At 42.6% G+C, this 57,671-nt stretch carries 37 protein-coding genes (2 of these 37 cut by a window edge); 24 read left to right on the plus strand and 13 right to left on the minus strand.

Annotated elements, in window-relative coordinates; genetic code table 11:
- Positions 1-2,261 carry the beginning of a bacterial Ig-like domain-containing protein gene (locus tag NSS67_RS16140; RefSeq protein WP_339314227.1) on the minus strand. It extends 2,941 nt beyond the left edge of the window, so 2,261 of the gene's 5,202 nt are visible here — the first part of the coding sequence; it begins with the start codon at positions 2,259-2,261; the stop codon falls past the left edge of the window.
- Between the two features lie 244 nt (positions 2,262-2,505).
- Positions 2,506-7,308, minus strand: coding sequence for a discoidin domain-containing protein (locus NSS67_RS16145; protein ID WP_339314229.1), 4,803 nt, complete (start codon positions 7,306-7,308; stop codon positions 2,506-2,508).
- 473 nt (positions 7,309-7,781) lie between these two features.
- On the opposite strand from NSS67_RS16145, the gene NSS67_RS16150 reads away from it, so the two are divergent.
- Positions 7,782-10,259, plus strand: a complete 2,478-nt coding sequence (locus tag NSS67_RS16150) for a discoidin domain-containing protein (RefSeq protein WP_339314231.1) — start codon at positions 7,782-7,784, stop codon at positions 10,257-10,259.
- A gap of 75 nt (positions 10,260-10,334) precedes the next feature.
- Here the strand turns inward: NSS67_RS16150 and NSS67_RS16155 are convergent, their stop codons facing one another.
- Genes NSS67_RS16155 through NSS67_RS16165 form a run of 3 tightly spaced genes read right to left on the minus strand, consistent with a single transcriptional unit; the run spans position 10,335 to position 12,782 of the window.
- A complete protein-coding gene (locus NSS67_RS16155; protein ID WP_339314233.1) occupies positions 10,335-11,345 on the minus strand; it encodes a CocE/NonD family hydrolase in 1,011 nt (336 codons plus the stop codon).
- Positions 11,329-12,009, minus strand: coding sequence for a GNAT family N-acetyltransferase (locus tag NSS67_RS16160; protein ID WP_339314235.1), 681 nt, complete (start codon positions 12,007-12,009; stop codon positions 11,329-11,331). The genes NSS67_RS16155 and NSS67_RS16160 overlap by 17 nt, the downstream gene beginning before the upstream one ends.
- A complete protein-coding gene (locus NSS67_RS16165; protein WP_339314237.1) occupies positions 12,006-12,782 on the minus strand; it encodes a MerR family transcriptional regulator in 777 nt (258 codons plus the stop codon). The genes NSS67_RS16160 and NSS67_RS16165 overlap by 4 nt, the downstream gene beginning before the upstream one ends.
- A 395-nt stretch (positions 12,783-13,177) precedes the next feature.
- Between NSS67_RS16165 and NSS67_RS16170 the strand changes: the two genes are divergently transcribed.
- The 6 genes from NSS67_RS16170 (at position 13,178) to NSS67_RS16195 (ending at position 22,688) form a co-directional block, all read left to right on the plus strand.
- Positions 13,178-16,168: an ATP-binding protein gene (locus tag NSS67_RS16170; RefSeq protein ID WP_339314239.1), complete on the plus strand. Its 2,991-nt coding sequence runs from the start codon at positions 13,178-13,180 to the stop codon at positions 16,166-16,168.
- A gap of 3 nt (positions 16,169-16,171) precedes the next feature.
- A complete protein-coding gene (locus tag NSS67_RS16175; protein WP_339314241.1) occupies positions 16,172-17,263 on the plus strand; it encodes a response regulator in 1,092 nt (363 codons plus the stop codon).
- 139 nt (positions 17,264-17,402) lie between these two features.
- Positions 17,403-21,251 carry an S-layer homology domain-containing protein gene (locus NSS67_RS16180; protein ID WP_339314243.1) on the plus strand — a complete coding sequence of 1,283 codons (3,849 nt, stop codon included), beginning with the start codon at positions 17,403-17,405 and terminating at the stop codon, positions 21,249-21,251.
- Positions 21,252-21,396: 145 nt separating this feature from the next.
- Positions 21,397-21,915 carry an ankyrin repeat domain-containing protein gene (locus NSS67_RS16185; RefSeq protein WP_339314244.1) on the plus strand — a complete coding sequence of 173 codons (519 nt, stop codon included), beginning with the start codon at positions 21,397-21,399 and terminating at the stop codon, positions 21,913-21,915.
- A gap of 1 nt (position 21,916) precedes the next feature.
- Positions 21,917-22,279 carry a DUF4180 domain-containing protein gene (locus NSS67_RS16190; protein ID WP_339314246.1) on the plus strand — a complete coding sequence of 121 codons (363 nt, stop codon included), beginning with the start codon at positions 21,917-21,919 and terminating at the stop codon, positions 22,277-22,279.
- Between the two features lie 31 nt (positions 22,280-22,310).
- Positions 22,311-22,688 carry a DUF1801 domain-containing protein gene (locus NSS67_RS16195; RefSeq protein ID WP_339314248.1) on the plus strand — a complete coding sequence of 126 codons (378 nt, stop codon included), beginning with the start codon at positions 22,311-22,313 and terminating at the stop codon, positions 22,686-22,688.
- A 68-nt stretch (positions 22,689-22,756) separates the two neighbouring features.
- Here NSS67_RS16195 and NSS67_RS16200 read toward each other — a convergent pair whose 3' ends face one another.
- From NSS67_RS16200 to NSS67_RS16210, 3 genes are all read right to left on the minus strand, one after another.
- Complete coding sequence (locus NSS67_RS16200) at positions 22,757-24,451, minus strand: M3 family oligoendopeptidase (RefSeq protein WP_339314250.1); 1,695 nt, start codon at positions 24,449-24,451, stop codon at positions 22,757-22,759.
- 19 nt (positions 24,452-24,470) lie between these two features.
- Entirely contained in the window at positions 24,471-25,478 is a 1,008-nt protein-coding gene (locus NSS67_RS16205; protein ID WP_339314252.1) for a GNAT family N-acetyltransferase, read from the minus strand.
- 149 nt (positions 25,479-25,627) lie between these two features.
- On the minus strand, positions 25,628-26,737 hold the full coding sequence (locus tag NSS67_RS16210; RefSeq protein ID WP_339314254.1) for a glycoside hydrolase family 88 protein: 1,110 nt from the start codon (positions 26,735-26,737) through the stop codon (positions 25,628-25,630).
- A 244-nt stretch (positions 26,738-26,981) separates the two neighbouring features.
- Here NSS67_RS16210 and NSS67_RS16215 point away from each other — a divergent pair, with 244 nt between their 5' ends.
- Positions 26,982-28,439, plus strand: coding sequence for a glycosyl hydrolase family 28 protein (locus tag NSS67_RS16215; RefSeq protein ID WP_339314256.1), 1,458 nt, complete (start codon positions 26,982-26,984; stop codon positions 28,437-28,439).
- An 8-nt stretch (positions 28,440-28,447) separates the two neighbouring features.
- Here the strand turns inward: NSS67_RS16215 and NSS67_RS16220 are convergent, their stop codons facing one another.
- Positions 28,448-29,305 (minus strand): AraC family transcriptional regulator, encoded by an 858-nt coding sequence (locus NSS67_RS16220; protein ID WP_339314258.1) that lies wholly within the window; start codon positions 29,303-29,305, stop codon positions 28,448-28,450.
- 120 nt (positions 29,306-29,425) lie between these two features.
- Between NSS67_RS16220 and NSS67_RS16225 the strand changes: the two genes are divergently transcribed.
- A complete protein-coding gene (locus NSS67_RS16225) occupies positions 29,426-31,009 on the plus strand; it encodes a glycoside hydrolase family 43 protein (RefSeq protein ID WP_339314260.1) in 1,584 nt (527 codons plus the stop codon).
- 334 nt (positions 31,010-31,343) lie between these two features.
- Here the strand turns inward: NSS67_RS16225 and NSS67_RS16230 are convergent, their stop codons facing one another.
- Positions 31,344-32,012 carry a DUF559 domain-containing protein gene (locus NSS67_RS16230; protein WP_339320615.1) on the minus strand — a complete coding sequence of 223 codons (669 nt, stop codon included), beginning with the start codon at positions 32,010-32,012 and terminating at the stop codon, positions 31,344-31,346.
- A gap of 485 nt (positions 32,013-32,497) precedes the next feature.
- On the opposite strand from NSS67_RS16230, the gene NSS67_RS16235 reads away from it, so the two are divergent.
- From NSS67_RS16235 to gnd, 3 genes are all read left to right on the plus strand, one after another.
- On the plus strand, positions 32,498-33,280 hold the full coding sequence (locus NSS67_RS16235) for a hypothetical protein (RefSeq protein ID WP_339314262.1): 783 nt from the start codon (positions 32,498-32,500) through the stop codon (positions 33,278-33,280).
- Positions 33,281-33,933: 653 nt separating this feature from the next.
- Entirely contained in the window at positions 33,934-35,469 is a 1,536-nt protein-coding gene (zwf, locus tag NSS67_RS16240; RefSeq protein ID WP_339314264.1) for a glucose-6-phosphate dehydrogenase, read from the plus strand.
- 72 nt (positions 35,470-35,541) lie between these two features.
- On the plus strand, positions 35,542-36,435 hold the full coding sequence (gene gnd / locus NSS67_RS16245) for a phosphogluconate dehydrogenase (NAD(+)-dependent, decarboxylating) (protein ID WP_339314266.1): 894 nt from the start codon (positions 35,542-35,544) through the stop codon (positions 36,433-36,435).
- Positions 36,436-36,609: 174 nt separating this feature from the next.
- Here gnd and NSS67_RS16250 read toward each other — a convergent pair whose 3' ends face one another.
- Together NSS67_RS16250 and NSS67_RS16255 are read right to left on the minus strand one after the other, a co-directional pair.
- Complete coding sequence (locus NSS67_RS16250) at positions 36,610-37,389, minus strand: response regulator (protein ID WP_339314268.1); 780 nt, start codon at positions 37,387-37,389, stop codon at positions 36,610-36,612.
- 5 nt (positions 37,390-37,394) lie between these two features.
- Positions 37,395-39,182, minus strand: coding sequence for a histidine kinase (locus NSS67_RS16255; protein WP_339314270.1), 1,788 nt, complete (start codon positions 39,180-39,182; stop codon positions 37,395-37,397).
- A gap of 273 nt (positions 39,183-39,455) precedes the next feature.
- Between NSS67_RS16255 and NSS67_RS16260 the strand changes: the two genes are divergently transcribed.
- The 4 genes from NSS67_RS16260 to NSS67_RS16275 all read left to right on the plus strand — a co-directional run bounded on the left by NSS67_RS16260 (position 39,456) and on the right by NSS67_RS16275 (position 46,460).
- On the plus strand, positions 39,456-40,787 hold the full coding sequence (locus NSS67_RS16260; protein WP_339314272.1) for an ABC transporter substrate-binding protein: 1,332 nt from the start codon (positions 39,456-39,458) through the stop codon (positions 40,785-40,787).
- A gap of 68 nt (positions 40,788-40,855) precedes the next feature.
- Positions 40,856-41,737 (plus strand): sugar ABC transporter permease, encoded by an 882-nt coding sequence (locus NSS67_RS16265; protein ID WP_339314274.1) that lies wholly within the window; start codon positions 40,856-40,858, stop codon positions 41,735-41,737.
- A gap of 6 nt (positions 41,738-41,743) precedes the next feature.
- Complete coding sequence (locus tag NSS67_RS16270; RefSeq protein WP_339314276.1) at positions 41,744-42,562, plus strand: carbohydrate ABC transporter permease; 819 nt, start codon at positions 41,744-41,746, stop codon at positions 42,560-42,562.
- 232 nt (positions 42,563-42,794) lie between these two features.
- Positions 42,795-46,460 carry a glycoside hydrolase family 2 TIM barrel-domain containing protein gene (locus NSS67_RS16275; RefSeq protein WP_339314278.1) on the plus strand — a complete coding sequence of 1,222 codons (3,666 nt, stop codon included), beginning with the start codon at positions 42,795-42,797 and terminating at the stop codon, positions 46,458-46,460.
- 176 nt (positions 46,461-46,636) lie between these two features.
- Here the strand turns inward: NSS67_RS16275 and NSS67_RS16280 are convergent, their stop codons facing one another.
- Positions 46,637-47,392, minus strand: a complete 756-nt coding sequence (locus tag NSS67_RS16280) for a DeoR/GlpR family DNA-binding transcription regulator (protein WP_339320616.1) — start codon at positions 47,390-47,392, stop codon at positions 46,637-46,639.
- Positions 47,393-47,571: 179 nt separating this feature from the next.
- On the opposite strand from NSS67_RS16280, the gene NSS67_RS16285 reads away from it, so the two are divergent.
- From NSS67_RS16285 to NSS67_RS16320, 8 genes are all read left to right on the plus strand, one after another.
- A complete protein-coding gene (locus NSS67_RS16285; protein WP_339314280.1) occupies positions 47,572-47,703 on the plus strand; it encodes a hypothetical protein in 132 nt (43 codons plus the stop codon).
- A 47-nt stretch (positions 47,704-47,750) separates the two neighbouring features.
- Positions 47,751-48,902, plus strand: coding sequence for an iron-containing alcohol dehydrogenase (locus NSS67_RS16290; RefSeq protein WP_339314282.1), 1,152 nt, complete (start codon positions 47,751-47,753; stop codon positions 48,900-48,902).
- 27 nt (positions 48,903-48,929) lie between these two features.
- Positions 48,930-50,369 (plus strand): rhamnulokinase, encoded by a 1,440-nt coding sequence (rhaB, locus tag NSS67_RS16295; RefSeq protein ID WP_339314284.1) that lies wholly within the window; start codon positions 48,930-48,932, stop codon positions 50,367-50,369.
- 65 nt (positions 50,370-50,434) lie between these two features.
- Positions 50,435-51,691, plus strand: a complete 1,257-nt coding sequence (rhaA, locus tag NSS67_RS16300; protein WP_339314286.1) for an L-rhamnose isomerase — start codon at positions 50,435-50,437, stop codon at positions 51,689-51,691.
- Between the two features lie 43 nt (positions 51,692-51,734).
- Entirely contained in the window at positions 51,735-52,580 is an 846-nt protein-coding gene (gene rhaD / locus NSS67_RS16305) for a rhamnulose-1-phosphate aldolase (RefSeq protein ID WP_339314288.1), read from the plus strand.
- 878 nt (positions 52,581-53,458) lie between these two features.
- On the plus strand, positions 53,459-54,553 hold the full coding sequence (locus NSS67_RS16310) for an NADH:flavin oxidoreductase (protein WP_339314290.1): 1,095 nt from the start codon (positions 53,459-53,461) through the stop codon (positions 54,551-54,553).
- A 110-nt stretch (positions 54,554-54,663) separates the two neighbouring features.
- Positions 54,664-56,103, plus strand: a complete 1,440-nt coding sequence (locus NSS67_RS16315; protein ID WP_339314292.1) for an SWIM zinc finger family protein — start codon at positions 54,664-54,666, stop codon at positions 56,101-56,103.
- 45 nt (positions 56,104-56,148) lie between these two features.
- Positions 56,149-57,671, plus strand: partial view of a HEAT repeat domain-containing protein gene (locus tag NSS67_RS16320; RefSeq protein WP_339314293.1) — the 5' portion only. The gene runs 355 nt beyond the window's last position; only the first 1,523 of its 1,878 coding nucleotides appear in the window; the start codon lies at positions 56,149-56,151; the stop codon falls past the right edge of the window.

The following is a 57,671-nucleotide window of genomic DNA, read 5'->3' on the forward strand; positions in this document are numbered from 1 at the left end:
ATAGATTCCTGACCATTATTCAGCAGACCCTTAAAGCCGCTATTCGTCTTAGAAAGCGTTAGACGGTAAGGGACTACAGGGGCTGTGTTGTTAGGTGCAGGACGTTCTTTTTTGAGCATGATCGTTTGAATCCCTTTACTCCCGGTGCCATCAGATTTTTCAACGCCGGATCGAACAAACAGCTGAGTACCAAGATCATTTCTTGTACCTCCGCTGTAGGCACCAATAGCAGCAATATTTGAGGCGAATACACTAGAATTTCCGGGTGTACCAATCGCGTCACGTGCCATCATGCCGAATGATTCTTGACCGTCATAGGGGTTTTTTGCAAAAGCTAACACTTGGATATCTGCTGACAGAATGAAATTATCCTCTGATGCATCGAGCTCGGTGTAATAGAAGGTGATGCCATCATGGTCTTCGGTAACCTTGCCGCCGCCTTCCAGAGCGATGAGCTCTATCGACCCATCTTCTTTTAGAATGGTCTGGTTATTAGCGGTTGAAGTGGATTGACCGAATTGGATACTATGCCATACGGGCACAATCTTTTCCCTGACTGTGACAGAATACGTAATCGGCTTAAGGGATGAATCCGCAGGGATTATGCCGATTTCATAAACTCCTACCTTTTTGTTATCGAACTGAGAGGAGTCGAGGGTGTAGCTACTAAGAACTTCTCTATTCGAGTTGTCATAGACCTTAGATACGATTAAATTGTTGCTGTCAAATTCATCGTTTAAAAAGAAAGTCGTTGCTGGATAGCTGGTTACTTCGATACCAACGAGCTTCTTAATTTTAACCTCAACTTGGAAAGAAGCGGTTAATCCTTTATGAGTTACAGTGATTTTTTTATCTCCCGGAGTCAAGGTATCGAGCGAAGAGACGATATATTCATTTTTCATGAGTCGTATTTGAGTGCCATCAGAATAATGAGCATAAAGGACAAGTCCTTCTAGTTTGATAGAATCACCGATGTAATAGACCGTTTGCTTAGGCTCATTTTGAATTTCTATACTGGATAGGGTAGCAGCTTTCACTTCCACATTAAAACTAGTGGTGACTGCAGGCGCCTCTGTTGAAATAATGGTTACCTCATATGAGCCCGACTGTGTAAACAGATAAGGTGCTTTATCCGATACCGGTTGTTCGTTAATAGAGAGTGAGTAGAGATCACTAATCAGTTCTTTAGTTAAGAAACCATCATTATAATTGGCAGCAAGAACAAGACCGTCTGGATCAAACGTATCCCCTGGATAATAGATGGTTTTTGCTGGATCATACTTGACGGTTAATGAGGTCATAGTTAACGGAACGATTTGAAGAATTATTTTTGCGGAAGCACCGTTATAATTAATTGTTACTGTATTTTCCCCAACCTTACTGCTATCAAAGCCAGTCACAATATAATCAGAAGAGGATAAAACAGCTTCACTATGATCAGAAAAAATAGCTTTAACGACTAGTCCAGTCAAATCAAGAGGTTCACCGACCAGATAGGAGGTTTTGGTCATCGCACTTGCATCAGCAACTAAGCTGGAGACTGTTTTGGACTCGACCTTGATGTCTACTTCGCTAAAAGTTACGGTTGCATCTCTAGCTACGTAAAGCCCTGCAAAGATTGAATCAGTGAACGTATCGTTCAGGGTCACAATTTCGGTTTGGTCATCGATACTAAGTAGATAAGTATTGCCCGATTTTTTTATGCTGAGATCATAGGCTTCACCCGCAGCAGGGGCGTTGATAACGCTAAATGGAGTGAGCTTTGCTTGTGTTGTTTTTTTATAAAAACCTTTCATCACCTGATCTAACGCACCAACCGCTACGTAGTTAGACGTTATCGTGCTAGAATCGCCGTTTATTCCAATGGTATCTCTTAACATAAGTCCGAAGGATTTCTGATTAGGCGTACTAACGCTGCTATTGCTATTAAATGAAGTGACTGTAGCTTTTGCTTTTAGTTCGAAGTTAGCGTCAACAGGGATCTCTTTGTAGTAAAAAGATAATCCTTCATCGCTGCTGGAGATTTTACCGCCGTAAGTAGTCATTGTTACCGAGGTCTGATCCTGAGCAACAGGCTCGGGGTTCTTAGCTGGCGTTGTATTTCCACCGAAGGCGCTAAATGCCCAAGGCCATTCACTTTGAATGTTAATTATCCCATCATAAGGATCATTGACCTCCTCTGCAAACATGGATGGTGGAAAAGATGAAACCAAGAGTAGGAAGGTTACCAGCATGGCTAACAAGCGTTGATGTGTTCTCAATGATTAAAACCTCTCCTTATTTGACCGATTTTTGACGAAAGTTTAAGTCTGATCATCCGAGATTATACGTTATCGCAGAAAAGTACAGCTATAATCAATACCCCATGTACCGCTGTATACAAGGGATGAGAGGGAGGATATGAGTTAATGACACTCCGTTTACGCTTAATTGAATTCGATACATAGCAATAAAAAAGGAGAACGGCGATTGGGCTTAAACCCAAAAGTCGGTCTCCTTTTTGTATTATCTGAAGTTCATGTAGTTGAAATTCCATCCATTCGTTAAAGCATAAACACGAAGGGTTTGAGTTCCAGCACTTAATGTGACGGTAGCAGATACCGTTTGCCAGGTCTGGAAGCTTCCCGTATTAGATGCGGTTATAAGAGCCAATACATCCGAACCCTTCATTAACTGAAGCTGCGTATTGTTGTAAGGACTAGCTAATCGAAAATCAACGGTATAAGTTCCAGCAGTCGCAACAGTTACCGTATAATCCATCCAGTCCCCGTTATCGGTGTAGCTTACATTCAAAGTCCCTTCGGAACTTTCCTCCGTTTGTATGCCATTCATAGCAACGTAGCTTTCAGCTTCGATCTTACCTGGTATAGCATTTCCAGCAGGTAAATTGATCGTAAAGATGCTGCTTGCAACATTGGAGTCTGACATTCCAGATTTGATCGCTATGGCTTTGACAACAGTAGTACTGGATACTGAAAAAGGATTACTGTATGTCGCAGAGTTAGAATCTGGCGTGCTGTCATCGGTGGTGTACTTAATCGTAGCACCCGGAGTTGCGGATGTTAGAGTAACGTTCTGCGCTGAAGTATAGACACCGCTTGCTGGACTGAATTCAGGCTGGGCTACTTGATTAACAGCTTCAGAACCATAGATTTCGAATTCCCAGAGGGAGTACCCGTAACCTGTTGTTCTTGCCGTGCCGGACATTCGAACGTACTGTCCGTTTACCGGTGTTGTAAAGGTAATGTTCTCGATTCCACCCGTTCCTCCGGTCTTCGTATAGGCATCTATCCAGTTCGTCCCATCAGAGGATACTTGAATGTTGTAGTCCTTCCCAGCTGCGGTCTCCCAGTTAAGCTTAACACCTGTAATGCTGTAGCTCGACCCGAGATCCACACGAATCGATTGCGGATCACTGAAATCTGATTCCCATCGAGTGGATATGTCACCGTCAAACGCTGCCGATGCCGTATTTCCGCCTTGAGCGCTGGTGGCGTCAGCCGATTTGTTCAAAGCTAGATTTGATGAACTCGGAATGATTGTGACTACGGACGATGAAATAATAGAATCCGTCATACCTGTTTTAGATGCAATAGCTTTTATGGTAGTTGTCACTGGCACATTAAATGGACCAGAATAGAGAGTACCACTACTAGCTGAAGGCGTCGTGCCATCAGTGGTGTAACGGATGCTTGCACCTCTTGTACTGCTAGTGATTGACACGTTTTGTGCTTCAGTAAAAGTTCCGGTCGCAGGTGTTATAACAGGTTGAGCGACTTGTGCAGCCACATTAATTACGTAAGTCGCGCTCGCAGTTGCAGATTCTTTCATTAGCTCCTTGAATGCTTTAGCCTTGAGCGTCATATTATGAGTCACCGAAATAGGAGAAACATATTTCGGTGATGCTGCGGTAGGTTCACTTCCGTCCGTTGTATAACGGATGTTTGCCCCAACTGTAGGACTGGAGATAACCACCGATTGAACCGACGAATAAGTTCCACCTTCTGGACTGAAGCTTGGTGTTGCTGCTTGGTCATTAGAAGTTGGCGGTTGAATGCCGTTGGCAGGGTTAGCTACCACGGTTTTCTTGGCAGGAACGGTCACAGTACCTACAACATCACCGCTTGTATCCCGGAAGACTGCATAAATAGTCTCGTCTGTAGGATTCCAGATGTTGGCCGTATAGGTTCCATTCTTCTTGAATACTTGGTAAGTCGACCAGTTAGAGGACCAAAGATCTGCTGAACGTGTACCAAAAGCATTCATAGCATGGAGGAACCAGTATGTGTTTGCCCATTCTTTTTTACCATTATTATCATCGTTCGCAATTTTGATGGGATCCCATTTCGAGAGTGCATCTTGAGCATTGCTGAGTGCCTCGAATGGCCAAATGATATGATACCAGCCGGTTTCTGGGCCGCCTTTATCTGCCTTAAACGCATTATAGACTCTGCCTGCCGCATCAGGCCGAAGACCCAGATAAGACATGTAAGGTGCGGTTGGTAAAAACTGAATGCCATAAATGTTATCAGCAGCGGCAGCAAAATAAGTGCCATAGTAGTTCTTGCTGCCATATACTTGCCCAACGACGCCATGGTTATAGTCAGGAAGCCAGTTATCCTGGTCATAATTGAACCAGTATTGCATGACGGAATTCGTTTCGAGTGCGTACACCCACATTCCGGCATCGCGGAAGGCTTTGTTGTTTGTCATTACCCCCCATAGATATTCACCTGCATACGCGAACAGGGCTTCAGACGTAGCTTCCTGATTGTTGCCGTCGTAGCTGTCACCATAACCTCCAGCCCACGATACACCTTCATAAGGATCAAATGCTCGCATGAATGGATACATGGAATCTGTGCGTGAAGGATTTCCTACATCTCGAATCAGATGCTCAACGATCCCGCCGTAGTTGTTCACAAAATCTTTGTCATAGGTGCCTAGAATCGCAGAAGCGTAAATGTAATAACCCCAGACATAATGATGGTCGGACATCCATTTGGCCATCCCGTGGTCTCCGCCATCTCCCTGCATAGCACCCCATTCTGATGTGTAATAAAGGTAATAAGGGTAGTCATCCGGCCATCCGCCGCTGTAGGTATACCAGTTAGTTAAGATTTTTTTCAAAATAGATAAAGACTTATCGCGGATCGCAGTTTCACCAAGCTGATCTGCAATGAGTATCCCTTGGGCGAGAGGTTGCAGGTTCTTACCTTCCCAATAAGGGTCATCCCACATGTAGTTATTCTCAAGCATCTCATTCATGGTATTAAGATAACTGATGGCTACCGCTCTGTTGTAAGAACTGGAACCTGTTGGTTCACCAAATTGAGGGATAATGCCTGTGAATTTATTATCGGTGAAGAAGGTATTCCCTTCATGAACTTTCATTGTTCCTCGGATGGATGGATAAGTAAGTGCGGTCAATGAGGTGGCTGAAGTAATAGATTTCCATTGGTTCGGCAAAAGCGCCATTAAAGTGTCGGACGAGAAGCCACTGCGTTTAAGCAGCACCGCTGAATTATAGGTTGTCACGACTGAACCGGTTTCGTCTTGAACATTGTAACTGGCCTTAGTATCCGTAACGAAAGCGTAAGCATGCTGATGATAGTAGTTTAGCTTGTCATTTGCAGGTAGGGTGCCGATGGAGAGGTATTTTTCCTTGTTGCCTAGATGAATCGTAAGTTTACCAGCTTCTCGCTTGAAAAGTGTGCCTGCTGGAGCAAACAATCCATAGGATCTTGTTTTGTTGTTGCCTCCACTGTCGACGTTGGTGATTTCGACCCCAATATGATCGGCAGTAATAGAAGATCCATCGGCGGCTATAACCGTTGCATTATTATCGTCAAAGAAGCGAGTGGAAGTGCCATTTAATACTAGGAAGGGAGCGTTTGGATCTGTAAATTCATTATAAAAATAAGGAGACCCTTTCACTAGTGTAGTCTTCATCTTAAATGTATTGTCGTCACTCAAAACGGCTCTTACAGAATAATCCCCATAACCGTCTACTTTTGAAGACATGTTCAGCGGATTAATATTATTCGCCATAAGATAGAAGTCAGGTGCGCCGGCAGTACTGACGGTTTTTCCATCCGCAGACACAAATCCAGCTCCGGGATTCATGACACTCAGACCTTGATCCGTATATTGCGTTCGGAGAGGTAGAGCTACTAGTCCATCACTTAAGCGTTTGATTAGAATAGACTGCCACCATCCGCCCGAAGGTATTGGTCCTGTTACATTGGCTGTTTTGTATTCCGGAAAGGTAGGGGTATAGGTGGTGATGTCATTTGTTTTGTAGCTTCCGGCAGCTACATTTACGATTTCTGGAACAGGTTTATCAGGGATATGAGGCGCCGGGACAGGATCGCCATTCACATAATCATAGACTTCAAATTCATACAGAGAGTAGCCGAAGGCTGATCCTCTTGCAAAACCGTCCATTCTGATATATCGCCCATCAGATTTAAATTTTATCGTTTCAACTCCGCCGCGTCCATATAACTGTCGATATACTGTCGTCCAGTTGTTTCCGTCATTGGATACCTGAATGTCATAGGACTTACCGTAGGCTGATTCCCAATTCAGGATAACGGTGCCGATGGTGTGCACGCTGCCTAAATCGATGCTTATGGATTGAGGATCCCAGGCCTCTGACGCCCAGCGGGTTGTGTAATCACCATCGTTCGCTTTTACTGCAGATACAATACCAGGGTCTGTTGACCAGTTTGGAACTTCCCACGTAGAAGCAGTTACAGGTTTGTTCACAGCAATATTTACCGGTGTTGGAGGTTGTGGTGTCGTAAATTGCCCGTAAACCTGGAATTCGTATAATGAATATCCATAATCCGCTAAAGCTCGTTGTGTGCAATACACACGTACATATCTTCCTGTACCTGAAAGATTGGTCAGATCATTAATTCCGCCATTACCTGAAGCAGTAGAATAAATATCGGTCCAAGTGTTTGCATCACTCGATACTTGAATTTTGTAAGCTTTGGCAAAAGCCCCTTCCCAGCTTAAATAAACACGATTAATATTCGCAATCGAACCCAGGTCAACATAGATCCATTGTGGGTCCATTTGCCAAACACTTGCCCAACGTGAACTAATATTACCGTCTACGGCCCGTTCCGTTGAGTTATCACCTTCAGTTGATGAGGCAAGGACTTGTTTTCTTAGAGATAGAAGCTCGGAAACAGCAGCTTGTGCAGGAGTAGCAGCAAAATAGGCGGTAAAGCCGAAAAGCATCACCGAGCAAAGCATCATAGCTATAATCCGTTGGAATTTACTTCGTTTATACACTCGTATTCCTCCTTGAGATTCTCTTGTCCTTATAATCCTCATGATTTGAGAATGCAGTCTTTATCCAATCATCTGGTCACACCACCGTACCTCTCCTATAAATGTAAACGGATACATAATTACGAAAATGATTGTACTTGAGCTTGAATAAGGATGCAATATCTCCGGACGTTTAGAAACATATTCACAAGGATATTAGTATGCACCACTAAATATTGGTATCTATGGACCTCTGTTACAGTATGGATGATCCAGAAGTAGATCGTAAAAAGTTAAAATTTTGGTATTTTAAACCATTTTAGGGTATTTCCTAGATTGAAAACCGGATTTAGAGTAAAGAAGTTAGCTTAAAGTAAACGCTATCAATTGAATTTAGGAGGATTGAAGAATATGTAATGACTTGCTAGCGGAATAGGCTGCCACAGGGTTTGAGACGAAGTCCATTATGCTTAAAAAGAGGAGGAATTAACTGCATGTTAAAAAAAGTTGTCTCTACCGTCTCCGCACTTGCTATTGCAGTAAGTATATCTACGATTAACCCTGCCGTTACCGATGCAGCGCCAATTAGTGAAGCAAATACGTCTATTTTTGGTCCTAATGTATACGTATTTGATCCAACGATGTCCACTACAGACATTCAGAATATTACGTCATCCGTATTTAACACCTTGGAATCCAATGAATTCAGTAGTGATAGAAAAGCATTTCTTTTTAAGCCGGGTGTATACAACGTCAACTTTAACGTAGGCTTCTATACACAAGTGTCCGGTCTCGGCCAAAATCCTAATGATGTTAACATCACTGGGGGATTGAATATTAATGCTGATTGGGATAATGGGAATGCCACCCGAAATTTCTGGCGAACTGTTGAGAACCTCTCGATTACTCCTTCAAGTGGAACCACACAAATCGCTGTTTCTCAGGCGGCCCCTCTTCGTAGATTACACATCAAAGGTCAGCTAGATCTTTTTGATTTCGATTCAAATTGGAATGCCGGATGGGCCAGCGGAGGATTTCTTGCCGATTCTATCGTAGACAATGCAGTTGTTCCTGCTTCACAGCAGCAGTGGTTCTCACGCAACAGCCAGTGGGGAAGCTGGTCGAACGGCGTTTGGAATATGGTATTTGTAGGCGTAACGAATCCGCCGACAGGTCAATTTCCAGATCCACCGTATACAGTTGTAGATAGAACGCCAGTCATACGAGAGAAGCCGTATCTTTATATTAACGGTGCAGGTCAGTACCAAGTGTTTGTACCTTCATTACAAAACAATACGCAGGGTGTCAGTTGGGCAAACGGCCAGACACCGGGACAATCGATTTCTATAGATCAGTTTTATATCGCTCAACCCAATACATCGAGCGCAGCGGATATTAATTCCGCACTTAACCAGGGAAAACATCTTCTGTTCACACCAGGAATCTATCATTTAAGTGATACGATCCGGATAACGAAGGCGAATACCGTCGTGCTCGGTATTGGTATTCCTACGTTGATTCCAGACAATGGTAAAGCGGTCATGTCAGTCGGTGATGAAGACGGAGTGAAGATCGCAGGTCTTACTTTTGATGCAGGTCCAGTAAATTCACCTACTCTGCTGGAAGTTGGATCCAGCGGTAGCGTGTTGAATCATGCTGCAAATCCAACATCACTTCACGATCTGACCTTTAGAACAGGAGGGTCATCCTCAGGAAAAAATGATATCAGTCTAAAGATCAACAGTAATGATGTTATTGCTGATCAGCTCTGGATATGGCGTGCGGATCATGGTGCGGGTGCCGGCTGGACGTCAAATGTCTCGAAGAATGGGCTTGTTGTAAATGGAAACAATGTGACGATTTATGGTTTGTTTAATGAACATCATAATGAATACCAGACCTTATGGAACGGTAACGGAGGCCGAGTGTATTTCTATCAATCCGAAATTCCATATGATGTTCCGAATCAATCGAGCTGGATGAGTAAGAACGGTACGGTAAATGGATATGCTTCCTATAAAGTGGCGGACAATGTAACTAGCCATGAGGCATGGGGGCTTGGGGTGTATTCATTCTTCAGAGATGCACCAGTGAAGCTCGAAAGTGCGATTGAGGTTCCTAATGTTCCCGGTGTGAAGATCCATCATGCTACATCGATCTGGTTATCCGGTACGGTAGGTAGCGAAATTACGCATATCATCAATAATGTTGGGGGCAAAGTATATGCTAATTCCCCTGCGGAAGCGATGAGACAGACCTTTTCTGAATATTCGGGTAACGGCTCTGTCGATACCCAAGCACCGAGCACCCCAGTGAATTTGACAGCGACAGCAGTTTCAAGCAGCGGAGTCAACCTGAGCTGGACTGCTTCGACCGACAATGTGGGTGTTACTGGTTATGAGATTTATCGCGGAGGCAGTTTAGTGGGGAACACAGTAACAACATCTTACAGCGACACTGGATTGACGGCTGCGACTGCTTACAGCTACACGGTTAAAGCGAAGGATGCAGCCGGAAATGTATCAGCAGCGAGCAACACGGCTACCGCTACAACTCAGGCAGGAGGTGGAGGCACAGCGGTTGCACTTGATCGATCAGGCTGGACGGCGAGTTCTTCGCCGACAAGTGGAGATGTGCCAGCTAATCTGCTAGATGGCAACATGGGTACCCGCTGGAGTACCGGAACAGCGATGGTGCCAGGGCAATCATTTACCGTAGACATGAAGGCGGTGAAGACCATTAGTCAGATCGTGATGGATTCTACAGGTAGCGATCTGGACTATGCCCGTGCTTATGAAGTGTACGTTTCGAATGACGGAACGAATTGGGGCAATGCTGTGGCAAGTGGTAACGGTAGTGGTCCGGTTGTAACGGCAACGTTTGCGGCTCAGAACGCGAGATACATCAAAGTGGTGCAGACGGGAACAGCTTCAAGCTGGTGGTCTGTGCGTGAAGTGAACTTGTATAACTAAATAACGGCTGATTTCGAAAAAGACCATCCCCAAAGTCATCTAGAACGTGATGATGACCGAGGGGAGGGGCTTTTTTTATAAAGAGTGAGTCTTAATAAATTGGGTTAGGTTATTTAAATATTGATCGTCCAGCAATTGTCGAGGAAAGAAAACAGCGGTTAAATAAGCCCTTAAGGGAGAAGCGGCATTCTTCTTTGACAGCATAGAGTGATCAGCGTTGGGAAAATAAGAGACTGAGAGTAAGCTGGCAGGTATTTTTTCACGGTAAATACGTTCGGTTTCCTCAATATCTACATTGATATCCTGACCGCCAAGTACTAAATGGACAGGAGCATTGAAGTAACTAAGTTCTTCAGTAGCATCAGACTGATAATTTTTGGTGATAAATGTCCATCTTTCTCTTGAAATCAAATCCTCGGAATCTGCAATTCGCAAGTAATCTTCATAAGATGCTCGTTCATTAAGTAATTGTAAGACTTGAGCGTTATCATGTTCTTTCGCTTGGATCTCATATTCTGAGAAGCCTTGTTGTTTCATTTCTAATCTTGTATTGTATTTACCTTGAGAAATCCAGTTCACGGCAGGCGATACAAGAATACTGAACGCGATATCAGGAACTTCTCTTACAATCTTGGGAATCACCCATCCGGCTTGACTTGCTCCCCACAAACCAATAGATTGCGTATCAATCATCGGCAAGGACTTCGCCCAGTTAATCGCTGATATCGTTTCCTGAGCACGATCTTCCATACTTTGTTCTAACCAGTTACCAGATGAGCCATCAATACCAGGCTTGTTAAGAGACAACGAAGCATATCCGGCAGATGCGAATTTCTCCCACAAAGGTTTATATCCATCATCGTATGTGTCATTTATGGGACCATCACCATGAACAAATACTACTAGCCCAACGGTTCCAGAGTATTTTTCTGGCAGTATTAAAGTTCCTGTTAGCTTACCATGAGCAGTTTCAATTTCTATCCTTTGCTCAGCCATTGCATAGGAGTGCTGCTTTAATACGAATAAGACGGAAGCTAACATTAAACCAGTGATTATCCATGCGGTGAATTTAATGTTTGTTTTCATTTATTGAACTCCTAGGGTGTAGCGGTAAACTCCACGTCATATAATGCCAATTAGCCTCTTTAAATAGTAGGTGTCTAATCCCGCTATAGTTAGATTGATTGATACCAAAGTCCATCTGTCGGTACATGTCAATGGCTCGTTTATTATTTTCAGCAACATGTAGCGTTAATTTGTTCACTTCGGAATGACTGTTTACAAAATCTATTGCCCAACTAAGCAACTGCTTGCCGATTCCTTTATTGCGGTGGCTAGAACGAACGGCCAAGTGCTCGATATAACATTCTTTTGCCCGCGGTTGATAATTCAAAAAATATAATCCGGCCATTAACTTGCATACATTTAGATATCCAAACTGCTTGAATAATTGTGAAATGGGACTAGGGTGAGATGTTTTTATTTTACTTCTGTCTGACGATCGGGCGCTCTTCCACTTTAAACTGAGCGTACCGACAACTTCTCCATTTTCTTTGGCGACGAATTGTTGTGATGATTCCGGGTGTTGATCATGCTCCCAGAGTCCAAGGAGTAGTTCAGTAATATCATCGTCCGCCAGTGGGATGAGGGAGTGGAATTTACCATGGAACGCATCCACTAAAAGACTGCACACTGCTCTATGATCTTGTTCTTGGTAACGAGTTATTGTAATCTTGTTCAGACTTATCATGCTACACCGTCAGAGTCATGCTTGATTTTAATTTGAATTTCATAATGAAGCTTGTCATTGTTGAACATGGATAGATATGATTTTTCCAATAGGATCAATTGTCCCTGAATTATATAGTGATGCTCTGTTAAATAGTGTTCCAGTTGAGCAATCTCCCGTTCAATATCCTGATCATCCGTCACGAAAAATGATTTATATAGGTAACTACCTTTTTCTAGAATGATGTCTGGTGAGTGATTGCTTTCATAACATAAGGTGATATGTTCAGAATCGTATAAATAATGCAGATCTGTTTCAAATAAATGAGACAGTTGCGGTTTTTTTTCATACAGACTTCGAGCGGTGAGTGACTCATCTTGCTGTAGTTCCATCCACTTTTTTAAATGACGAGTATCCAATTGTTTAATGTGATATTTGTCTTCTAGAATGTCGGAGTGCTCGTGTTCCTTAAGTATCTTTTGAAAAAACTGCTGCAACAACATTAACTGGTTTATTTCAGAGCTAATTTTACTTAGAGATTGCTTCATAAGCTGATGATAGTCATTTGTGGAGAAGCTATTCATACTTTTGTTAATTGTGCCGACTGGTATGTTCAATTTGCGGAGCAATAAGATTTGGGCCAACTGATAAATCTCATTAATCCCGTACATCCGGTATTGATTGCTATCGGTATAGGCTGGAAATAGAATCTCTTTTTCTTCAAAATATCGAATTTGGTGCACAGATACATTCATAAGTTTTGAAAGTTCACCAATCGTAATGTGCTGATTCAATGGCGGTACTCCTATCTGTTGGGTATTTGCTGAATACTTTAACTATAAACCTTAGGTCTGACCTAAGGTCAAGCATGGATTACAGTCAGATGGGCAGAGATGCCCTTTTTTTTATTTTGTCGAAACATGAAGGAAAATAGAAAATTTTATAGAATTATTTTATCGTCATCTATAATCTATCTTGTTTGTATTGCTATCCTATGTTAAATCCAAGTGTTGCACGATACCCCAAGCGTATGCTGCAGCTTAACTTCACCATAGAAAAGGGGCCTACGATGCTCAAAAGGACATTACTTATTTATTTAATTGCTTTCCTCTCGTTATCAACAATTCCACTCTCTCTTTTAATAGACAACGATCAACATGTAAATCGCCATCAAGTTCAGAAGGGAAGCATGGATCTTTCAACTTGGGATTACCAACAACAAAAGATCATCAAGCTAGACGGGGAGTGGGAATTCTATTGGAACCAGCTGTTAATGCCTGAGCATTTTATAGAATCAAGCACAGTCAAGCCGGCCCCAACAGCCTGGATGGAGGTCCCCTCACGATGGAATGGCAAAGTAATTGATGGACAACCATTACCTGCATTCGGTTCTGCTACTTATCGGATGGTGCTGAAAAACTTACCTGTAAACGGTGTGTTTGCCTTAAAAAAAACGAATATCCGTTTTTCAAGTGCGATATATGTGAAGGGACATCTACTCATTGAAGATGGAAAGCCTGCAATCAGTACAGCCGATTACCAGTCGGGGAATATCCCGCAGATCGGGCTGTTTTCGTCTGAAAAAGGTGACGTTGAGATCATCATTCAAGTTTCTAACTATGAATATGTAAATGCAGGTATTCCGGTATCTCTTACTTTTGGTGAGGAAGCAGCTATGCTGGAGAACCAGCAGAAGAGTACGGCCCGTGAATTTAGCACGGTTGCAATATTGGGAACATTATCGCTTATTTTTGTCATCTGCTTTGTGGCGGCTGCTTTATACCGTAAGAAGGATTACTCCTTACTTGTGTTTGCTATTATTTGTTTACTGCTTGCGATCTATCATGGCTTGATTGGAGAACGTTCACTGTTACTGTTTTTCCCAAATCTTTCGTTCATTGTGTTATACAAAGTGAAGGATATTAGCTCCATATCGTGTTTTATTGTTCTGGCTATATTTTTCTACCAAATGCACAAAAGCATAATCTCTTTAAAACTTACGCAACTCGTAACGATTATACTAGGCAGCTTTATAATTTTGGTAGCGATTCTGCCTATTCGTACATACACGCTCTTCTCTTCGTATGTGATTATTGTATATGAATTGATGTTAATTTGGATGTTGTATAGAGTAGCTATCCTGTATATTAGAAGCGCAGAAGTAAACCGGATCAAATCGTTGCTGCTTTTCTTAGCGATTCTTGCTATCAATCTGTACTCCATAGATGTAATTCTGTTTGCACTTTCGATGAAAGAGAATCTTTGGCTCGGACAGTTTTACATAGTAGCCTTTAATATCATTATGATCGTTCTGATTGTTCTGCGTTTTTTTGAGGCTTATCATACGATAGATGAAATGAAAAACCAGCTGATCGGTCTGGACAAAATTAAGGACGAGTTTCTCTCCAATACCTCTCATGAGCTGAAGACACCACTAAATGCCATAGTGAACATTACTGCTACACTACTTAATGGGGTTGAGGGTCCGGTTACCGAAAGGCAAGCGCAGAATCTAGCAATCGTAATGGGAAGTGGAAGAAGATTAACTTATATGGTAAACGAACTACTAGATTATTCCAAAATGAAACATGGGGATATCACGTTATATAAAAGCACCCTAGATCTGAAAGCTGTTATTGATTCTGTCATCGGCATTCATTCGTTCCTGCTCGGAGAAAAGTCGATCCTTCTCGTAAACAATGTCGCTTCAGATTTCCCTCCAGTGCATGCAGATGACAACCGTTTGATTCAGATTTTGCACAACCTCGTAGATAATGCGATTAAATTCACGGAGCAGGGTGAAATAAATATTAGTGCCAGAGTTACTCATGAATGGGTTGAAGTTCGTGTGGCAGACTCGGGAATCGGAATTGCACCGGATATGCAGAAACGTATTTTTATGGCCTTTGAGCAGGTGGACGAAGCTGAAATTCATTGTCATGGTGGAACAGGTCTCGGACTAAGCATTACCAAGAAGCTAGTGGAGTTACATGGCGGGAACATTAGAGTGGACTCTGTTGTAGGTAAAGGTTCGGTCTTTATATTTACTCTTCCACGGTGGGATCAAACATCTAATCAAGTCACGGGCCCAATCGTGGAAAAGACTCTTCCTTATAGAGAAGTTTTCTTTCCGCGCCAGGAGTATCCTATATATATCAAAGGTAAAATCAATGAGCCAATTTTGGTCGTGGACGATGATTTTGCCAACCTGCAATCTATGATCAACTTGTTCAAGCTAGAGGGATATTCCATTGTTGTTGTGAACCGCGGGCAGCTGGCACTTGATGAGTTATCGAAGAATTCAGACTTCTTCCTCGTTGTTCTGGACATTACTATGCCGGATATTTCTGGCTATGAGGTTCTGCAAAAGATTAGAGAGAGATTCACACCCTTTGAGCTGCCTGTATTAATGCTGACGGCGAAGAATAGAGTTAGCGATATGAAAATGTCCATGGACAATGGGGCAAATGATTATGTGGGGAAGCCGTTTGAAGCGGAAGAATTAATGGCGCGTGTGAAAAGTCTGACCCGATTGAGAGCTTCTGTGAAGAAAGCTAAAGATGCCGAAATTGCCTTTTTACGTTCCCAGATCAAACCTCATTTCTTGTACAATGCCTTGAATTCAATTGCTGCATTATGTGTGGAAGAACCTGAGCAGGCGGAAGAATTAACACTGGAGCTGTCGCAGTATTTGAGAAGCAGCTTTGACTTCAAACAGTTGGATTCGTTAACCACCTTGGAGAGTGAGCTAGAGCTGGTTAAAGCATATATTAATATTGAAAAAGTGCGCTTTGGTACTAGATTACAAGTGGAATATGATATAACCGCAAATACGGATAGCCGGATTCCTCCACTTATCCTACAACCATTAGTAGAAAATGCTATAAGACATGGACTGATGTCCAATTTACGGGGAGGAAAGGTAACTATATCTGTGAAAGAGTCGGATCCTTCTGTGGTCAGCTTTGTTGTAGATGATGATGGATGCGGGATGAGTGAACACAAGCTGGAGGAAATCATGAAATCAGATGTAGATAAAAGAGGTGTAGGGCTGTGGAATATTAGTCAGCGCATCAAACTTCTTTATGGAAAAAACATTCGTATACAAAGTGTTGAAGGAAAAGGTACGCGGGTTTCTTTTGACATCCCCAAACAGCATATGAAGCGGATAGGAGGTTGAAGTATGCTGCGAGCCATTATCGTTGATGATGAAGAATTATCAGTAAAGCGCTTAAAAAGGATATTATCTCAGAGTGGAGAAATTGAAGTAAACGATACTTTTCTGGATCCTACGGAAGCCTATGAATTTGTGAAGGGGAATTCGATTGATGTAGCTTTTTTGGACATTTCTATGCCTGACACGAATGGAATGAAGCTTTCCGCTCTTTTGCATGAACTAGATGAATCGATTGATGTGGTTTTTGTTACAGGGTATGACGAATACGCACTGCAAGCCTTCGAATTGAGTGCTGTGGATTATCTGCTGAAGCCTGTAACTGCACAGCGTTTAACTAAAACTTTGGAAAAGATCAAAAAAATGAACAGAGGTGTGACGGTTCAGCCTGTCATAGAAGTTCTCTTATTTAATGGACTAAAGATTTACCGCCGTACGCAAGACAGAGAGCCCATCAAGTTAAGAAGCCCAAAGACTGAGGAATTGTTTGCCTTCTTGATTAGTAAAGGAACGGTTAGCAGGGAAGAAATTATCGACACGTTATGGAGCGGACTGGAACCTGAAAAAGCACTGAAGAATCTGAACTCTACCCTGTACTATATCCGGAAAGCATTCGGTACTAGCTTTATAAAAGCTAACAGAACCGAAATTAGTATAGAGGAACGCAGTATTTATTGTGATTTGTATGAGTTTGAGCGACTACTGAAGCAAAATAGACAAGATTTAAAAAGACATTCAGAATGGTTCAATCAAGTAGAAACCTTGTATGCGGGGACCTTTCTCAAAGGAAAAGCGTACGATTGGGCCAGTGGGAAGACACGTCGTCTTGAACAGGATTTTATTGGACTACTGGAGCTAGCTGCTAGATCTCACATGGAGCAGAACGAGCGTCAGCAATCGTTGCATTACTTTGAGAGAATATTGAAATTAGATCCCTTGAGAGAAGATATCCATCAGGAAATCATCCATTTGTATATTGAACTTGGACGGATGAATGAAGCTTATCGGCGATATGGGCAATTAGAAGAGACCCTTCAACAGGAGCTTGGAACTTCACCTGATCCTAAGCTCAAAGCTTTGATTATGAAGATGATGAACTAGTATATAGTAAAAGAACCTTCGAATGGATGGCGATCGGGGGTTCTTTTTTTGTTTATTTTTTGTTTATCTTAATTTTGTATAATACTCTCGATTATTGTCGAAATGTTGACATGATTTATGCTAGAGGGGGAAAAAGAGTTTGAAGCCATCATTTATGAAAATAGGCATTAGTATTTCGTTAGCCGCAGGAGTTGTGGTGCAGGGTCTAGGTCCAATCCAGACTCAAATCGTTAGTGCGAAAGCGAGTTTTGGTTGGATCGAGAATATCCCAGCGGTGATAACGTCCATTAATGAGGATGATACTTCCAACGCAGGCGTTGTTGTGTCCAGTCTTTTGTCAGGAAAAGTATTAGATCCAGAATTCACGGGGGTTGCAATTGTATATTTTGATAATACCAATGGGGCCTGGCAATATTACAACACGCAGGGAAATATTTGGTATAATATCGAGCCGGTGTCGAACACTAAAGCTTTTCTGCTGCTGAAATCGGAGAAAATACGTTTTGTCCCAGCGAAAGACTGGAACGGAACAGCTTCCATTGAATTTAAGCTATGGGACACTACTGCAAGCGGCTATCAAAATTATCAAAAAAATGCGAATACCACAGCTGCCGCGTTCAACCAAGATCCAGGCACTGCCACAATTACCGTAACCCCAGTGAACGATGTACCTTATCTGACAGAATTAAATGGCGGGGATTATCTTAGCTTTGACGGCAATGACGATTATGTGACATTCCCGGATCAAGGGCTATACGGGAATTCTTTTACAGTTGAAGGATCTTTGAAGGTAAATGGTTTTAATACATGGATGAGATTTTTCGAATCTTCAATCGGTGAGCAGAACCATAATCTCTTTGTTGGTTTTGAAGGTGCAAAAATGCATTTCATCGCTTACACCAATAAAGGAGATATAAAAGTTACTGAGGATTTCCCGATTTCTAAATGGGTGCATGTCGCGATTGTTTATGATCACACTCAGAAGAAGGGACGTATTTATTGGGATGGTGTCCTTAAAGCAGAAGGGGCTATGGATTTAAGCACGGTTGGAAACAAACCACGTCCGAACAACTGGCTCGGCAAAAGCACATGGGCTCAGGACGGTGATTATAACGGTGGAATGAGAGACGTGAGGTTCTGGAGTAAAGCCAAAACTCAGAGTGATATTGTTCGCGAAATGAATGTCAGCTTGACGGGTTCGGAGCCAAATTTAGCCTTGAACTATAAATTAGCAAATAAAGCAGATGGTATTGTAGCTATCAATACACCGGCTGGTCTAGGGAAGAATGGTACCATTACTGGTGCGAGCTGGAAGCAGGATACAGGCTTCATGGGAAATACTACAACGGATAAGAATAAATCCGTATCTCGCTCCTTTAAGGTTAAAGATGTGGATGGAGACGACCTTAATGTATCAGCAACTTCCTCCAATACTAACCTGATTCCGAATACTGGACTAAAAGTAAGTGGAAGTGGTGAAACGCGGACGATAGAAATAACACCAGCGAAAAATGCCTTCGGAAGCAGTGTCATTACTGTTACTGTAAAAGATGGCACCGTAAGTAGTACATACACCTTCAATGTACAAGTAAATGATGTCGGAGATGTCCTCGTATCGGGTGTGACTTTGAATAAGACATCACTTAGCTTAATAGAGGGAGAAGCAGGAGATACACTAAATGCAGTAATAGCACCTGCTAATGCTACGAACAAAACCGTGATCTGGAGCTCAAGCGATGAAACTGTGGCGACAGTTGTGAATGGAGTGGTAACTCCGGTTGGCGTAGGTAATGCCATTATTACAGCAACGACTACAGACGGAAGTTATACTGCGAATTCCGCCGTTACTGTGAGTGCTCCCGTTGTGAACGTAACTGGAGTGAAGCTTGATCAAGATACGCTCAATTTAACTGCTGGTGAAGCTGACGCGTTGCTGGTCGCGACGATCGAACCTGCGAATGCAACGAACACAGACGTGATCTGGAGCTCCAGCGATGAAGCCATCGCGACAGTAGTGAACGGTGTAGTAACTCCTGTTGGTGAGGGGAAAGCAACTATTACCGTTACGACTAAGGATGGTAGTTATACGACTTCAACGACAGTGAATGTGGCAGCACCTACGCCACCAATTGTTATCGTAACCGGAGTAACATTAGACCAGACCACACTGGATTTAACAGTGGGAGAAGGTAAGGAAACTCTGCAAGCAACAGTAGCACCTGCTGATGCGACGAATAAGGGAGTCAACTGGAGTTCCAGCGATGAAACTGTAGCTAAGGTGGTATACGGAGTGGTCACTCCGATTAGTGTGGGGACAGCAATTATCACTGTAACAACCAAAGATGGAAGTTATACGGCTTCAACGACAGTTCATGTTAAAGCTCCTGTGAAGCCAATTACAGTACCGGGTGCTCCAACATCCATTACTCCAAACGCAGAAAATGGTCAAGCGATTATCACCTTTACACCTCCGGTGAACGATGGGGGAAGCGAAATCACAGGATATATTGTAACGGCTAACCCGGGAGGGTTGACGGTTACGGGTAATGGAAGTCCGATTACTATCAGTGGTTTGACGAATGGTACAAGCTATACCTTCACGGTACAGGCAATCAATAAGGCTGGCAACAGTGTATCATCTGCGGAGTCAAACGCGGTCATCCCGAGCGCATCATCTGGTAACGATGTCGTTGTTCCTTCGCAACCAACTCCATCAGCAACGCCGGCACCAGTGGTAAATGAGGCTTCCATTCTAATCAACGGTAAAGCTGAAACCGTGGGAACTGCTGCGAATGGTAAACGAAATGATCAAACGTTAACCACTATTGCTTTAGATCAGAAGAAGCTGGAAGACAAGCTCGCCGCTGAAGGTAAAGGTGCGCTGGTTTCTATCTCTTCCAATCGACAATCTGATGTTATGATTGGCGAACTAAACGGTGAAATGGTTAAAAATATGCAGGGGAATCAAGCAGTACTTGAAATTAAAGCCGGAGGTGCGACATTTACACTACCTGCTGGGCAGATTAACTTAGACGCCTTATCCGAGCAGATCGGCAAGTCTGTTGCTTTACAAGATATTAAGATACAGATTGAAATTAGTACACCTACAGCCGATGAAGTTAAAGCTTTAGAAGCTGCTGCTCAAAAAGGATCATTTTCATTGGTTAGCGCACCCGTTAATTTTACGGCTAGAGGAGTTTATGGCGATAAGAGCATTGAGCTTTCTCAATTCAATACGCATGTAAAACGTACCATTGCTATTCCTGAGGGAATGGATCCGAACAAGATCACAACTGGAGTATACGTTGATGCTGATGGAAGAGTACACCATGTACCTACTAAAGTAGTTGTTATTGACGGTAAATACTTTGCTACCATCAACAGCCTTAGTGGCGGTACTTATTCTGTAATCTGGCATCCACTTGAATTTAGCGATGTTACTGATCACTGGGCCAAAGAGGCAGTGAATGATATGGGTTCCCGATTAGTCATCGAGGGAACTGGCAATGGCCAATTTACTCCTGACCAAGCCATTACCCGTGCAGAGTTTGCGGCAGTTGTTGTACGTGGTCTCGGACTTGAATTGGATCAAGCTGCAACATCTTTTGCGGATGTGAAATCTACGGATTGGTACAAGGGTGCAATCAACACGGCATTTGCATATCAATTAATCAATGGATTTGAAGATGGTATGTTCCGTCCAAATGACGAAATTACTCGTGAACAAGCGATGGCTATCGTTGCCAAAGCGATGAGAGTGACTGAATTGAAATCTAAGCTTTCTGGTGAATCCATTGACGGATTGTTAACCCCATATGCAGATGCTCCTGATGCGTCTAACTGGGCGATTAGCGGAATTATTGACTGCTTACAGGCAGGAATTATCATGGGAAGAAGCAGTGATGGGCTTGCTCCAAAGGATCATATGACCAGAGCAGAGGTTGCAGCGATCGTTAAGCGGCTACTTCAAAAGTCTGATTTAATTTAAAATGCTGCAGATGAGTTGACCAAGTGAGTATTCATTCGATTATCATTGAATGAATACTCTTTTCTTTTTATAGCAGGAAATAGGTGTAACTATCCAGAAAGTAAGCTATATCATTTCTTGATCAATAGAAAAGAGGCGAAATCTAATGGAATTACGGCAAAGCATTAATGAAGTTTTTCAGGCGGCACAACAAGGCGATGCTGCACGGCTGCAAGAAATTCTAGAATTCCATCCGGCTCTAGCAAATACAGAAAATAAAGAGGGACTTACACCTTTGGGATATGCAGCACATTTTGGTAAAGAGGCGGCGGTACAGGTTTTATTAGACTTCGGAGCTGACATTGATGCGGTATCCCATTCCAAGATTAGTTTCATTCCTTCCAATACTGCACTTCATGCTGCTATTGCTGGGGAGCGGGATATGAATCTTATCCAACTATTATTGAAAAAGGGAGCTCACACTAATATTTTTGACAGTGATGGACATACTGCGTTGCATTCGGCAGCTTTTCATGCTGATAATGTAGAGTTGATCCGTTTGTTAATCGAACATGGAGCTGACATCCATGCAAAAATTGAAGACAGTGAATCAGTATTAGCTGTAGCCATCCAACAAGGAAACCATAAGGTTAAGGAATTTCTTATTGAAAAAGGAGCAATTTAGTATGCAAATCACAATAAACCGTAAAGATAATTCAGCAGTTACTTTGATCTCTAGTGAGGGTGTCGTAATCCATAATGTAAATGATGCATTGGATCTATTGGCAAACGTGAAATACCAAGAATGCGATAAAATGATTCTAAGAAAAGAACAAATCACGGATGATTTTTTTGAGTTAAAGTCGGGAATTGCTGGAGAGATTCTTCAGAAATATACAACCTATCAGATGCGAGTTGCTATTGTAGGGGATTTTACTGGCTATAATAGTAAAAGTCTGAATGATTTTATTTACGAATGTAATCAAGGTGATAAAATATTGTTCAAGCGTACAGAAGACGAGGCTTTGACAGCACTTCATCAAAGTTAACAGTGCATTTGAAACTGAGAGGGGACTTATCGTGGAAGGCAAAACTACGTATGAATCGATCGATGACTATATCTCCAAGTTTCCACCTGAGATTCAGGAGATTCTTAGTACAATAAGAAAAGTTATAAAAGAAGCGGCACCAGAAGCAAAGGAAAAAATTAGTTATCAGATGCCTACATTTGAGTTGCACGGAAATCTGGTGCATTTTGCTGCTTTCAAAAACCATATTGGATTTTATCCAACGCCTAATGGAATTGATGCTTTTAAGGAAGAATTGTCAGGCTATAAAGGAGCCAAAGGGTCCATTCAATTCCCTATTAATCAACCGATGCCCTATGAATTAATTAGTAAGATCGTGAAGTATAGAGTGGCTGAGAATATCCAAAAAGCAGAAAATAAGCGCAAGTAACTTAAAAAAAGCAGTCCAAGCCATGAGGCAAGGATTGCTTTTTTGTGATGAGCTTATCAGAGAATGGATTAAAGCTCTTTATCATTAATGCTGTTCAGCCAGCCTTCAATATCCCCAATAACGGAGCTAATACAGCCATCTTCAAAAGGTGAAGTCAGCCCAGCTAGCTCAACCAGCTTGATAAAAGACTTGCTTCCTCCAGCTTGGCATAGCTCCAAATAATCGCTCCAAGCGGTTTTGAAATCTTCGTTCGAACGTTTCCAGAACTGGAAGGCACATAGCTGTGCTAGTGTGTAGTCAATGTAGTAGAACGGCGAGGCGAAGATATGGCCTTGTTTATGCCAGAAACCACCTTGTTCCAGATAAGTGTTGCCTTCATAATTACGGTGCGGTAAGTATTTCTTCTCTATGTCTCTCCAAGCCTGCTTGCGTTCAGCAGGAGTTGCTTCAGGGTTGCTATAAACAAAATGTTGGAATTCATCGACAGAAACACCGTAAGGAATAAACTGAAGACTATCAGACAAGTGATTGAAGCGGTATTTGTCGGCATCTTCCTCAAAGAACAAGTCCATCCACGGCCAAGCGAAAAATTCCATACTCATGGAATGAATCTCACATGCTTCATAGGTTGGAAAAGCATATTCTGGCACATTAATATTGCGGCTTTCATAAACCTGAAACGCATGGCCTACTTCGTGAGTTAGGACATCGATATCCCCAGAGGTTCCGTTGAAATTCGAGAAAATAAAAGGGGCTTGGTATTGGCTGAAATAGGTGCAATATCCGCCGCCTTGTTTACCTTTTTTGCTTACTAAATCCACCAGATTATTGTCCAACATAAAGTTAAAGAATTCATCCGTTTCAGGGGAGAGTTCTTTGTACATCTTCTTACCGTTAGCTACAATCCAGTCTGGATCTCCTTTAGGGGTAGCGTTCCCGGTCTTAAAGCTAAAGTTCTCGTCATAATATTTCAATTCATCGAGACCCAGGCGCTCAGTTTGACGGTTCTTAAGCTGCTGGGATACAGGTACGATATATTCCAGTACTTGTTTGCGGAAATTAGCAACCATTTCAGCGTTATAGTCGGTACGCATCATTCGGTCATAACCAAGCTGAACAAAGTCGCTGTATCCAAGCTTTTTAGCTATGCGGTCACGGACCTTGACTAGCTCGTCATAGATGCGGTCAAACTCAGCCTCATGTTCGGACATAAAACCAAAACGAGCTTCTGAAGCACTTTTACGCATATCGCGGTCTGTAGACAATTCGAAAGGTGCGAGTTGAGGCAGTGTACGCTCTTCACCTTCAAAAAGAATCTTGGCGGATGCAATAAGCTGGGAGTATTCTGTTGAAAGTTTGTTCTCCAATTGTAAATCTTCAATGATTTCCGGACTAAATGTCCGCAGCGAAACTTCAGCAAGCTGGAGTAACTGCGCACCCCATTCCTTTTCAAACTCGGCTCTATATTTGGAATGTACGAGTGCCTTGTAGTAGTCGGTTATGTATTCCTGAACGACAGGTCCGATTTCGTCCATGAAATCCTGTTCCGCTTTGTAAAATTCATCCGTAGTATTGATTGAATGGCGAACGCTAACCAATGTCTGCATAGTATCAAACTCATTGCGAAGCTTGTTGATGGCGGTAATAGAAGCTTTTTGTACCTCTAAAGGTGATGTGTCGTTGAGATCTTTCAGCAGGGTATTAAAGTCTTGCTTGAATTTCTCTACATCTGGTCGCTCGTAGCGGTAATCATCAAATTTCATAAAAAAATCAACTTCCTTTCTATTCCATATAGTATCTATTATATATTCTGAACAGCAATTTACGATAGACCTGTGTAAGCTGTTTTTGATATGGGTTCATAGATTGAATTAAGTGGAAGATAGCCGTAAGCAAAAAAGAAGGGTGCCCAAAATGGGACACCCTTCTATTCGTGTATCTAATCCCGACAACGTAATAATGAAATTCAGCTGTGATTTCAAAGCCAACGCTGAGATATAAATTTAGAGCATGTTCATTATTTGTGACTACGCCTAAGCGGATGTGTGTAAAAGGAATCGAAAGCAGAAGATCTACTGCATGTACTAGAATTGCCCGTCCTAAGCCTTGCCCTTGTAAGGAAGGAAGTACACAAAAATCATGTATAACAGCCGTACCATTTCCTAAATCATTCGTTCGAATTAGGCCTACAGGTACGTTATCTCTAAAAGCAAGATAGGTGACGCGGCTTAGCTCCTGTGTGTGGGCGAGATATTCTTGTGTCCATTCCGTAGTTTCGTTAAAAGCAGCGGAGAAGCAGATACTCACAAATTCAAAGTCCGTCGCTTCTTCAGGACGCAGAATAATTCTAGGGCTCTGTTCTTCCCTGTCCGGTGATTTCAAGAACGTCATAGAGTACTCAGAACTACTATGGGATGCTTCGATATGCTGTACAAAACCCTCTCCGGAACTGGAGCCTGTAACGACCCGATAACGCAGCGAGCGTATACTTTGTGACGACATATCTTGTTGTGCGCGGTAGAGTAAGCCGTGAAATACCCCTTGGCGGCGATAGTCAGGATGTACCATTCCGTTAATATTCGCTTCGATTCCGTCAGAAGTATACCAACTGAGAAGACCAATTAACCTTTCATTATGGTGGCATAGGTAGGCGTGATCTTTTGCAAGATGCTCAATGCCAACCCTTAAGTTAATCTGTTCGTATTGCTTACAATGCTCTTCTAGTAATTCAATCTCGGAAATTTGTTCCTTTGAATAATCCATCATCGGACTTACATTATAATTTGTCATTTTTAGATGTATCCTCACTTGTGAAGGAAACACGCGGTTTATGGACGATTAGGCGCTATCCTTCTAATATAGGTCCATTTTCTTTAGTTGTTATGCTCATACTTATCTCTCCCAAACCATCTCGTAACGATTATAGCATATACTTACATCTAGAATATCCGATGTTTCCAGCCATTCAATTTAGCGATTGCCTCAATGTAATAGTAATCCCCATAGATTAGCGATACATCAATAAAGGAAGTACCACTACCAGTCCCGTGTAGCAAAATCGCTTCATGCTCTGGCTGATCCCAAGTCGCATAGTTTTCGGACAGTGAACGCAGAATCCGCTCTGCTGCATTAGCATAAAGACTTTTTTCTCCTAATGGTACGACATCTGCTAGTTCAAGCAAACCTGAAGCGGCGATAGAGGCCGCTGAGCTGTCTCTGAACATACGCTCGTCATCCGCTAGACGGAAATCCCAGTAAGGTACGTGATCTTCAGGTAAAGCCGAGATGAAGTAATGTGCGATCCGCTTAGCCGTATCCAGGAAACGTTTATCACCAGTGTGGCGGTAAGTATTGATGAAGCCATACAAGCCCCAAGCCGTTCCACGGCTCCAAGAGGATTCAGGGGAGTAACCTTGACCGCCAAAATTCTCAATATATGCTCCGGTCTCTGCATCAAAAGAGAGAATGTGTTTGGTGGATCCGTCCTCACGAATGCCGTATTGCATAGTCGTTTCGGCATGATTAATCGCGATATGTTTGTAGCGTGGATCTCCGGTTACTTTGCTGGCCCAGAACAAGAGGGAGATGTTCAGCATACAATCGATGATCACCCAGCCGTATTTATCTTCATTCCACGCACGAATAAATTTGCCTACAGGATTATAGCGAGCAGCGAGGAAGTTCGCAGCTTCAATCCCTCTGCGAAGCGCATCCTCATCACCAGTGATTGTATTTTTAATAACCGCAGTCGGAAGAAATTGAAATCCAACATCGTGATGCATCTCAACCGTCGGCTTAATGAACCATTCCTCTAAAGTACCATCCCAATGCCAAGCGGCATCTTTGTATAAATCTTTTCCGGTCATATCATGCATGATCCAGAGGATGCCAGGCCAGAAGCCTGTAGTCCACCAGTCTGAGCCGATATCATCAAATTTGCCATCTTCCCCGGCAAAGTGTGGACATTTGTTACCGATCTGTTCTACCATACGCTCAACTTTTGTATCGAGTCTGCTCATAATTTCCTGCCAATAAGGTAAAGTCATCATTGTTGCCTCCAGTGTTGTTGGGATATTTTGAGTATAGCTTTCTACGGTTCAAAAAAGTTGTGATTTGATATAAGGAAATGTTTGAATATTGTCATCGTGTAGCTTTGTTTTTAACTTTATCAGACAAAATATAAACATTTCTGAATAACACATTAAAACTTTCTGAGATCAAGGAGAGATACAATATGAGTAAATAACAATGAAATCATAGGGCTAATCAAACCAGTAGCGGGAGGACTTTACTATGAACTACTTACAAGTGTATGAAGCACCCAAAAATATACCGGGACGTGAGGATTATAAGGTTAGGGTACGACAGCCTGAAGGAGAATGGCATAACTTGTTTATTTACGAGGTTAAGGTAGATATGCACGAGGTTCGTTCAGCTTCTATGGCTTGTTTTGACCTAGAGGGTGTAGCAGAGGTGGAAATCACTTGCCTTTATACAGAAGTTGAGAGTGTGAACATCGCACCATCTTCACGTAATATCTCCTTCGAAAGTCGGGGGAGAACGATCAAATTTAACCTCATTGGTCCGCAGAAGCTTTCCATCGAAATCAACGGTGATATTTTCAGGAATCTACATCTGTTTGCGAATCCTAAAGAAGTGGACGCCCCTCAACCAGAAGATCCTAATGTTCTAGTATTGCAACCGGGTATTCATCGGAAACCAGATCTTCTACGATTACTAAGAAATCCAGTCGACGGTTCTTCTAGTGAGACACTAAAAACACTCTATTTCGCTCCAGGCACGCATTATATTGAAGAAACTGTACTTCCTATTCCGTCGGATACAACGGTATATCTTGCCGGGGGATCTGCGCTTATAGGATCTTTGGTGTGCGAGGGTGTTCGTAATGTAAACATTCGTGGTCGTGGAGTGATCTATCTTGCGGATTTCCATCGATACTCAGCATTTCGTGGGGTAAGAATCGCTTTCTCGCAATCTGTTAAAGTGGAAGGCATCACTGTTATTGACCCACCGCATTATAGTATTTTCATCGGGCAGTCTGAGGGGATTGAAATAGAGAATTTCAAATCGTTTAGCACTCGCGGTTGGTCTGATGGTATAGATATCATGTCTAGCTCTGATGTTACTATTCAGGATGTTTTTATGCGGAATTCCGATGATTGTATCGCAATCTATGGATCGAGATGGGATTTTTATGGGGACACACGTAACATCAGCGTAAGTGACTCCATCTTGTGGGCGGATGTTGCTCATCCACTGATGATCGGTACTCATGGTGACCATAAGCGGAACGGTGACGTAATTGAGAATATTATTTTTACCAATATTGATATCTTGAATCACCACGAGCCGCAAGAGAATTATTGGGGTGCACTGGCCATTAATGCTGGGGATCGAAATAAGGTAAGTAACGTTCTCTATGATAATATACGTGTTGAGCGTATTGAGCAGGGGCAATTAATTGATGTGCGCGTTGTCTATAACCAGGATTATAATCCAGAGCCTGGCACAAGCATTCGAAATATTACATTCCGCGATATCAGCTACAGCGGGGAGGCCAACCCTTCACGAATTTATGGATTTGATGAAGAAAGAGCAGTTGAAGATGTGACCTTCATCAATTTAAGGGTTAACGGTGAACTAATTAACGCCCCCCGAGCAGAGCATATGGCAATTAATCCTTTTGCGAAAAATATCGTGTTTGTCATTGAAGAAACTATAGTTGAATAACCTAGGTACTAATTATACTTTCTGTATTTTAGCGGAGTGGTCCCAAGGACTTTTTTGAACAATTGATTAAAATAAGAGGCATTTGGGAAACCAACAGTTATCCCAATTTGCTCTACTGGCAGGTCTGTCGTCCCTAACAAGCGGCAGGCCTGTTTGATTCGCCGGGCAGTCAGATAATCAACGAGCCGTCCACCGGTCTCTTGATGAAAGATTCTGGAGACATAGGACTTAGACAAATGAATCTCTTCAGCCAAATGATCCAGATTAATCTCCTCATGATAATGCTCCTCGATGAAGGCCATGATTTTCTCAGAATAGCGCAGGGTTCGTCTTTCTCCGGTTTGGAGCATATGATGCTCTTCGGTCCCGATACTGCTTAGCAGCTGAAGCAAGAGCATAGAAATATCTTCGGTATCCTCTATCAAATTGCCCTTATTGTTGTAATCATAATGATCCAAAATCCACTCCACAACCTCAACGCGTTCATTAAGATCAAAGGCGCAATGCGAATTCCCCCCTTGCCATAGTGCTGTAAATAGAGTCTTTCTTTTCGAGAAGCCCTCCAGCAGATTTTCTGCAACATGGGGATCAATGTAGAAGATGGATCGTTCAAATGGACATTCAGGAGAGACCTCAGAATAGATCCGATGCAATTGATAGGGTTGGAAAAAGAATAACATTCCCCGGCGGATATCATACATTTGCTGATTGACGACAACATTTCCCTGACCGCGATGAACGAACATGATTTCACAGCATTGATGCCAGTGGTAGTAGCCTTTGTAATAGCGGTCTTCATATATTTTGTAATCCCAAGTCAAAGTTTTATGTTCTTCAAAAACAACAGGCTCGAACAGCTGTTTCATAGGCCCTCCATGATGACAAAATACAAACATTTTCTTATATCACATTATAACTTTAATTGAAATGAAAGCGATACAATATAATCGTTAAATTATGAAAATTCGCTAGTGGAGGGTTACCCTATGACTCAAATGATTATTAATCCAGTGTTGACTGGCTTTCATCCCGATCCATCTTTTATAAGAGTGGGTGATGATTATTATATTGCTACATCTACCTTTGAATGGTTTCCAGGAGTGGAAATCCATCATTCTAGAGATCTTGTACATTGGCATTCCATTACTCGAGTTCTGACTGAGGCATCTCAAGTGGACCTGCGTGGTAATGTAAGCTCTGGCTCCATTTGGGCGCCAGCGCTTTCGTATGATCAAGGCGTGTTCTACCTACTTTATACAGATGTGAAATCCCGCAAAAGTGTATATAAGGATCTACATAATTACCTGATTACGGCTACAGATATTAGAGGTCCGTGGAGTGAGCCTGTAAGACTAAACGGGAGCGGATTTGATCCCTTTTTGTTCCATGATACGGACGATACGAAATGGCTGCTTAACATGCGCTGGGATTTTCGCAAGAATCACAGTAACTTCTCTGGCATCATCATGCAGGAATATGATCTGGAGACCGGCAAACTGACTGGACCGATCCACGAAATATATAAAGGTACATCAATCGGAGTAACCGAAGGTCCGCAGTTGTATCAAAAGGATGGTTATTATTATCTCCTCACCGCCGAGGGGGGGACAGGCATCAATCATATGGTCACTTTGGCCAGAAGTCGAAATTTAACGGGTCCTTATGAGACCGATCCTGATTTCCCGATTATGACAACGGCGCATGATTTGACCTATCCATTTCAGCAGGCTGGACATGGATCGCTTGTGGAGACACAGAATGGCGAATGGTATATGGCTCATTTATGCACGCGTCCGATTCCAGGTACGTCCACTATGAATCCGCTGGGAAGGGAAACAGCTATTCAGCGCTGTGAATGGACAGAGGACGGCTGGCTTCGTCTGGCTCATGGGGGGAAGCTTCCTGCACTGGAGACGGAGGCTCCGGGACTCCCGTTGCACACTTTTGAAGAATTACCTGAGCGGGATGATTTTGATGGGGAAGCATTGGGCTTCCCTTATCAGAGCTTGCGTGTTCCCTTTGAAGAATCTTGGGTGAGTTTGAAGGAGCGTCCAGGATTTCTTCGTTTGCGAGGTAGGGAGTCTTTAGCTTCGTTGCATGATCAGAGTTTAGTGGCACGGCCGATTCAGCATTTTGAATGCTCGGCATCCACTTGTCTAGAATTCAAACCGGACAGCTTCATGCAAATGGCTGGACTGGTGCTCTATTATGATGACACTGATTACTATTATTTGCGTGTGACTGCTGATGAGATTCGAGGCATTAGTTTGGGTGTCGTGTTCTGCAAAGCGGGCAAATATGATGAGATTTCCTCCATGCAAATTTCAGTGAAGAATTGGGATCGATATTATATGAAGGCAGAAATTCATGGACGGGATCTCTTGTTCTATGCCTCGCCAGATGGCGTGAAATGGACAGCGGTATGCACCCCTCTCGACTTTGGCACGCTTTCAGACGAGTATGGTGGTAAGCTCGGATTTACAGGCTCTTATGTTGGCGTATGTGCTCAAGATCTGGATCAGCAAGCGAAGCAGGCTTATTTTGACTATTTCGAATATAAAGCGTTGTAGTCTTATCTAAGTTAAGGATCTACATCCATTGATCGATGGTCGTAGCCTCGCCAAGTAGTCAGTAACAAATAGATCAAGCGGCGACTTGCTCCTAGTATTCTAGTGGGGAACAAGTCACCTAGTTTATTTAGAAGCCTCAATCGACATGTAAAACTGCCAAAGTGCAGTTATTTCCGTCAAATGAGGTGTTATTAGAGGATATTCCTGCGATTATTCAGGAATATGACTCTAAAACAACCACAGTTAGCGTGTAGAAGGCGAAAAACTGTATTATTGCAGGAAAGATCCTCGGTGTATGAGTAGAGTATCTAAAAGATGTAAAATAGCAGGTATTCTACAATCGTTGCATCGCGTTGTGTTGGAGTTCATATTTCACAATATGTTTGCCTTCGGGTCCAGTTACAGGTGAGAGAACCCCTTTAGTGCTGAGCGAATGTAGCATTCGAACGGCCGAACGATGATTTATGCTTAAATGAATCTCTACATCGATGGGGCGTAACGGGCGTACAAGCATATAGGCAAGTCGGATAATTTCCCGTTCCGCCACGATCTCCACGCTAACTGGGGAAGATTCTGGCTGATAGCGACTAAGGAGCATTCGCAATAGCGTTATGCAAAGTTCGGGACGACTAGCGACGTCGTCATATGCAAATGAAATGACTTGAAATCCCATTGCAGATAAGAAGGTTTCTCTGTTCAGTTCGTTGCAGTATTTATGTCTGTCCATATCTCGAACATGCGGGCCAAATCCTTTGATTTCGATTACTAATTTCACATACCGAGTTATGAAAGCAAAGTCACAGAAATAGGACAGACCCCGCCAATCGAGTACTTCGAATTCTGGATGCAAATCGTCAAAATTCAATCGTAGAGGCCACCAAACGTTACGGCAAAATAGTTTTTCAGCTTCTCTGTGTCCTCGTTCTAAACGACCTTTGCGTTCCCCTGATCTTTTCTGTAAATGGTATTGAATAAATGCAACATGCGCCGTTTCGAAGTTCATTTTAATCATCCCTTCTTATTAAAAAAAAAGAACGTCCCGATCCATTCAAAAAGGAATGGATCGGGACGTTCTTCGTCTCGTTCATTTAATTATAGTAAAGAATCTACTGGCTGACCAGTCAATTGGACTCAATTTTTTGGTGGTCTGACGGTAAAAAAATCTATTTTGTTTATGCAAGGACTGCCAGCTTTAATTGCATTTTTGCTTGTAGTGATAGGCTAATCAACAGCAAGATTGACTATTAATTAATTTAGGTGGAGGGCGTTGGCACTGTAGTAAATCGTAGTAGCTTATATTTGTAAAATATTTCTTGACTGCAAAGTTTAACAAGTGCTAAATTATGGTCATCAACTGATGTTTTAAAATACAACTAAAAGGCAATGTAACCGAAGGGTTCAACCTCGTAAATATACGTGGATGAACCCTTTTTTTGCGTACCTGAGAAAATCGCTACAACGCAAGATAACAAAAATGGAGGTCTGATTATGACGTACAAAGAACGGTTACTATTAAGACTTGATGAAATAGGGGAAACGCTTGAGAAGAAAGAGGGAGCATTAGCTTTATTGGGACTTGGTTCAGTAGGGCTTGAAACGGATCGAATCGATGATTTTTCTGATTTGGACTTTTTTGTGATCGTTTCCTCAGGCTATGGACCGCGATTTATCGATCAACTCGACTGGCTAGAAGATACTTACCCTTTAGCTTATTCTTTTAAGAACAGTGATTTTGGTTGTAAGATTCTGTTCGAGGATGGCATTTACGGAGAATATGCAGTTTTTGAAGAGCAAGAGATAGAGGGGTGTATTTATTCCGAAGGAAGAATAGTCTGGAAGAAATCATTTTTTAAGAATGAAAGTATTGTGAAGCCGATGAAGCAAGCTCCTAGCTTAAGAGCAGAAACGTTTGAACGTGAAGTAAATGAGGCGTTAACCAATTTATATGTGGGACTTGGCAGATATGCCAGGGGAGAAAAGTTATCTGCTGCAAGGTTTGTTGAGGGGCATGCCGTAGATAGATTATTGTCGGTAATGCATTTACTCGAATCAGAGGTGGATGGTTTTCCCGACATTTTTGGAAACGATAGAAGGTTTGAGGCAAGATTTCCTCAGTTTGCGATAAAGCTTGGTGAAATGATGCAGGGCTATAACAAAGTCCCAGAATCTTCAATCTATATATTGAATTATTTGGAACAAATCTATCCAGTAAACAAAAGGATGTCTGCTGAAATACGAAAGTTGTTCCAGTTATGTTTGGAGCAGGGCTAAGGGTCAGCACATCCAAAACACATCCAGAGCTCAGGAACTACGCAACGATATTTCAGCAAAAGCTTAGTCGATTAATCCAATCAAACAGCAATGAGTACACTTAGCTCAAAAGCAAAAAATCATATTACTTTAAACCTTATACTTGCGGCGGACTGTATTGCAACTATTCTCATTTTTGAAGCTATGAATCCTCAAAATATGAACTCCTCAGTCCGATCCACCGATACGAGAAATGAAATCCTCCCGATCAAATTCGCTAGACCCAAATCTCAATTCCCTCAGATTTACTTGTATTATTATCGAAGTGAGGTCAGAGGGAGGGATTCGTTTTTATTTCCATTTTTACAAATGAATTTACGCTAGGTATTCTGGCACATGAATTGAGCATAGTTGAACTAAAACCCACGCTAGGCGTGGGTTTTTTATTGTATAACCTACCAACTTTCACTTACCAATTTCAAATAAATTGCTGGCAGTATCTTTGTGACATTAATCATAATTACCAATTCAAAGCTTTGTGAAAATAATAACTTTTCGTAAATGTCAAAATGAGGTTGACGAATGAAAATATCAGTCGTATGATTGACTCTACTGAGTATGTTAGTAATTAAAAGTAAGTATATAAATAATATATAACAACAGGAGGAATGAAAGTGGAATCATCAACATTTGTGCTTTTTGGCGCTACAGGCGATTTGGCAAAACGTAAAATCTATCCTGCACTATATAACCTCTTTTTAGATGGTCAAATTTCAGGTCCTCTTTCCGTGATTGGATTAGGAAGAAGAGAAGTTTCGAACGAAGCCTTCCGTAAGCAAGTGCTACAATCCTTGCAGACTTTTTCTAGACAACCAGCGGTTGATTCTCCGCAATTGCAGGTGTTCTTGGAAGCTTTTGAATATAGTGTGTTGGACGTTGGGAATACAGAAGATTACTTGAAGCTGCTGGAGCATGTTAAATGCCGCGAGCAGTTGTTCAATATTCCGGAGAATCGGATGTTTTATTTATCGGTAGGTCCTGAGTTCTTCAAGGAAATCGCAGCTAATATTCACTCCAGCGGACTGGGTTCCACGAAGGGCTGGAAGCGTCTGATTATTGAGAAGCCTTTTGGCACAGATTTGAAATCAGCAAGAGAGCTGAATGATAGCTTGAATGCTGTATTTACTGAAGAAGAAATCTTCCGGATTGACCATTTCCTCGGTAAACCGATGGTGCAAAACTTGGAAGTCCTAAAGTATTCTAATCCTGTGCTAAGAGCATTGTGGAAAAATCGTTATATCGCGAATGTTCAAATTACGGCGAGTGAGACTGTCGGTGTCGAAGAACGGGCAGGCTATTACGATAAAGCTGGTGCACTTCGTGATATGTTCCAGAACCATATGCTGCAATTGATGATGATGATGGCAATGCAGCTTCCTAAAGGCAGTACACCTGAAGAGATTCGTGGTAAGAAAAGATATGTTATGGAGCGCCTCATTCCACTAAGCAAAGACGAGGTCAATAAACATGTTGTCCGCGGACAATATGCAGAGGGTGAGATTAAAGGAAATTCTGTTGCAGGTTACTTGGATGAGCCGGGAATTAAACAATCCTCGCTAAATGAGACGTTTATCGCAGCGCGTTTATTTATAGACGATCCGCTTTGGAATGATGTACCTTTCTATGTTCGTACCGGTAAGAGAATGAAGGAGAAATCCACACGTATTGTAATTGAGTTTAAAGAACCGTTTAATGATAGTAATAACTTGAATAAAGGAAACGATGTTCCGAATCTTTTGATTATCGAGATAGGTCCGAATGAAGCAATTACACTGCAGCTCAACACGAAAGATCAGCTGCAAAAAGGTAAGCTTGAGCCTGTCCGCGCTACTTATGAAGCTGGTGCTTCAGATGTTCCGGAAGCATACGAGAATCTAATCTTTGATGCGCTACGTGGAGATGCTACTTTCTTTGCTCATTGGAAAGAAGTTGAATTGTCTTGGCAGTGGGTTACACCTATCCAGGAAGCGATGGAAGAGGGTCTTATGCCACTTCACACGTATGCATCGGGTTCATATGGTCCAGATGCGGCGATGGAGCTATTGGGTGAAGATCGCTGGTGGTTCGATGAGGCAGATCAAGAGACAGAAGTTCTCGGTGCTCAGGCTGAAGTTGCAGCAACGCAGGAATCTATACGGCCAGGGGCGTAAGCCCCTGCCTGTTTTTTTTAGCAATTTTGGAGAAATTACATCACAAGAATCTATATATCGGAGGGGAATTACATGAAAGTAGGATTAGTTGGGTTAGGAAAAATGGGCTTTAATCTAGGTCGGAATTTGCTCGATCATGGACATGAGGTTGTTGCATTTGATCTGAACGCACCTGCTGTGGAGGAAATGAAAGCAAAGGGCGCTAATGGAGCGGTAACACTTACGGAACTTGTACAACAACTGGAGACGCCTAGAATTTTATGGATCATGGTTCCGCATCAGGTTGTGGACTCTGTCATTGCTGAGCTTACACCTTTGTTATCTAAAGGAGATATCGTCATTGAAGCGGGTAATTCGCATTATAAGGAATCTATTCGCCGATATGAGCAATTGAAGGAACACGGAATCAGCTTCATGGATGCAGGTACGTCTGGAGGAATGGAAGGAGCGCGTAACGGCGCTTGTTACATGGTTGGTGGAGACCCTGAAGCTTGGGAGGTTGTAGAGCCAATCTTCCGTGATACGGCTGTGGAAAGCGGCTTTTTATATGCCGGCAAAGCAGGTAGTGGCCATTTTCTGAAAATGGTGCATAACGGTATTGAATACGGTATGATGGCTGCCATCGGTGAAGGCTTTGAGGTGCTGGAAAAGAGTGAGTTTGATTTCAACTTTGAGGAAGTCGCTCGAGTGTGGAATCATGGCTCGGTCATTCGTTCTTGGTTGATGGAACTGGTTGAACGTGCGTTCTCGAAAGACGCTAAACTGGACGAGATCAAAGGGATTATGCATTCCTCCGGTGAAGGCAGATGGACGCTCGAAACCGCATTCGATCTGCAAGCTGCAACTCCAGTTATTGCGATGGCGTTATTGATGCGCTACCGTTCACTCGAGACCGACACATTCACTGGCAAAGTAGTGGCTGCGCTACGAAATGAGTTTGGTGGACATGCTGTGGAATCCAAATAGCATTAATCCTTGCAAGCTAAATGATACATTTGCCCGTTGCGCTTGAATACACATTTTGCAATTAACATTGAATACGATCAAAACAACAAAAACGCGATCGGTTGGTTTACCGTATCGCGTTTTTGTTGTTTTGATTGACAACGTGAAATCAATATTTCAGCAAAAAGTAATATGCTATCCGATGGACCGACGATACTCTGATGGTGTCTGACCTGTGATCAGCTTGAAGATTTCGTTGAAATGGCGAAACGTCTTATAACCCACCTGTCCAGCTACTTCATAACTTTTGTATTGTAGGTTCGTGAGTAATACCTTACTTCGTTCGATACGTACGATATGAATGAAATGACTTACATTATGTCCCGTTTCCTCTTTGAATAACGTACTGAAATACGAGGTGCTTAAATGAACATGGTCTGCAATATCACGGACGGAGAGGTCCTTGTCATAGTTCGTTGCAACATAAGAGAGTGCCGTTCTGATCCATGGATTATCCGTTTGAATCCCTAAGGTGAAGTTCCTCGCATTGTCGCCATTTTCACCATCCGTTTGAAGCGTATGGATTGCCTCTGTTGGGATAGCTACTGTTTTGGCAGCCCGATGTAAGGTCTCAAGAATGATCGCAGGAGCACATGGTTTGAGAATATAGTCGACGACACCTGCTTTAATTGCAGCATGAGCATAGTTGAATTCTGCATGTCCAGTGAGTAGAATGACCTTAATTTGTGACCATTTACGCGAGATGATTTTGCATAACTCAATGCCATCCATCTCCGGCATACGGATATCGGACAGAACAATATCCGTCCTATTGCCCTCAAGCCATGTTAATGCTTCTCGACCGTCTGAGAAATCGGCGACCACTTGAAAGGCTGGGGCACGGTTAATAATGCGACGCAAACCTTCGCGGATATTAATCTCGTCATCAATGAGGACGATTTTCACTGTATTCATCAAATTTAATGGTCCTTTCCATATTGGATGGGAAATGTCATCGTGATTTGCGTGCCAATTCCAAGCTCACTTTGTATTTGTACTCCAAATAGCTCACCGTAGTGCAGACGAAGACGATCATGTACATTAAGTAATCCAAGGCCTTTGTCACCATTTTGTTCAGCTGGCGAACGTTTCTTTTTTAGAAGAAGCTTCAATTTCTCTTCTGTAATTCCAGCACCATCATCAGAGATCACGAGTGTCACCACTTCCTGATCACGTGTAGCCACAATGGTTAGCTCTTTAGCTAACTTCTTCGGCTCAATCCCGTAAGTTATAGCATTCTCGATAATAGGTTGAATCAAAAGACGTGGGATGCTGCAGGCAAGAATGTCATCAGGTACTTGAATATAAGTTTCAAATCGTCCTGGATAACGATATTGAATGATGGATATGTATCTTTTGATATGCAATAGTTCATCTTCTAACGTAGTCATGGGGTTATTGGGATTCAGGGCATAACGTAGCATTTGTGAGAGATCTAGAATGACCTGTGATGTCTTGGAGCCACCCTCGGATTCTAACCCCCAGAAGATATTATCCAAAGTGTTATATAAAAAATGTGGGTTTACTTGAGCTTGCAGCGCTTTTAGTGTTGCTTTACGTTCTAAGTCCTGTTTCTCGTAGACCTCTTGTACTAAATACCGGAAGTTCTCGACCATATATGTGAAATGCAGTGCTAATTGCTCGCTCTCCAGATTGAAGAAACGTTTCTGTGCGACTTTTACTTTGAAATTACCAAAGGCGACCGTTTTCATTTTACTAATAATATCGCGAATCGGGCGGGTTAAGAACGATGCGAATAGTGTCGAACTAATAATAGTTAATAGAATAAGCCCAAGTCCCACCCAAAGACTGGTGTAATAGATTTGATTTAATCCTTGCGTAATTTCTTTCTTCGGTGTGATGGCTACAAGGAGCCAGTGCGTTCTGTCATCTTCATAGGAAGTGAGCAAGTAATTCTCACTTATTAAACTGTGGTTTTTGCGGAGTTCCTCATATGCGGTAGGACGCTCTATAAATAATTGTTTTATAAGGTTGCTTTTGTCATCGCTTAAATGGTTGAGAATCGGTTCTCCCTTTTCATTGATTATCATCATCGAAGTAAGTGGAGAATTATTATCTCCCTGAAATATATCATTAAATTTATTTAAATTAATCGTGTAGGAGAGATAGCCAATAATTTCGCTAGGATTCTGTATATTGACGACTTCTCTCGTCCCTGTCAACGTGTACGGTGTGCTGATCTGACACAAGGGTTCCTCTGTAATGGACCAATAGGATGCACCTTCAAGAGTCTTTGCAGCATGTTGCATCGTATCAGACATAATTTCCTGAAAGCATATCCCGGAGGATATAGTTGAGTCTAGTTGAAGAGTATGTAACTCCATATAAGAGACAACATTCGTATCCACAAATGCAATGTTAAGTGAATCGCGGATCGAGCTGAAGGACTGAGGATTTAGACTACCATTTTTTTTCGCTTCTATTAATGATTTTTGTAGTGTTTTATTCGAGATGGCATTATTCGTCGTATCATGAGCAAGTTGGAGAAAGCTCCTAAGGTTCCGGTTGGCCTGTTCCAGTGCCAGATTAATATAACGGTAAGTGTTATGTTCAATCGTTCGTGAAGATTGCTCGATAGTGGCGTAGGTCATGATGATCAATGATACGAGTACTAATGCAATACCGGCTAAGGAAAGCTGATGCCTCAAATGCATCCAAGGTAACCCTGATTTAAAGTGTCTATTCATCTCGTAATCTCCGCCTCACATCTAATATGTAAGCAGTTACATTGTAACACTTCTAGTATGTAGGTGTGATAAAAATCTCAGTATTATGCGAATGGATATGATCCGAAAAGATGAAAGAACGTAAATGTAGGGATCTTTTCAAATAATTACGTAGCTTGTTGGTCTTTGGCATCCATATTACGATATGTATAGGCTTACATTTGGCTCAGATTCACGAATATACAATCCAAGCCAGTGGATGAAGTCAACGATATGAGGGGGAGTGACAGTTGTATGATATCTAGAAAATGGGCAAACGGAAGTCTTGCAGTCATTCTAGGTTCGATGCTTGTTGTGAGTGGATGTGGTGGCAACTCGAATACCAAATCGACAGAAGGAAATACATCAGGTAACGCATCGACAACAACAAATGCACCGAAAGAAAAAGCGGAAAGTAATCCGGTAGTTGTCGAAGCATGGTACCACCAATATGGTGAGAAAGAAGCGGTCGATTTCCTTAACACTTGGACCGATGAATTTAATAAAAGCCAAGATAAAATTAAATTGAAGACGACCATCGTTGCTGGTGGTACGCAAGATTATTATTCCAAGCTTAGTACAGCATTCGCGAGTGGAGCAGGACCGGATCTTTTCGAAATGGATGCTTCAGATTTCTCCAAGTACATTACATCAGGGATTGCAGCGCCACTTGATGATCTGATCTCTGGTAATATCCGTGCTGATTTCAGTGAGAACTCCTTGCAAGGAAATTCGCGGGATGGAAAATTGTATGCGGTTCCATTTATTATCGATGCGATTGGATTGTATTACGATAAAGATGTGCTGTCTGCTGCAGGTGTTGAACCACCCAAAACATGGGATGAGTTTCGTGCAGCTGCGAAGCAATTAACGACAGTTGATCGTAATGGCTTGGTTGTCAGTCCAATTCGCGGCGGATATCAGAACTATGAATTCTGGCCATTCTTATGGGCTGCAGGGGGTAACGTGCTCGATGATAGCGGTACGAAGTCGACATTCGATAGTGACGCAACGCGCAAAGCACTTCAGTTGTATCGTGACCTATCACAGGATGGTTCGATTGCAAAAACCTTGCAAACCGACAGCTGGGATATCAACTACTTGTTGAGCGGTAAAACAGCCATGCAGCTGAGCGGGATCTGGGCTACGCCAACCATCGAGAAATCAGGTAAAAATATCGGCTTGCTTCCATATCCAGCTGTTGATGCATCCGGTAAACAGACAGCTACACTAGGTGGCTGGAGCGCAATTGTGAATTCTAAAGGCCATGTAGCGGAAGCGAAAGAAGTCATTAAATGGTTCTGGTTAGACGGTACAGATCGTATGGGTCAAATAAATACGATTGGTGGCTTCCACTTAGCTCCACGTAAATCTGTATTGGAAGCGAAGAAGGATATCTACAGCAAACCGCTTTATAAGGATTGGGTAGATACGGTTGTGCCGTTAGGTCGCAAAGACTTGTCATTGCCACCTGAAGTGGTAACTGCAACGAATGATGCTGTACAACAGGCGCTGTTTACAACGGATGATATCGATAAGATTGTAAAAGATGCAGAGAAGAGATTGCAAGAAGCTTTGAATAAATAATGAGTACATGTGCGAGCGGGGGGCGATATCACACCGAACCTTGCTCGTAACTAGAATAGAGGGATCACATGAAAAAAATGGGTAAGGAGCAATGGACGGCTTATTTTTTTCTCTCTCCTGCCATACTTCTACTAGCTGCATTCGTATTTTTTCCATCAATATATGCGTTTTTTGTCAGCTTACATGATTGGAATATGTTAGGTGGGCGGAAATTCATAGGTATTGATAACTATATTCATATTCTGAAAGATGATTATTTCTGGAGCTCTCTTCGCCGCTCTATCTTCTATGCAGGAATCGCTGTCCCTTTAGTGTTTTGTGTATCCTTAGGTCTCGCATTAATAGTGCGACATCTTGGTAGATGGAGCAATCTCTACCGGACGCTATTCTTTTTCCCGAATTTGATCTCAACGGTAATCTGTGTACTTATTTTTCGGTTTATTCTTGATTCAGCTCCTTCGGGATTAATGAACTATATCATTTCGTTCTTTGGCTTTGACTCGGTATCATGGCTTGGAACAACGGGCGGTTCATGGTTTGGATTGATCAACGTGTTCTTCTGGACTTCAATAGGTTTCTATATGCTCATTATGCTATCAGGTTTACTCGATATTCCTGGGGATTATTATGAGGCAGCTGAGATCGACGGTGCGAATCGGTGGGTGGCCTTCTGGCGTATTACGGTACCGCAAATGAAGAACACGATGGTATTTGTGTTTATTGTAAATGTGATCAATGCCTTCCAATTTTTTGACTTATTCCTCATTATGACCAAAGGTGGCCCTGCCCGAGCGACTGAAATCACTGTGTTGTATATATATAATCTTGGTTTTGGCGAGCTTCGACTTGGGTATTCATCGGCAATATCGTTCCTATTATTCCTGCTAGTCTTCGTGCTGACGATTGTTCAGGTCAAAGTATTCCGAGTCAATCAATCTGTGAATCAATAGGTGATAATGATGAAAAAAAGACATCCCTTCATGCATATAACTGCTCTTGTGTATACGATTGTTTCGCTCATTCCCTTGTTATGGATGGTATCCGGTTCATTAAAGTCATTAGATGATTTCAATCAGTATCCACCAAGATTTATTCCTGAGACATTCCACTTCGAGAACTTTACGGCCTTGTTTAAAACATTCCACTTTGAAATTTATTTGCGCAATACGACGTTTGTTACGATCATGATTGTTGTGTTATCGCTACTCGTCAATTCTATGGCAGCCTATGCGCTCTCAAGATTGAAGTTTCCAGGCCGCAATGTGGTATTCCTGTTCGTTCTCGGCTCGATGATGATTCCATTCGCTACCTTCATGATTCCATTGTTTATGATTATTCGTCAGCTTGGACTAATCAACAATCTGTGGGGGATTATTGTTATCGCTATTGCGCATCCGTTCTCTATCTTCTTACTCCGACAATTCTATATGAATTTCCCGAAAGAGTTAGAAGAAGCGGGGCGTATTGATGGACTCGGGTATACTAGCATTTTTTTTAGACTTATTATCCCGACCTCGAAACCGATCTTTACAACGGTAGGGATTCTCGTATTCATCTGGAACTGGAACAATTATGTCTGGCCATTGATTGTCACTAACGATAAAGAGCTGTGGGTGCTGCAACTTGGGATTGTTAGCTTTATGAGCGAACATTCTGCGGAATTCCAAATGGTAATGGCAGGTTCTGTTATCGCCATCCTACCAGTTGTCATCTTGTTCTTCGCTCTGCAACGGTACATTATTGAGGGGATTTTATCTTCTGGTATAAAAGGTTAGAGCGAAAGGGGGTTTCCCCTTTTTTTCTTTAAATGGATCACTTCAACTGTTTGATCTCCTCGAAATATTACTCACCTATGTAGTCATATTAAATTCTTTGTTTATAGCAGGCATCTATGAACCTCATCATTCTTATGGGAGGTGATAACTTGTATTTTGATTTTATTTGATGCGAACCGCGAGATTTGAGGTTGAAGTTAAGTTTTTTCACTAAATATAAGGGAGGATGTTAATGAAGACGAAGAAAATAATGAGTATTGGTTTAGTTGCTACGTTACTGTTTACATATCTTATGCAGCTCTCAACTCCATCGGCTGAAGCAAATGCTGGCTGGTCAAGACCAGAGATTGTCCCGATACCGACCTCGGTAACTAATGTAGCTAATCCTGTAATCAGCTTAAATGGGACATGGAAATTTAATATGACGACACCAGCAGATTTCTGGCAGGACTCCGTTGATCCTTCCTCATGGAGTGATATTCAAGTACCTGGTGAGGCTTTTATGCAAAATTTTAATATCGCGCAGGATGTGGAATACCCGTACAAGAAGCAGGTGGATATACCAGCAGATTTTAGTGGGAAAAAAGTCATCCTGAAATTCGAAGGCGTTTATAGCTATGCGCGGGTCTGGGTAAATGGGAATTATGTTCGAGATCATACAGGGGGATTTACAGCTTGGGACGCTGATATTACGCCTTATGTTACGCCGGGACAGCCAGCATGGATCACGGTTGGTGTGACGAGTAAATCCGATGATATTTCCAATGAAAATCAATATGCGAAGCATAACATTGGTGGCATTCTAAGGAACGTCAAGCTGATCGCTTTACCTGAAAGCTATGTTACTAGAGTTCATGCAACGACAGATTTTGATGCAACATATACTAATGCTACATTAAATGTGACTGGTGCGGTGTACTTGGCCGATGCGACAGACGCAACACTTCAACTTTATTTGAAGGATCCGCAAGGAAACGATGTTGCGATGAGTCCTAATACTATTCAACTGTCCACTTCTACATTAGAGGGCGAAGTGAGCATTCCTATCGCTGCACCACAGAAATGGGATGCAGAACACCCGAATCTCTACACGTTAACAGCTAATTTAAATGTCGGAGGTTCTACAGTACAGACGATTTCGAAGAACATTGGGTTCAGAAAAGTAGTGAAGAGTGGAAATAAGGTGTTCGTGAACGGGAATGAAATTAAGCTTAGAGGCGTTAATGTCCATGATGTTGAACCTCTTCTTGGGCGTGCAACGACAGATGAGCTGGATGATACCACTGTGGCAAAATTTGCGGAGGGTAACATTAATTTTATCCGAACCTCGCATTACCCACGATCTGATGCCTTCCTGGATGCCACTGATAAATACGGTATTTATGTCGAGGAAGAAACAGCTGTTGTATGGCAAGGCGGGGAGTGGAATGTCAATCCCAATTCTGTTGCTGACGCTAACTATACGGCTAATTACATGAATCAGTTTGCCGAGATGATCGAGAAGGATTTATCCCATCCCTCCATTATAATGTGGTCATTAGGGAATGAAACTGCTTGGGGAATTAATTTTCAGAAAGAGCTTGATTATGTAAAAGAGGAAGATCCTACGCGCCTTACAATCGTAAGTTGGGCCAATACTGCATCAGATATAAATAGTATCCATTATCCTGCATATAACGCCAATATGGCGCCATCCTCCACGCAGCCTACACTTGCAGATGAAGTTACCCATGTAAATGCCTATAATATAGATTCACAGAAACGAGATCCTAACATCAGAAACTTCTGGGGAGAGAGTATCAAGAGGTTCTGGGAGAACATGTTCAACACGAACGGATCCCTTGGGGGTGCGATATGGGCGTCACCGGATGAAGTCTTCCAATCACCTGTAAACAATTGGGTTGGAGGGTATGGAGACTGGGGACTAATTGATGGCTGGCGTAGAGATAAGCCAGAGTTTTGGTTAACGAAAAAGGCATATTCGCCAGTTCGGATCAACGATGTACCTGTCGCAAATCCAGGCAGTGGAAATCCGCTGAATATTCCTATCAAAAACTGGTTCGATCATACCAACTTCACTGAAGTGACATTTACATGGTATGTAGGAACGGATTCAGGTGCGATAACGAACTTGAATATCGCTCCGCACAGTAATGGTACACTTGTTATTCCAGCACGAAATTGGCAGTATGGGGACATTGTGAATATTCAAGCTCACGTAGGCTCCAAATATATTGATGAGTTTAATTTGCCAGTGGGTATTCCGATAAAGTCATTCCCTTCAGTTCAAGGTCCAGCTCCTACGGTGGCTGAAGCAGCATCGACGATTACGATCACAGGCACGAACTTCAGTATTGTATTTGACAAGACAACGGGCCAAATAACAAGCGGAACATATAACGATAGTACGATTATCGTTGGTGGTCCAAGAATTAATTTAGCTCCTGTATCACTACCGGCTTGGACGTTGTCGAGTATTAGTCAGTCAGTGCAAGGGAATCAGGCAGTGATTAATATTGCTGGCTCGTATGGCACGATGGGTGCAACCTTTACGGTAAATATTGATGGTGCAGGACTTGTAACGACCGGTTATACGATCACGAACCCGATCCCCGGTGCGAAAGAGACGGGTGTCATCTATGATGTTTCGGGCGCTATCGACAAATTGAGCTGGGATCGAAAAGGCTTATGGTCCGTCTATCCATCTGATGATATTGGAAGAAATACAGGAGTTGCGAATAAGACGAATGGCAATCAAGATACCTATCGTGTGAAGCCAACATGGTCATGGTCTCAAGATGAGAAGAATTTCTTCTTGTATGGGAGTAATGACTTTGGCGGTCGCGGCACAAATGATTTCAGGAGCCAGAAGGAATATATCCATTTTGCTTCAGCTATCATGTCCGGTTCGGATAATCGTTTGCGAGCGGAATCAGATGGTACAGCCGCAGTTAGAATGGAAATCAATAAGCATTGGATCGATGAACGCGATTCCGCCATTACCTACAGCGGATCATGGACCAATTATAATGATCCAGGGGATTATAGTGGTACTGAGAAATACAGCAATGTAGTAGGCGCCTATGCACAATATACTTTTACAGGAACAGGGGTCAGCTTTATCGGACCGAAGAATAATAACTTGGGAACGATTGATGTGTATATCGACGGAACGCTGAATCAATCCAATATCGATCTTTATGCCGCTAGTAAAAGCCATCAACAAGTACTATATAACATCTCAGGACTGTCGAATGGTTCACACACGATTAAAGTCGTTGTGAAGAGTGGATATGTAGTCGTAGATGCGTTTGCACCAGTAGGTGGAGCAAGCAATAGTATTGCGATGATGATGAATAATCAATGGGGCTATAATGATCTGGATTGGGGTAACTACACAACCTCCATTACTATACCATCGGGATACAGCAATACGGTGAAAATGAGATTGACAGACAATGATAATTACAGCATTTCTTATAACCCAATAGCTCCAACTGTAACACCAATCAACGACAATACAACGGGTATAAGTAACAATCAGTTTAACTATGTAGACAGTTGGGGGTATTACGCCAGTCAATCCGGAGCATTCCAGGCTGATAATCACTATTCCAATACGACGAACAACTATTTCGAAGTTAAATTTTCGGGTACCAAGATTCAATGGTATGGTGCTAAAGCACCGAATGTTGGCATCGCAGCAGTTTCAATCGATGGTGGTACGGAGACGCTGATTGATACCTATGCTGCTAGTCGAGCTGACAATGTACTATTGTACACGAGCCCAACCTTAGCCAATGGGACGCATACGTTAAAGGTGCGGGTAACCGGTACGAAGAATGCGAGCTCATCAGCAACATTCGTTACAGTCGATAGAGTGGATATTACCAGCTAAGATAAAATCACTGATTGAACGCCCAAATACCTTGAAACAACGAGAATGAGAGTCTCGGATCTCTCAGGGTTTTTGCCTGTTGTAGATAAGTGATACAGACGACTTGAACAAATGCCGTCACCCATAGCTCGCTGGGGAACGGCATTTTTTATTATTCATTGTGTTCTTACCCTCTGTTAATAGATAACTTCAATATTCTCTTTGTTCAGACGTTTCAGCCAAGCTTCAGAAGGCTGACGGTCTGTGATCAAAAAGTCGATATGGCCAAGCTCTATCAGCTTCGTAAATGCTGTCTTATCGAATTTAGTGTGATCCGCTAGAAGCACGACCTTATTCGCTTGACGCAGCATGTATTTCTTAAGCTCACACTCCGGTTCGTTGGAATCTGTAATGCCCCGCTCCATATCAATCCCTTTACAACTGATTACAGCAGTGTCCACATTGTATCTTTGTATGGTGTCATGAGCTACAGGCCCAACGAGTGACATGGAGCGGTAACGTAGCGAACCACCTGTTGAGATGATATCCATCCCCGAATTCGAGAACTCATGCAAAATATTAATGGAGTTCGTAATAATCGTCAGATTGTTTTTGTTGCCAAGCAGTTTTAAAAATTCAAAAGCAGTAGAGCTTGGATCTACCATTAATGTATCTCCGTCACTGATTAAATCGAGCGCCTTCAGGGCGATCCCCCGTTTAATATCTGTATTCAGTGCATTACGTGTAACAAAGGGTAAATCCTCATTCGTGTGACGATTCAGCATAGCACCACCATAGGTGCGACTTAGAATGCCGTCCTTCTCCAGTTTCTCCAAATCTCTACGTATTGTTTCTTCGGTAACTTCAAACATTTTACTTAGGTCAGAGACCAGTACTCGTTTATCCTGATGTACAAGATCTATTATTTTTTTGCGTCTTTCGGCTGCAAGCATAGGAATCACCTTTCCGAAGCTATATTTTACAATCATAGCGCTAAATATCTGTGTTTTGCAATAAAAACAACGTGAAAACATCTGTATTTCCCAATAATATTCACAAAACAGATATAAAACAAACAAAAACAACATAAATAATATTTAAATTGTTGACAACAAAGATTTGAAGGCATACGATGAAGGAGGAAAGAAAACCCTTAGCGATTAGTCATTTTAGGGAGATGCCAGAGCCGGCCCAGCTGCTATTCAGAGGCCAGCCTGAGGCGCTGCAGACGGAATACAACGCTTTAGCTTTCAGAGAAAAGTAATTGATTATGGTTTTAATTAATGAACTTATTAGGAGGCTGGTCAAGAAATGAGCACACATGTGTATTACGTACCGTCGACCAATATTATGGGCAAAGGATGCTTGAAAGAAATTGGTCCATATATTCAAGAACTGAATTTAAAGAAAGCTCTTGTAGTCACAGACAAATTCCTTATGAAAAGTGGGATTGCTGGTAAATTGCTGGCGGTATTGGACGAAGCGGGCATTGAATATGCGATCTATGATGAAGTGAAACCCAATCCGACCTGTAAAAATGTTCATGATGGCGTGGATTACCTCAAAGCACAGAATTGCGACTATCTGATTTCCATCGGGGGCGGTTCTCCACAGGATACAGCTAAAGCCATTGGTATCATCGCTACGAACGGCGGACATATCAAAGAGTATGAAGGTGTACACAAATCGCAGCATAAAGCGCTGCCGATCGTCGCTGTGAATACCACCGCTGGTACTTCAGCTGAAGTAACTATTAACTATGTAATCACAGACGAAGAACGCAAAGTGAAGATGGTAATGGTGGACAAGAACAGCATTGCTACGATCTCAGTTAATGATCCAGAGCTAATGATAGATAAACCTGCTGCGCTTACGGCAGCGACAGGAATGGATGCGCTGACTCATGCAATTGAAGCACTGGTGACTCCGGGAGCTTATCCGGTAACCGATGCTACCGCGCTAGCCGCAGTGGAGATTATTTTTGCTAACTTGGCTCGTACCGTAAAGAATGGTCATGATATTGAGGCTCGTGAGCAAATGGTGTATGCGATATTCCTAGGTGGATTGGCCTTTAATAATGCTGGGCTTGGATACGTGCATGCGATGGCGCATCAGCTTGGTGGTGTATATGATCTGCCGCACGGCGTATGTAATGCAATGTTGCTACCTTATGTGGAAGAAGAGAATGCTAAATATGTGCCTGAGAAATTCAGAGCTATTGCCAAAGCTATTGGACTGAATGTAGATAACCAAACGGATAAGCAATGCGCAGACTTCGTAATCGAGTCAATCAAGGCGTTGTCTAAAGAAGTAGGAATTCCAGCTAAATTATCCGAGCTAGGAGTAGATGAGGTCGATCTTGATCTCTTAGCAGAGAATTCAATGAAGGACGCTTGCGCACCAGGTAATCCGTTTATTCCAACTAAAGAAGAAGTCATTACATTATTCAAAAAAATACTATAAATCATCCCTCACCTTAGGAGATTCTCTATGAATAATCACATCGCCGTTGACATCGGTGCCTCAAGTGGGCGGCTGGTGCGCGGAACACTGCAAGAAGGCATTCTTTCCTTAGAGGAGCTTCATCGGTTTAACAATAGTTTTTCAGAACAAGAGGGTTCCTGTTTCTGGGACATCGATTATTTATTCGAACAGATTATTATTGGGCTTCAAAAAGCCAAGGCTCTAGGAATTCCAGCATGTACATTAGGTATAGATACATGGGCTGTAGATTATGTACTCTTGGATGCTGAAGGGCATCGTATCCAGGAAGTTTACGCTTATCGTGATCGTAGAACCGATCTATTGATGGAAGAGGTAGCTAAGCAATTTTCACCACAATCGATTTATGAAAAGACAGGCATTCAGCAGTTATCCTTCAATACTTTGTATCAATTATATGCTCATAGTGACGAGGAATTAGCCAAAGCGGATCAAATCCTACTCGTACCCGATTATCTGTATTATAGATTGACTGGCCACACAATCAATGAGGTTACTAACGCATCTACAACACAACTGTTGAATCTTGACACTCAGGAATTCGATGCTGACTTGTTATCTTTTTTGAATATTAAGAGAGAACAGTTTGCTACATTGACTGAACCGGGAACCGTCCTTGGTACCCTCGATAAATCACTATTACAGCAATATGATCTTCCCGAATGCCAACTGATCTGTGTAGCAACACATGATACGGCTTCTGCAGTGCTGGGCGCTCCTCTCAAAGAAGGTTCAGCTTATATCAGTAGTGGTACTTGGTCTTTACTCGGTGTCGAAAGAACAGAGCCTCTAAATACAATGAAAGCTATGCAGGCTAACTACACCAATGAGTGGGGCGCATACGGCACCTATAGATTTCTTAAAAATGTAATGGGTCTTTGGCTCATCCAAGAGGTTCGCAGATTACTGAACGATCGTTATAGCTTTGCGGAGCTAGCTGAGCTTGCACAGGTTGAAGAAGGATTCCGCAGCCTGATCCCTTGCAATGCTCCAAGATTCCTCAATCCGACAAATATGATCGATGAAATTCGCAATGCCTGTGCAGAGAGTGGGCAGCCCATTCCTGAGACACCTGGACAGCTCGCACGCTGTATTTTTGACAGCTTGGCGTTATCATATCTTACTTACTTGCAAGAGCTGGAGGAGCTGACAGAAAGTCAGATCGAGGGACTGCAAATTGTCGGCGGAGGCGCGAACAATCGCCTTTTATGCCAACTAACAGCTAACGCGATTGGCAGAGAAGTGAAGGCTGGCCCAACGGAAGCGACTGCTCTTGGAAATATAGTGGTGCAGATGATTAGCACAGGTTCCATTGCAGACATAATTGAGGCAAGAGCCATTATCGAACAATCTTTTGAGATTACATCCTATTTTCCGCAGACGATCACGCATTTTGACAACATTCTAAGTCGCTGGAAAGATCTTTAAGTGTCCAAGTAAAAGAGCTTATCTAAGCGAAATAGACGTTGCCTTATTTTAGGAGGATAAACAGCATGGATCAAAGTATTATCAATAGCTATAACGAAGCCAAAAAACTATACGCAACTCACGGAATTGATGTAGAGAAAGTACTGGAGCAACTCGCACAAATTAAAATTTCTCTTCATTGCTGGCAGGGGGATGATGTACAGGGGTTTCTTTTTAAAGATAAAGAATTAAGTGGAGGAATAGCGGTAACGGGAAGTTATCCCGGCCGAGCTGGCACGCCAGATCAATTGCGTCAGGATTTAGAAAAGGCATTGTCCCTTATTCCTGGCAAGCACAAGGTTAATTTACATGCTATCTATGCAGATACAGATGAAGAAGTAGACTTAGATGAATTAGAGCCACGCCACTTTCAATCTTGGGTAGACTGGGCGAATGAGCAGGGACTGGGTCTTGATTTTAATCCAACGTGTTTCTCGCATCCTAAAGCAGCAGACGGTTTTACGCTCAGTCATTCGGACGAGGAGATTCGTAATTTCTGGATTAAGCACTGTAAGGCCTCACGCACCATTGCCGAACATTTTGGTAAGGAGCTGGGTCAACCTTGCGTAACTAACTTTTGGGTACCAGACGGATATAAAGATACACCAGTTGATCGTTTAGCTCCAAGAGTGCGGTTAATGGAGTCGCTGGATGAAATTTTTAGTGAGGAAATTGACCCTCTTTATAATATTGATGCTGTAGAAAGTAAATTGTTCGGAATCGGTTCTGAGAGTTATGTGGTTGGATCTCATGAGTTCTATATGGGCTATGGCTTAACTCGCGGCAAAACCATCTGTTTGGATGCCGGACATTTCCATCCTACTGAAGTAATCTCGAATAAGCTATCTTCGATTCTTATGTTTAGTGAGCAACTGTTACTACATGTAAGTAGACCTGTCCGTTGGGACAGTGATCACGTTGTAACAATGGACGATGAGCTGCTGGAAATCGCACGTGAATTGGTCCGTGGGGATCTGCTCTCCCGTACGAATATTGGACTGGACTTCTTCGATGGCAGTATTAATCATATCGCCGCATGGGTGATAGGTACACGCAATACCATAAAGGCACTGCTACGGGCGATGCTGGAGCCGATTGAAGAGCTTAAACGAATCGAAGGATCTGGAGATTACACCACACGCTTAGCGTTGGTGGAGGAATTCAAATCGTATCCATTTGGAGCAATCTGGGATTATTACTGTGCTTCACAAGATACTCCTGTTCGTGAGCAATGGTTAGCTGACGTGAAGCAATATGAAAAGGAAGTTCTGTCTGCAAGATAGAGAGTGGATGTGGAGAGAAACATATACAAAGGAGAGATTGACAATGAGTACATCTGTATTAGAATCCAAAGGGTATATTGCTAGTAGTGAGGCTCCATTTATTCAGGAAATGTCGGAGATTACTCGTCATATGTGGGAGCTTGGCTGGGATGAGCTGAATGGCGGTAATGTCAGCTATCTGCTGGATGAGAATGAGGTTGCTAAATATATTAACGTTCTGGAACCACTACGTACCATTAAACTTACCTTCCCTGTAAAAGAATTAGCCGGCAAATATTTCATCGTAACAGGTTCTGGCAAGTATTTCAGAAATGTGATCAAAGACCCAGAAGCCAACCTCGGTGTGCTTCGTGTTAGTGACAATGGTGAAAGCGTAGAAGTGTTATGGGGATTGCGGAACGGCGCTGTACCTACAAGTGAATTGGCTTCCCATTTCATGAGCCATATTGAGCGTTTAAAGGTGGACCCTACGCACCGTATCGTGCTGCATACACATGCTACGAATGTTATCGCGATGACCTTCACGCATGATCTGGACGAATTGAAGTTTACGAAGACACTTTGGGAAATGTGCACAGAATGCCTTGTTGTTTTCCCGGATGGCGTTAGTGTCATTCCTTGGATTGTTCCTGGCAGCAGTGAAATTGGCCGCGAAACCGCTAAGAAAATGAAGGATCACCGCCTAGTGATCTGGCCGCAGCACGGGATTTTCGGCACAGGCTCCACCATGGATGCTACCTTTGGTCTAGTTGAGACTGTAGAAAAGGCTGCTACGATCTACAACCTCATCGGTGGAAGAGAAATTAAACAAAAGATTACGGATCAGCAGCTGTCGGATTTAGCAAAAGCGTTCGGAGTAACACCTAAAGCTGGGATTCTTGAAGTTTAAGAAATTGTTAATGTGATAAAAACCGGGCATTCGCAGATTTTGCGAGGTCCGGTTTTTTTTGTTGTTTAGGAAATTATACAATACAAAAAAATGTGGATAACTCCGAAGACAGAGGGTGAAGAAGCAGGAAACATGGAAAAAACGAGGAGTCATCTGTCAAATTCTAAAAGATCACTTTCATGGATTCATGGAAATGCACGGTCTTCAGCTGTTATAGGGACTTCGTAGTTTAGTCGAGCTTACGGACAAATGTACGCGAAAAACCGAATACAATGTGCCGCCGGTAACGTAAATGAGCCAAATGTATGCGAAAAACCGAACACATTGTGCCGTGGATAACGTAAACGAGCCGAATGTATGCGAAAAACCGAATACAATGTGCCGCCGGCAACGTAAACGAGCCAAATGTATGCGAAAAACCGAATACAATGTGCCGACGGTAACGTAAACGCGCCGAATATATGCGAAAAACCGAATACAATGTGCCGATGGTAATGTAAACATGCCAAATGAATGCGAAAAACCGAATACAATGTGCCGCCGATAACGTAAACGAGCTAGCGCCGTTATCCGCCCTGAATCACTCGGAATGGGCTTGTTATTAGGGAATAAGAGGAATACGATCTGTCCGTAATATATGTGCTCATTTCATCGGAATAAAGGCCATACGGTCCGTAAGCGGAACTTTACTACGAAGGTGTATATGGATACGAGTATGGAATTACGGATGTACTCAGCTTGTAACTCTACCTCAAAGGACGACGTCAGGCGTGTTTTTTTTGATTATTGTGATAACCAGTAAGTTGCATTTTCCATCTTCTGGGTAGATAATTAAGCCTTACTTAAAGTAATCAAATAATCTATTGGAGGTAAAATGTATGAATACAGAGCTATTATTTTCACCTTTTCAAGTGGGGAATCTTTCACTGACGAACCGAATCGTCATGGCACCGATGACACGGGTGTACTCGCCGGATGGTGTACCAGGAAGCAATGTTGCCGCATATTACCGTAGACGGGCAGAGGGTGGGGTAGGATTGATCGTTACCGAGGGTACAGCCATTAACCATCCTTCGGCAGTCAGCCACGCCAATATTCCCAATATACATGAAGATGCAGCATTAGAGGGCTGGATGCAGGTTGTAGAAGAGGTTCACTCGGCTGGCGGTAAGATCATCCCGCAATTATGGCATGTGGGAATGGCGCGCACTAAAGGGGAAGGACCTAATGTTGAAGCCCTTCCTATTGGCCCTTCTGGTCTGAATTTAGCAGGAGAACCTGTGACAGAGCCACTGTCTACAGCTGAAGTTGAGAGCTTAGTCTCAGCATTTGCTCAAGCGGCCGCGAATGCGAAAAAAGTGGGTTTTGATGGTATCGAGATTCACGGCGCACATGGTTATCTGATTGACCAGTTCTTCTGGGAAAGAACGAACAAACGTACCGATCGTTACGGTGGCGATTTAGTGAGTAGAACTACATTTGCAGTAGAGGTTATTGAAGCGTGCCGCAAAGCGGTTGGACCAGATTTTCCGATCGTGCTGCGCTTCTCTCAGTGGAAATTAGGAGCTTATGATGAGAAGTTGGCGAAGAACGCTAGTGAACTTGAAAGCTTCCTTACTCCACTCAGCGAAGCTGGCGTAGATATCTTCCACTGCTCCACTCGTCGCTTCAGCCAGCCTGAATTTGCAGGATCTGACCTTAATCTTGCAGGCTGGACAAAGAAGATCACGGGAAAACCATGTATTACGGTGGGTTCGATCGGTCTGCACAGTGACTTTTTTGCAGAAGACTCAGCTCAGAAGACAGAAGATAACATAGATGAATTACTGGAAAGAATGGAACGTGAGGAGTTTGATCTGGTTGCGGTTGGAAGAGCTTTGATTAGCGATCCTGCTTGGCCTGCCAAAGTTCAGAGTGGAGATTTAGATGAAATCATTCCATTCACGGCTGAATCGACAAAAACTCTATACTAAAGGATAGAAAAGTGTATCGCTTCTTTACAGCTCTATTTTTAGAATAATTTTCATTCAGGGCTAATATTATCATAGATATTAAAAAGCATAATAGGTAGGGAGGATATGGGTTGATAGATATCACAGAAGTCTTCATAGATACTCTAGCACCGAACAGTGCAGCAATTAAGAACGGGCAAGGACTAGTTAAGAAGAGACGATTCGTCCAATATAATCAGTCGGAAGACGGCGTGGTTCTATTTGGTGAATGCGGTGGTAGCGGTAGTAGCAACTACTATCCTTCTGCTGATTTTGTTGTTTCTGACAAGCCGGTGATGCGTTGTACTTGTCCAAGTAGGCAGCTTCCTTGCAAGCATGTCCTCGGATTGCTCTATGCCTATGTAGGCAAGGAGACTTTCGTACCTGCAACGATCCCTGAAGATCTTGCTGCTAAACGAGAGAAGATGAGTAAGCGTGAAGAACGAAAGTCTGAGCTTGCTGCGGAGGGGGCTAATGTAAAGCCCAAGAAAGTGAACAAGTCTGCACTTAAGAAAAAGATTGGCGCTCAACTGGAGGGCTTGGCTGTACTGGAGAAACTGACCCAATCGCTTATACGTGCAGGTCTTGGAACAATAGATGCCAAGGGTGTAAAGGATATTCAGGTGCACGTGAAGATGATGGGCAATTATTACTTAACTGGTGCACAAATTGAATTAAGGCGATTTGCTTTATTGCTCTCCTCTTCTGACCATCGTGAGAAGACTTATTCATTAGCAATAGAGCAGCTAACCCGAATTCATGCGTTCATCAAGAAAGGGCGCGCTCATCTAACAATGAAGCTGGAAGATCCGGATATGTCTTTGAATCATGAATCTACGATAGAAGAATGGCTTGGTCATGCTTGGCAGCTAACGGATCTTAAGGAATGTGGTCTGATGAGCTCGGATGTAGAGCTGATCCAGCTTTCATTCCTCAGCTATGATGATGCGGCCAGACAGGAATATGTAGACCTGGGCTACTGGATAGAAAAGTCTACAGGTGATATACATCGCACACTCCAATATCGCCCTTATAAAGCAGCTAAGTATATTCATGAAGAAGATAGTTTTACCGAAGTTGCAGTCATTCCTTCCTTATATCGTTACCCTGGTGACCGGAATCGACGGGTCCGATTTGAGAATATGTCAACGCGCCCGCTAACCGATCAGGATATGGAGTGGATTGTTGCTACAGCATCTCATTCTTTTTCCGAAAGCTTCAAGCAGATAAAAAATCAATTAAAGAATCCCCTAGCAGACAAGAATCCTGTGATGTTGCTGCATGTGAATAAGATTAGCAAGTCTCAGCAAGATCAGTTCGTCATTACGGACGAAGCGGGCCAACATCTAGTGTTAGATCAAGTAGCAGCACTCGAACAGGATACACTGTCGCTGTTACAATACTTTTCATTCGATCAATTATCGGATTCGACGATGTTACTTATGTTTGAACACCAACTGGATACAGGACGATTGAAAGCACAACCTTTAACCCTTATCAAAGGGAAGGAAATGATTCGACTCTTATATTAAAAAAATAAGGGTTTGCGCTATACATATTGGGGGGGAGGAATATCCATGAGTACAGCATTACTACAAGAGCTTCATCAAGAAGTAAAACGGCTGTATATAGCTGGAAGTGAGCTCGCTGCTGAGGATTTCCGCTTAAAGCGGCTATTGCCTCAGTTTCAACAGCTAGGTGAACGTGCTCCCATATTCAAAAGATTAGGAGAGGGAATCGTTGCGGTCATTGAACCGGATCCTTCCGAGGGATCTTCATCTGCTCAGAGCCTACAGGAGCTGAATGTGCTGCTTAGCTCGGTACTATTTACACAGGGAGCAACTTCGCCTGATGGCGATCTGCTTGAGGTGCAAGTCCATCCGTTAAAATTGCCTACTCAGTTCTCATATCGTAAACTGTCAGCGGTACAGATGGCGTTAAAGACTCGAGGGGGAGGGCGTTACGAGATTATCAAAGAAGCTTTTGAGGCAGGATTGTTCCAAGATCTTCGAATGATTCATTCCGCGTTAGCTGCCCTTCACGATCCATATGTTGATATCGCTGAGCTTGTGATGAAGCAGATACTGCCAGCCTATGGCCCTCAGATTACTCCAATCCTTATCGATCAATTTGATCCTAATGGAGGAATAGTGGAGACGAGAAAGCTGTACGTGATCGCAGCATTAGGTGGTGATAGCGTTCAGGATCTGATCTATGAAGCTGCAGATTCAGGATCAGAAGATGTTCGGGCCATGGCTATTTCTCTGCTCGCAGGACAGGGACAATATGAAGTTGAATTACTTGCTTGGAGTACAGATAAGAAGAAAAAGATACGCGAAGCTGCTTATAATGCACTGGCTAAAAGCGACTCGGTAAATGCGGTGAATCGGCTGCATCAAGCATTTACTGGTAAAGACAGTGACCTGATAGTACCTGCACTAAGACAGTGTCAAGCCCATGAGCTCACGCAACGACTTGTTGAAGAGCTCTCTGATATGCTTCAATCTGTATCGGAGATTATGGACGATACGAAGAAAAAAGACGGATTATGGAACAGGGTAGTCCAGTATCTTCAGGTTGTATCTTACAAACGCAGTCCTGAACTAGAAAAACTATATTTAAATGTTCTCGAGCACTATCCATTATATATGAATCAGCTAAAGTGGAATTCATTGATCGAAGAAGCGACATCCTATTTAAGACAGATAGACTCTATGGAAGCCAAGCATGTATTACAACAAACACTTGAGCTGGATCTTGTTTACTATAGAAACAATAGACGATACGTTAATGATGTTTTCAAAGACGCATATCTTTTCTTTTCGCCTGAAAGAGTGTATGAACAATACGTAGAAGTTCTAAAGCATTATGCTCCTTCTTCAACTAACCATGCCTCTTCAATGGCGCAGCAACTGCTACGTACAATATCTGAAGTTGTGGTCCAACGATATCATGGAACTTATGATGCAGTTTGGAATTCACCTGTAGACCAGATCCAATATATGTATAAGGTCGAAATGCAGCCGCCTGAGGTACTGGCTATTCAATGGGATTCACGCTGGCTTGATGCTTTTGTAGAGCTGGATCAATACGAACTGGT

It is taken from the genome of Paenibacillus sp. FSL R10-2734, assembly GCF_037963865.1.
Lineage (GTDB): Bacteria > Bacillota > Bacilli > Paenibacillales > Paenibacillaceae > Paenibacillus_AQ.

What these genes read in the sequence shown, in the direction of transcription:
- NSS67_RS16150 (WP_339314231.1), top strand. Translation starts at nt 7,782, where the DNA reads ATGTTAAAAAAAGTTGTCTCTACCGTCTCCGCACTTGCTATTGCAGTA.
- NSS67_RS16155 (WP_339314233.1), bottom strand. Translation starts at nt 11,345, where the DNA reads ATGAAAACAAACATTAAATTCACCGCATGGATAATCACTGGTTTAATG.
- NSS67_RS16160 (WP_339314235.1), bottom strand. Translation starts at nt 12,009, where the DNA reads ATGATAAGTCTGAACAAGATTACAATAACTCGTTACCAAGAACAAGAT.
- NSS67_RS16170 (WP_339314239.1), top strand. Translation starts at nt 13,178, where the DNA reads ATGGATCTTTCAACTTGGGATTACCAACAACAAAAGATCATCAAGCTA.
- NSS67_RS16175 (WP_339314241.1), top strand. Translation starts at nt 16,172, where the DNA reads ATGCTGCGAGCCATTATCGTTGATGATGAAGAATTATCAGTAAAGCGC.
- NSS67_RS16185 (WP_339314244.1), top strand. Translation starts at nt 21,397, where the DNA reads ATGGAATTACGGCAAAGCATTAATGAAGTTTTTCAGGCGGCACAACAA.
- NSS67_RS16190 (WP_339314246.1), top strand. Translation starts at nt 21,917, where the DNA reads ATGCAAATCACAATAAACCGTAAAGATAATTCAGCAGTTACTTTGATC.
- NSS67_RS16200 (WP_339314250.1), bottom strand. Translation starts at nt 24,451, where the DNA reads ATGAAATTTGATGATTACCGCTACGAGCGACCAGATGTAGAGAAATTC.
- NSS67_RS16205 (WP_339314252.1), bottom strand. Translation starts at nt 25,478, where the DNA reads ATGACAAATTATAATGTAAGTCCGATGATGGATTATTCAAAGGAACAA.
- NSS67_RS16210 (WP_339314254.1), bottom strand. Translation starts at nt 26,737, where the DNA reads ATGATGACTTTACCTTATTGGCAGGAAATTATGAGCAGACTCGATACA.
- NSS67_RS16215 (WP_339314256.1), top strand. Translation starts at nt 26,982, where the DNA reads ATGAACTACTTACAAGTGTATGAAGCACCCAAAAATATACCGGGACGT.
- NSS67_RS16220 (WP_339314258.1), bottom strand. Translation starts at nt 29,305, where the DNA reads ATGAAACAGCTGTTCGAGCCTGTTGTTTTTGAAGAACATAAAACTTTG.
- NSS67_RS16225 (WP_339314260.1), top strand. Translation starts at nt 29,426, where the DNA reads ATGACTCAAATGATTATTAATCCAGTGTTGACTGGCTTTCATCCCGAT.
- NSS67_RS16230 (WP_339320615.1), bottom strand. Translation starts at nt 32,012, where the DNA reads ATGAACTTCGAAACGGCGCATGTTGCATTTATTCAATACCATTTACAG.
- NSS67_RS16235 (WP_339314262.1), top strand. Translation starts at nt 32,498, where the DNA reads ATGACGTACAAAGAACGGTTACTATTAAGACTTGATGAAATAGGGGAA.
- gnd (WP_339314266.1), top strand. Translation starts at nt 35,542, where the DNA reads ATGAAAGTAGGATTAGTTGGGTTAGGAAAAATGGGCTTTAATCTAGGT.
- NSS67_RS16250 (WP_339314268.1), bottom strand. Translation starts at nt 37,389, where the DNA reads ATGAATACAGTGAAAATCGTCCTCATTGATGACGAGATTAATATCCGC.
- NSS67_RS16255 (WP_339314270.1), bottom strand. Translation starts at nt 39,182, where the DNA reads ATGAATAGACACTTTAAATCAGGGTTACCTTGGATGCATTTGAGGCAT.
- NSS67_RS16260 (WP_339314272.1), top strand. Translation starts at nt 39,456, where the DNA reads ATGATATCTAGAAAATGGGCAAACGGAAGTCTTGCAGTCATTCTAGGT.
- NSS67_RS16265 (WP_339314274.1), top strand. Translation starts at nt 40,856, where the DNA reads ATGAAAAAAATGGGTAAGGAGCAATGGACGGCTTATTTTTTTCTCTCT.
- NSS67_RS16270 (WP_339314276.1), top strand. Translation starts at nt 41,744, where the DNA reads ATGATGAAAAAAAGACATCCCTTCATGCATATAACTGCTCTTGTGTAT.
- NSS67_RS16275 (WP_339314278.1), top strand. Translation starts at nt 42,795, where the DNA reads ATGAAGACGAAGAAAATAATGAGTATTGGTTTAGTTGCTACGTTACTG.
- NSS67_RS16280 (WP_339320616.1), bottom strand. Translation starts at nt 47,392, where the DNA reads ATGCTTGCAGCCGAAAGACGCAAAAAAATAATAGATCTTGTACATCAG.
- NSS67_RS16285 (WP_339314280.1), top strand. Translation starts at nt 47,572, where the DNA reads ATGAAGGAGGAAAGAAAACCCTTAGCGATTAGTCATTTTAGGGAGATG.
- NSS67_RS16290 (WP_339314282.1), top strand. Translation starts at nt 47,751, where the DNA reads ATGAGCACACATGTGTATTACGTACCGTCGACCAATATTATGGGCAAA.
- rhaB (WP_339314284.1), top strand. Translation starts at nt 48,930, where the DNA reads ATGAATAATCACATCGCCGTTGACATCGGTGCCTCAAGTGGGCGGCTG.
- rhaA (WP_339314286.1), top strand. Translation starts at nt 50,435, where the DNA reads ATGGATCAAAGTATTATCAATAGCTATAACGAAGCCAAAAAACTATAC.
- rhaD (WP_339314288.1), top strand. Translation starts at nt 51,735, where the DNA reads ATGAGTACATCTGTATTAGAATCCAAAGGGTATATTGCTAGTAGTGAG.
- NSS67_RS16310 (WP_339314290.1), top strand. Translation starts at nt 53,459, where the DNA reads ATGAATACAGAGCTATTATTTTCACCTTTTCAAGTGGGGAATCTTTCA.